The organism is Pantoea sp. SM3 (genome assembly GCF_000963995.1).
Classification (GTDB): domain Bacteria; phylum Pseudomonadota; class Gammaproteobacteria; order Enterobacterales; family Enterobacteriaceae; genus Pantoea; species Pantoea rwandensis_B.
This window is the reverse complement of the sequence record NZ_JZRD01000016.1, coordinates 172,141-218,514: the sequence shown is the minus strand read 5'-3', so window position 1 is coordinate 218,514 and position 46,374 is coordinate 172,141. Positions and strand designations below refer to the sequence as shown.

Below are 46,374 nucleotides of genomic sequence, written 5' to 3'. Positions count from 1 at the left end.
CTTCACTCCCTGCTGAGCCGTCTGCGTTGCCGCTTTGCCGTCTCAGTGGTGGCGCATTATAGGGAGTTATTCGGAGCTGACAAGGGTTTATTACAAAAAATTGACTGAGCGCTACTTTTTTAACCGAACAGGCTAAAAACAGACATTTCTCGATCAATAATCAGTCAAAAGCCCCCGTTAAGCGGCACAAATCAGCGTCACGTGTATAAGCACCAATGCTATTCTGTAAGTCCAACGCCGCTTTCTTTGTTGCAGACTGAACAATTATTAAAGAAGGACTTTCAATGATTCGCTCCGCGCGCAGTATGGCCGGCTTGCCCTGGATCGCCGCAATGGCGTTCTTCATGCAAGCCCTCGATGCCACCATCCTCAATACTGCGCTTCCTGCTATCGCCACCAGTCTCGACCGTTCCCCTCTTGCCATGCAATCTGCTGTGATCAGCTATACGCTCACTGTCGCCATGCTGATCCCGGTCAGCGGCTGGCTGGCCGATCGCTTCGGCACGCGCAAAGTCTTTATCGTGGCCGTTTCACTGTTTACGTTGGGGTCTTTAGCTTGTGCACTTTCGGGCTCACTGAGCATGCTGGTTATCTCGCGCATTATTCAGGGTGTTGGCGGCGCGATGATGATGCCGGTCGCGCGCCTGGCATTGTTGCGCGCTTATCCACGCAGTGAATTGCTGCCGGTACTTAACTTTGTGACCATGCCGGGATTAGTCGGACCGATTCTGGGGCCGATGCTCGGTGGCCTGCTGGTCACCTACGCCAGCTGGCACTGGATATTCCTGATCAACATTCCCATCGGCATCGCGGGCATCTTCTATGCACGTAAATATATGCCGGACTTCACCACGCCTAAGCGCCGCTTTGATTTTGGCGGCTTCATTCTGTTTGGCTTAGGTCTGGTGCTGATATCCGTCGGTATCGAACTATTCGGAGAGCGTATCGTGTCGCCGTGGCAGGCGGTGCTGGTGCTGTTAGCCGGTGTCGCGCTATTGCTTCTATATATAGTGCATGCACGCCGCCATCCTGCACCGCTGATCAACTTACCGATGTTTAAGACCCGAACCTTCTCGGTCGGCATCATTGGTAATATCGCGGCACGTCTGGGCACGGGTTGTATTCCGTTCCTGATGCCATTGATGTTACAGGTGGGCTTTGGTTATCCCGCGCTGATAGCGGGTTGCATGATGGGGCCAACGGCGATTGGCTCGCTGCTGGCCAAATCCACCGTGACACAAGTGCTACGTCGCTTCGGTTATCGTAAAACGCTGGTCGGTATCACCATCATCATCGGCATTCTTGTCGCCAGCTTCTCACTGCAGACACCGGGTGAAAGTGTATTGATGCTGTTAGCCGCACTGTTTGTATTAGGTATGGCGATGTCGACACAATTCACCGCGATGAATACCATCACCCTGGCCGATTTGAATGATGATAATGCCAGCGGTGGTAACAGCGTGCTGGCGGTAACGCAGCAGGTATCGATCAGCTTTGGCGTGGCCGTCAGTGCGGCGGTACTGCGTTTTTATCAGGATTTTGAGAGCACAACCGTGCAGCAATTCCACGCCACCTTCCTGACGATGGGCGTGATTACCGTGCTGTCCGCGTTTGCTTTCCTGATGTTGCGTCCCGGCGATGGCCGCAATCTGATCGCCAATCGTGAGAAAAAGAAGAAAACCGCTTAAACCGAACCCCGTTCCACCAACTCCGGCGTCAGTACCAGCGTTTGCTGACTGGCGTCGGGATCGCTCATACGGTGAATCAGCGTATCAATCGCCAGTTCACCCAATTCATCTTTAGGCTGATGGACAGTGCTGAGCGGCGGCGTGAGATAACGCGCCAGTTCGATATTGTCATAGCCCATCACCGCAATATCTTGCGGCACGCGTAAACCAGCCTGGAATAGCGCGTGATAAACGCCCACCGCCATCGCATCATTACTGGTGAAAACCGCTTCGGGTAGCAACTCAAGGGTCAGTAGCTGGTTCATCGCATTAAACCCACCCTGAAATTCGAAATCACCGTCGACCACATAGCCGGGCAACACCGGTAATCCACTGTTGCTCATCGCTTTATGGAAACCTTCCAGACGCAATCGCGCCGGAGTTTTATCCTGCGGACCGGCAATACAGGCAATACGCGTGTATCCGCGATCGATCAGATGCTGTGTTGCCAGTTCGCCGCCTAGCAGCGCATTATCCTGAATGATGTCGCCACGCCCTTCAAACGGCGCCCAGTCCATCATCACCATGGGTACGGACGGATAACGATTGAGGATCTCCGCAGAGGGAAGGTGCGTCTCGGTGCACATCATTAATAAGCCATCGACACGCTTTTGCATCAGCGTTTCGAGGCTACGATTCATGCGCTCTTCATCGCCTTCGGTATTGCACAGAATCAGGCTGTAGCCGCGCTCGTAGCAGCTATTTTCTACGCCGCGCACCACTTCTGAATAAAATGGGTTACTGCTGGCCGTCAGCAACATGCCAATAGTGCGGGTTTGGTTGATTTTCAGGCTGCGTGCCAGCGCGGAAGGCGCATAGTTCAGCTCACGGATTGCCTGATCCACTTTTTCCCGCACCTGTTCGCTCACAAAACGATTGTTATTGATGACGTGGGAAACGGTCGATGTTGAGACGCCCGCCAGGCGGGCGACATCTTTCATGGTCGCCAAAGGCTTAACCCTGTTGCTGCAGGAAGTTATCGATCTCAGTGCGCCACGGCACTGAGGGCTGCGCCCCCGGACGCGTCACCGCAATCGCGGCGGCGGCATGGGCAAAACGCACGGCATCATACATTGCGACACCTTCCAGACGCGCGGTAATAAAGGCACCGTTAAAAGTATCGCCTGCTGCGATGGTGTCGATAGCCTGCACGGTGAAGCCCGGAATACGCACGCCTGCGCCCTGCTCGCTCAACCACACACCACGACGACCTAAGGTAATCAAAACGGTAGAGATGCCTTTATCATGCAACGCCTGCGCCGCACGTGCCGCATCTTCATCACTTTTCACCGCGATGCCGGTCAGAATTTCGGCTTCGGTTTCGTTCGGTGTGATGATATCGATTAAGGCCAGCAGCTCATCAGACAAATGAGTGGCAGGCGCTGGATTCAGAATCACTTGCGTGGCATTGGCACGCGCAATCTTCGCTGCCGCCAACACGCTTTCCAGCGGCGATTCCAACTGCATCAGCAAGGCCTCAGCATCAGCAATCACTTGCTGATGGCGATCGACACAGGCTGGCGTCAGCGCCGCGTTAGCACCGGAATAGATGCCGATATTATTTTCACCTTCGCCATTCACGAAGATCATCGCCACGCCGGTGGCTTCGTCTGACACGATTTCTACCGGAGCAGTGTCAATACGGTCCTGCTGCAGCTGCTGGCGGATACGTTCGCCAATGTCATCTGCACCTACACAGGCAATAAAAGCGATATCCGCGCCAGCACGACCGGCCGCCACGGCCTGGTTAGCCCCTTTGCCACCAAAGGCAATCTGATACTGTTTGCCGATCACCGTTTCGCCCGGACGCGGAAAATGGGTGAGGTTCAGAATGTGGTCGGCATTGATGCTGCCAAGTACCGCCAGTTTTGCACTTGTGTTCATAGGGAGTGATCCAGAAAGTTGCGCCACCAGGACGGTGGCGCGTTGCCATGCTTTTCTTTGTTTTTTATTTGGTGACCAGCTTCAGGTCAACTGGATTAACCGACTGTACTTTTTCGCCTTTCAGCACTTTATCTGCAGTGTCCACACCAATCACGCCAATTTTATCAGGCATCTGCGCCACTGTGGCGGTCAGTTTACCGGCTTCTACCGCTTTCACACCGTCAGCGGTACCGTCAAAGCCCACCACCAGTACATCGGTTTTACCGGCAGTCTGCAGCGCACGCAGTGCGCCCAGCGCCATTTCGTCGTTCTGAGCAAATACAGCCTGTACATCCGGATGCGCCTGCAGCAGGTTCTGCATCACGTTCAGACCTTTAGTACGGTCGAAATCTGCTGGCTGGCTCGCCAGGATATTAAATTTGTGCGCATCAGCAGCCTGCTTGAAGCCTTCGCCACGCTCGCGCGCTGCGGAAGTCCCGGCAATACCCTGCAGCTCGATGATTTTTGCGCCATCGCCCAGTTTCTTCGCGATGAAGTCACCGGCCATTTTGCCGCCGAAGCGGTTGTCAGAAGCCACGTGGCTCACCACGGTGCCTTGTGCCGCCACGCGGTCCAAGGTGATCACCGGAATGTTGGCCTGGTTGGCCATCTTCACGGCGTTACCCACGGCATCAGAATCCGTTGGGTTAATCAGCATCAGCTTGGTGCCACGCACAGTCAGATCCTGTACGTTCGCCAGCTCTTTCGCCGGGTTATTCTGCGAATCCAGCACCACCAGGTTATAACCCAGTTTGTCGGCTTCTTTCTGTGCGCCATCTTTCAGAGACACAAAGAACGGATTATTCAGCGTTGATACAACCAGCGCAATGGTGTCCTTAGCCATCGCGCCAGCACTGAGGGTGGCGCCAAGGATGACGGCCAATGCAGTTAACTTTTTCATTTATAGAGTCCTGTGTGAAGGTCAGAGTTATTTGCTGCTTTTGTTATCCACCAGCACCGCCAGCAGAATGACAACGGCTTTAACAATCATTTGGTAGTAAGAAGATACGCCCATCAGATTCAGGCCGTTGTTCAGGAAACCCAGGATCAGCGCGCCAATCAGCGTGCCCATAATGCGACCTTTACCGCCCGCCAGGCTGGTTCCGCCTAAGACCACCGCCGCGATGGCATCCAGTTCATAACCGGTACCTGCCATCGGTTGCGCAGAGGAAAGCCGCGCCACTTCGATGGTGCCCGCCAGCGCTGCCAGCAGACCACACAGCGAATAGACGATGATTTTGACGCGGTTAACATTGATACCTGACAGACGTGTCGCCGCTTCATTGCCGCCTAACGCATAAATGTAACGACCGAGGCGCGTGTGATGCAGCATGTACCACGCCAGCGCGAACACCACTGCCATCAGCCACACCGGCGTTGGGATGCCCAGCGGACGGCCAATACCGAACCAGCCGAACAGATCGGCGTTATCACTGAAACCGGTGTTGATCGGGCTACCGTTGGTATACACCATGGTCACGCCGCGCAGCAGCAGCATCATCACCAGCGTGGCGATAAACGCCTGTACCTTGCCGCGCGCCACAATCACGCCGGTAATACCGCCAATCGCCGCACCCAGCGCCAGCGAAGCCGCTACTGCCACCAGCGCATTCACTTCCAAACCGACAATTGAAGCGGCGACTGCACCGGTGAGCGCCAGCAGCGATCCCACCGACAGATCAATACCCGAAGTCAGAATCACCAGCGTCATGCCGACGGCCATAATGGCGTTAACCGAGGTCTGCTGCAGGATGTTGAACATGTTGGCAACGGTGAAGAAGTTCGGGCTTTGGCTCGCCACCACGGCAATCAGCACGATCAGCGCAATCAGCGATTTCTGCTCCAGCAGCCAGGCTTTGCTAAACCAGCGACGGCTGGCGGGTAAGGTTTGGGTGCTCATACAACTAACTCCTCGCTGTGTTGCTTACCGACTGCCGCCGCCATCAGGGATTCCTGGGTAGCCTGCTCACGGGAAAATTCGCCACTCAGATGGGCTTCATGCATCACCAGGATGCGATCGCTCATGCCCAGCACTTCCGGCATTTCCGAAGACACCAAAATGATGCTCAGCCCTTCGGCTTTAAACTGGTTAATTAACTGATAAATCTCTTTTTTCGCACCCACGTCCACGCCACGCGTCGGCTCATCCAGAATCAATACGTTCGGGCGCGTCATTAATCCGCGCGCAATCGCCACTTTCTGCTGATTACCGCCCGACAGCAGGCCAATCGGCTGCTCCATTGAAGGGGTTTTAACGTTGAACAAACGGATGAAGTCACCGACGGCTAACTGCTCTTCGCTGTGTTTGAGATTACCGGTGGCATGGCTGAAGTAACGCAATGCGGTCAGCGACATGTTCTCTTTCACTGACATGCCGAGCACCAGGCCATCGCGCTTACGGTCTTCGGAGATGTAAACAATGCCGTTGGCGAGGCCATCCTGAGGTGATCGGGTGATGATTTCGCGGCCATTAAGTGTCACCGTGCCTTTGCTGCGCGGCAGTGCGCCGTACAGCACTTTCATCAATTCGGTGCGTCCCGCGCCCATCAAACCGGAAATACCAAGGATTTCCCCTTTGCGCAGAGTAAAGCTGACGTTATCCACGCCCGGCCCGCTGAGATTTTCAACAGTTAAACGAATATCGCCTGGCGCCTGATCGATATGCGGATATTGATCTTCCAGCTTACGGCCCACCATCATCTCGATCAGACTCTCTTCGCTGAGATCGCTCACCGCGCGCTCGGCAATAAATTGCCCGTCACGAAACACGGTGACGTCATCGCAAATCTCGAAGATCTCTTTCATGCGGTGAGAGATATAAACAATGCCGCAGCCCTGCGCTTTCAGTTCATTGATCACGCGGAACAGCGACAGGGTTTCGGTATCGGTCAGCGCATCGGTCGGTTCATCCATAATGATGACCTTCGACTCGAAGCTAAGCACTTTGGCGATCTCAACCATCTGCTGATCGCCAATCGATAAATCGCCCACCAGCTTATGGCTGTTGAAGCGCAGGTTCAGACGATGTAATAAGGCATCCGCCTCGGCGTACATCCGGTTCCATTCGATGCGGCCAAAGCGGTTAACAAATTCGCGACCGAGGAAAATATTCTCCGCAACGGTCAATTGCGGAATCAGGTTAAGTTCCTGATGAATAATGCCAATGCCCGCTTCCTGCGACGCTTTCGGTCCAGAAAAAGCCACATCCTTGCCCAGCCACTGCAGTGAGCCCGCATCCATGCTGTAAATGCCGGTTAGCACTTTCATCATGGTGGATTTCCCCGCGCCGTTTTCACCCACCAGCGCCATCACGCGCCCCGGATAAACAGCCAGTGAAGCGCCATTCAGCGCTTTTACGCCGGGAAACGACTTTTCAATCCCTTTGAGTTGCAATAACGGTTGCATAACGACCTCAGAAGGTTACGCCAGCGCTCAGGATGACATTCGCATACGGAGAACACTCTCCGCTGCGAATGACCGCCTGACTACGCTGCGTTTCTTGTTTGAACTGTTCATGGCTGGTGTAACGGATGGTGATGACATTCCCCTGGTGCCGTTGCAAGGCATCGAGCACGGCGAGCAGTGCGCTGTGGAGTTGCGGATTGTGTTGCTTGATCTCCTCCGCCATCAGGGCGCTTTCGACTTGCATCTCCTGAGTGACAACATCAACCACCTGTAAAAATTCGGGCGTTCCCGGCGTCAACGCCAGATCGATTCGCTGTGGTCCGGCCGGAATCGGCAAGCCCGCATCCGCAATCGTCAGCGTATCGGTGTGCCCCAGGCGGGCAATCACATGAGAGAGTTCAGCGTTTAACAAGCGACCTTTTTTCATTTCTTCCACTCCACAGCGAAACGTTTCGCTGAGCGGGAGTGTATTAAATGTGCGCGGCAACTCAATGACGTCATCACGGAAATGTGATCGCCATCGAAACGTTTCGCTTGTGCCGGGGATAATTTGAGTTTGGGGGATGCGAGCCGCCTGAGCGGCTCTGAAGAGTGTTATGGCAGCTTGCGGACCTGCTTAACGTCCAGCTCGATGGAATTAAAGTCTTTATCCAGCTCTCCGGTCAGTTCAACCTGATCCTTCGGCGTGATGGTCTGTCCATGCCAACGCTTATGGTCGATTTCCACTTTCATGTTGCCACTGCTGTCGCGGAACAGATAATCCTCATCACCGATTTGCTTATCCAGATAACCGCGCACAGTAATCCAGCTATCATCCTTCATCTCTTCTGCCTGCTTCACCGTCACGACACTGGTGTTATCCGCCTGGAAGCCACCTGCATGAACCTGAGCCTTTGGCGCATTCGGGTCAACAAAGCCACCCTGTTGTGCGGCCAGAACCGGCGTGGAGGCCAACATCACAATTGCGATTAGCGCTGCACTCTTTTTCATTTTTCACCTCTGTTCCATGAATGTGTGGGATACGGAGGCTATTACAGCATAGGGTTCTTAACAGGATCTTAAGGGGTAAAAAAACACGAAAAATAGCCAATCTGCGGCGATTGACGCTGTACAAGCCGATTTTTGCTTCGTATAACGACTCTTGCACTTAAGGAGAAACGCATGCGCATATTATTGATCGAGGACGACACGCTGATTGGCGATGGCCTGAAAGTCGGGCTAACGAAACTCGGCTTCAGCGTTGACTGGTTCGTGTCAGGCGAAGCGGGATTTCAGGCTCTATCGGCCGCACCGTGGGATGCCGTGGTACTGGATCTTTCGCTGCCCGGGCGCGATGGGCTGGAGATCCTGCTTCAATGGCGTGAGCAGGGCGCAGATGTACCCGTGCTGATCCTCACCGCACGCGATGCGCTCGATCAGCGCGTACAAGGATTACAGTCAGGCGCTGACGACTATTTGTGTAAGCCCTTCGCGCTCGCTGAAGTCGCCGCGCGTTTACAGGCGCTGATTCGCCGCCGTCATGGACAACTACAGCCCGAGTTGAAACACGGCAAGGTGGTGATGTCGCCTGGCAGCCACAGCGTCTGGATTGATGGTGAAGCCATCAGCCTGAAGAGCCGGGAGCTGGCGCTGCTGGAGCTGTTTATGCGCAATCCGGGTCGCGTGCTAACCCGCAGCCAGCTGGAGGAAAAACTCTACAACTGGGATGACGATGTCTCCAGCAACGCAGTAGAAGTGCATATTCATCATCTGCGCAAAAAGCTCGGCACCGCGTTTATTCGTACCGTGCACGGCGTGGGTTATACCCTCGGTGCGGCAGAATGAGTCTGTTTCTACGACTCGCCATCGGCTTTGTGCTGCTGATTGTGCTGTGCGGCGGAGTGGCCAGTTACAGTGCCTGGCATCAGACCCGCGACACCGTTAATGAGCTATTCGATACCCAGCAAATGCTGTTTGCCAAACGCCTGCTGTCACTCGATCCCACCAGCTTGCACGCCGCCTCACTGCCAAGAACCAAATCCATTTTGCGCCATCACCGCGGCGATCAGGATGATGATGCACTGGCGTTTGCCATTTTCCGTGCGGACGGCCAGCCATTGCTTAACGATGGCGAGAACGGGCGCGATATGCAGTTTGATGATAAGCGTGACGGTTTTCGCGAGGGTCGTCTGCGCGGCGACGATGACAGTTGGCGGCTGCTTTGGCTGACTTCTGCTGATAAACAATATCGCGTGGTAGTGGGACAGGAGTGGGAATACCGCGACGATATGACGCGCGATCTGGCACTGGCGAGTTTGATGCCGTGGCTTTACGCCATGCCCTTTATGCTGCTGATGCTGCTGGCATTGGTGTGGTTCGAATTGCGCCCGCTGAAGGGCCTGACCGCATCACTCCGGTTGCGAGCACCCGATGACGCCACACCGCTCGATGAAGCACGCTTGCCCAAAGAGGTGCAGCCGTTGGTGGCGGCATTAAACGGGCTGTTTCACCGTATGGCGCAACTCGTGCAGCGCGAGCGCCGTTTTACCTCCGATGCGGCGCACGAACTGCGTAGCCCGTTAGCGGCACTGCGCGTGCAGAGTGAAGTGATTCAGCTGGCGGATGATGACGAAGCAATGCGCAAACGGGCATTGCAGCTGCTTGATTGCGGCATCCAGCGCGCCACCCGGCTGGTGGATCAGCTTTTAACGCTTTCAAGAGTAGAAGCAGACGATCTGCGCAGCGAATTCCAGCCAGTGCCACTGGCACCGCTGCTGCAAAATTTGCTGGTGGAACATTTCCCGCAGGCGGAAGCGCAGAAAATGGATCTACAACTGCATGCACAGGCCGAACCGGTGATGAACGGTCATCCTCTGCTGTTGAATTTGCTGATGCGTAACCTGCTGGATAACGCGCTGCGCTATGCGCCACCGGGCAGTCAGATTCAGTTCACGTTAAATGCGCGAAATGTTGTTCTTGAGGATAACGGAGTGGGTGTTAGCGATGAACAGCTTGCTCGTTTAGGTGAACGTTTCTGGCGACCACCGGGGCAGACGCAAACGGGCAGCGGTTTAGGAATATCGATTGTGAAAAACATTGCGCAACTGCACGGCATTCGCATCGCATTCAGCCATGTGCAGCCTCAAGGCTTGCGCGTCACCTTAAGCTGGTGACGCGCTTAATTCTTAAATCTCGACTTGCGTGCCCAGCTCGATCACGCGATTAGGCGGGATTTCAAACTGATCCGGCGCACGCAGCGCATTGCGTTGCAGCGCAAGGAACAGTTTGCCGCGCAGACGCAGATACCACGGGCGATCGCCAATAATCAGCGATTCATGGGACATAAAGAATGAGGTTTCCATCATGCGGCAGTTGAGACCTTCCAGCCCGCAGCGGTGGAAAATTTCTTCCACGTTCGGGGTTTCACGCCAGCCGTAACTCGCCACCACGCGCCAGAAGGTGGGCGATAGCTGTTCGATGGTAACGCGACGCACGTTATGCACGTAAGGCGCATCCTCAGTACGTAGCGTCAGCAGTACCACACGCTCATGCAGCACTTTGTTGTGCTTGAGATTATGCAGCATGGCAAAGGGGATCACGTTCAGGGCACGCGACATATAGACTGCGGTGCCCGGCACGCGCACCGGCGGAGATTTCTCCAGCGAGGCGATCATCGCTTCAAGCGAATTGCCGTGCTCATGCATACGACGCAACAGGCGGAAGCGCTCGCTTTTCCAGGTGGTCATGACGATAAACATCATCAGCGCCAGGGTCAGCGGCAGCCAACCGCCGGAGAACACTTTGACCAGGTTTGCCGAGAACAAGGACACGTCAATACACAGCATGCCAATCAGAATCAGCACCACCAGATAACGGTTCCAGTGCCAGTTCTGAATTGCCACCGTGGAGCAGAGAATCGCGGTCAGTACCATGGTGCCGGTTACCGCGATGCCGTAAGCCGCCGCCAGGTTACTGGAGTGCTCAAAGCCGACAATCACGATCACCACGGAGAAGTAGAGCAACCAGTTGATCACCGGAATGTAAATCTGCCCCGATTCTTCTTCCGAGGTGTGCACAATGCGCATCGGCGGGAGATAGCCTAAACGCACCGCCTGACGCGTTAAGGAGAACACACCAGAGATCACCGCCTGCGAGGCGATAACCGTGGCCAGCGTCGCCAGAATCAGCATGGGAATCAGCATCCAGTCTGGCGCCAGCAGGAAGAAGGGGTTTTTGATCGCTTCGGGATGTTTAAGCAGCAGCGCGCCCTGACCAAAGTAGTTCAGTACAAGCGAGGGCAGCACCACGATAAACCAGGCGAGGCGAATCGGGAATTTGCCGAAGTGGCCCATATCCGCATACAGCGCTTCCACACCGGTAATAGCCAATACCACCGCGCCGAGCGCGAAGAACGACACCGTTTTGTACTGGATAAAGAAGTGCAGCGCCCAGTAAGGATTCATGGCATGCAGCACATCAGGGTTACTGATGATGCTACGCGCGCCCAGCACAGCCAGAATGATAAACCACACCAGCATCACCGGCGCGAACAGCTTACCCACGATGCCGGTACCATGCTTCTGGATCACAAACAGCAGCGTCAGCACTGCAATCGCAAGCGGAACGATATACGCATCCAGGCTCGGTGCCGCAATCTCCAGCCCTTCAATCGCCGACAATACCGAGACAGCGGGCGTGATCACCACTTCACCATAGAAGAAGCTGCCACCAATCAGCCCCATGATGACAAGAATCGCCGTCGCGCGTGCACCGATATTGCGCCCGGCCAGTGACATCAAGGTCAGGATCCCGCCTTCACCGGCGTTATCGGCACGCATCACGTAACTGATGTACTTCAGTGACACCACTAAAATCAGCAGCCAGAAGATCAGCGAGAGAAAGCCAAATACCGCTTCGCGTTCTACGCCAAAGCCGAACTGACCGGAGAGACATTCACGTAAAGTATAGAGCGGGCTGGTACCGATATCGCCATACACTACGCCAATCGCGGCGAGTGTGACTGCGCCAAGGGACTGCTTCTTATCCGAGCTCATAAGTTGTCTTTTGTTGGAGCCGATGAGGCACTTGCCTACCGCTCAGGCCATCAAAAAGCGCACAGTATGCACATATTCCCAAAAAAACCTACTCTTACAACATGTCATCATGACGTCAGCGAGGCGGTTTTTCGCCGAAATTAGGCGCCAAAAACCGCCTGAAGCAGCGAGTTCTCTCGCCTCAACCTTCTGAAACAAAAAAGCTGACGGCTATCAACGCAATCAAGCATGATAACCAGTAGAGTATTGCGCTCGCCAGAATATGACGGCTCCAGGATCAGAAGGACAATGATGTGATTATGGCTCAACCCCATCTTTTGGCAGAAAGAATTTCTCGCCTGAGTAACGCCCTGGAGAAAGGGCTGTATGAACGGCATCATGCGATCCGCCTGTGCTTATTAGCTGCACTGAGTGGCGAGAGCGTATTTTTGCTGGGGCCGCCCGGCATTGCCAAGAGCCTGATAGCCCGCCGCCTGAAATACGCCTTCCAACACGCCCGCGCCTTTGAATACCTGATGACCCGTTTTTCCACCCCTGAAGAAGTGTTTGGCCCGCTGTCGATTCAGGCGTTAAAAGATGAAGGTCGTTATCAGCGATTAACCAAAGGCTATCTGCCGGATGCCGAAATCGTCTTCCTTGATGAAATCTGGAAAGCCGGCCCGGCGATTTTGAACACCTTACTCACCGCCATCAACGAACGCCGCTTTCGCAATGGCGACAGCGAAGAAAAGATTCCGATGCGCCTGCTGGTGACCGCTTCCAACGAATTGCCAGAAGCCGATAGCGGGCTGGAAGCCTTGTATGATCGCATGTTGATTCGCCTATGGCTGGATAACGTGCATGAGAAGCAGAACTTCCGCAGCATGCTCACCCACCAGCAAGATGAAAACGATAATCCGGTGACGGAAGCACTGCGCATCAGTGATGAAGAGTATCACCAGTGGCAGAAAGGCATCAGCCAGGTGAGTTTGCCCGATCATGTGTTTGAACTGATTTATCAGCTGCGCCAGCAGCTGGAAACGCTGCCTGACGCGCCTTACATCTCCGATCGTCGCTGGAAAAAAGCCATACACCTGCTGCAAGCCAGCGCCTTTTACAGCGGTCGCGTGACCATTGCGCCCATCGATATCATCTTGTTGAAAGATTGCCTGTGGCACGACGTCGCCTCGATGAAGCTGTTAGATCGTGAAATCGATGTGCTGATGACGCAACACGCCTGGCAGCAGCAGCCACTGCTGCATAAGCTGCAGCAAATCAAAGCCCGTCGTCTGGCACTGCAACAGCAGCAGAGCGTGGCGCAAGCGCTGACTTTGGAAAAACACAGCGGCATGTTTAGCCGCAAACCGCATTACGAACTGCCTGCTGCCATCACCGACGAACAACTAACTTTGATGCTGCAACAGCCGCTGACGTTGCACGATATGCAGGTGACGCATGTGCTGATTGGCCATGAGGCGCTTAATCAGTGGTTGCTGAAAGGCGGTGAAATCCGCGGAAAGTTGAACGGTATCGGTTTTGGCCAGACGCTCGATCTGCTGGTGGACGCGCATCATTGCCTGACGCTGCGCGATGTCAGCCTGCAATCCACGCGCTTAACCCTTCCCGGAGCCAGTAGCAGCAGCGACATGCCGCAGGAAATTCTGGATGAGTATGATGCGCTGGATACCCAGTTGCGCGCCCAGCGCACGCTGTTCAGCCAGCATCAGCGCTGCCTGTTTATCAGCGATGACTGGCTGGCACGTATTGAAACCAGCCTGCAGGACGTGGCGGAACAGCTGAAACAGGCGCGTAAATGATCTCACTGGAGACGCTGAGCACGCTGTTGTCGATTGGCGAAACGGAGTTAATCGAAGAATTGATTCTGGCCCTGCTCGCGTCGCCACAGCTGGCGCTGTTCTTTGAAAAATTTCCGCGCATGAAACAAGCGTTAATGCGCGATTTACCTCGCTGGCGTACCGAGATCGCGGAACAGATGAAAACCACCCCGGTGCCGGAAGCGCTGGCGCAGGAGTTTCAGCTGTTTCAGCAAATGCAATTGATCAGCACGCAGGATTTCAGCCACCAGCTTCCCCACATCATGTCGCAGCTAAAAGGCCTGCCGTCGCCATTTCTCGAAGAAGCCAGCAAACTGCTGCTGCACAACGAAACAGAACAACTGAGCAATGCCCAGCACACACTGTTTTTGCAACGCTGGCGACTCAGCCTGACGCTGCAAACGCTCACGCTCAACGAAACCCTTCTTGATGAGCAGCGCGAACGTCTGATGGCCGAGCTGCAGCAACGGATGGCAATCAGTGGCCAGCTGGCGCCAATCCTTACCGACGATGATGAAGCCGCAGCCGGACGTTTGTGGGATATGAGCAAAGCGTCACTTCAGCACGGTGATTATGAGCTGATTGTGCAATATGGCGATTTCCTCGCACAGCAGCCGGAATTAATGAAACTGGCGCAGCAGTTGGGCCGCAGCCGCGAAGCCAAATCGGTGCCGTCGCAGGATGCACCGCTGGAAGCATTCCACCAACTGGTGCGCGAGCCCGATCATGTGCCGGAAGAGGTCAGCGGCATTCATCAGAGCGATGACGTACTGCGTCTGTTGCCGCCGGAGCTGGCGGCGTTGAGCATCAGTGAGCTGGAGCTGGAGTTTTATCGCCGTCTGGTGGAAAAGCACCTGCTGACTTACCAGTTACAAGGCGATGCGTGGCACGAGAAAGTCACACTGCGCCCGGTCAGCCATCAGCAGCATGAAGAGCAACCGCGCGGGCCATTTATCGTCTGCGTCGATACCTCGGGTTCAATGGGAGGATTCAACGAACGCTGCGCCAAAGCCTTCTGCCTTGCGCTGTTAAAGGTGGCATTAGCCGATAAACGTCGTTGCTACATCATGTTGTTCGCCCACGAAGTGATTGGTTACGAACTGACTGCCGATAGCGGTATCGAACAGGCTATCCGTTTCCTTAGCCAGCGTTTTCGCGGCGGCACCGATCTGGCTGCTTGTCTTGCTGCGGTGGTTAAACGTATGGAAGGGAGTATCTGGGATGAGGCCGATGCAGTGATCGTCTCGGACTTCATCGCCCAGCGGTTGCCGGATGACACCATCAATGCCATCAAGCAACGTCAACGCCAGCATCAACAACGTTTCCACGCGGTGGCGATGTCGCTCCACGGCAAACCTGGCATTTTGCGTATCTTCGATCATATCTGGCGCTTCGACACCGGCCTGAAAAGCCGCCTGCTGCGCCGCTGGAAACGCTAATTCATCTGACAGAAATGCTTATTTGCTATAGTGAATAGTTCGCACACTGAGCATCTGGAGCATCTTGTGAACACCGCCCAACTTCCTGCACCGACCCGCACTTTGCAGCTCTCCGGCCAGAACGCCGAACAAAAACGGAGCGAGCTGCTGGCGTATTTCACCCAAACCTGGGAGCTGTACGAAAGCCTGTTTGATTGCCTTGCCGACGAACGCGCGTATTTCAACAAAGCGATCTCGTTGCGCCATCCGCTGATCTTCTACTTTGGCCACACCGCTACGTTCTACATGAATAAGCTAATGGCAGGCCGCTATCTGGATGATCGCGTGGACGATCGTATCGAAGCGATGATGGCAATCGGCGTGGATGAGATGAGCTGGGACGATCTCAACGACAGCCATTACGCCTGGCCGACGGTCGAAGAGGTGCGCGACTACCGCGGCAAAGTCAAAAATCTGGTCAGTGAGTTTATCCGTACGATGCCACTGGAACTGCCGATCACCTGGGAAAGCCCGGCGTGGGTGGTATTGATGGGCATTGAACATGAGCGTATCCATCTGGAAACCTCCAGCGTGCTGATCCGCCAGCTACCGATCGAATGGGTAAAACCGCAAGCGCATTGGCCGGTTTGTCCGCAGACGCGCCACGATCGCGCATCGGTTCCGGATAACTCGCTGATTGCGATGCCTGGCGGTCGCGTTCAGCAAGGCAAAACGGATGACACTTACGGCTGGGACAATGAATACGGCAATCAGGTAACTGAACTCAAACCGTTTAAGGCCAGTAAAATGCTGGTCAGCAATGCCGAGTTCTATCGCTTTATCGCCGCTAACGGTTATCAGGATCAGCGCTGGTGGGATGATGAGGGCTGGGGCTGGCGTGAATTTTCTGGCGCGCAAATGCCCACCTTCTGGGTCGGCGAGATTACGCAACCCGATCAGCTGAAACTGCGCTTAATGGCTGAAGAAGTCGCTCTGCCGTGGGACTGGCCAGCGGAAGTGAATCAGCTTGAAGCCGCCGCGTTTTGTCGCTGGCTGGCGGAAGAGACGGGCAAATCTATTCAACTCCCTTGTGAAGCCGAATGGATGCAGTTACGCGAGCAGGTGAGCGGCGATCAGCCCGACTGGATCGACGCGCCCGGCAATATCAATCTGGCCTATTGGGCTTCATCCAGTCCGGTGGATCGCTTTGCGCAGGGCGAGTTTTTCGACATTGTTGGCAACGTCTGGCAGTGGACCACGACGCCGACCAACGGCTTCGAAGGTTTCAAAGTCCATCCGCTGTATGACGATTTCTCGACGCCGACCTTTGATGGCAAACACGCGCTGATCAAAGGCGGCAGCTGGATTTCCACTGGCAACGAGGCGTTGAAATCGGCTCGTTATGCCTTCCGCCGTCATTTCTTCCAGCACGCCGGTTTCCGCTATGTGGTCTCCTCACATAAAGAGACCATGGCACTCAATCCGTATGAAACGGACAGCATGGTGTCGCAGTATCTCGATTTCCAGTACGGACCGGGCTACTACAACGTGCCGAATTACGCCGTGGCGCTGGTGGAAAAACTGCTGCCGCACTGCAAACAACGTGGGGTGGCACTGGATCTCGGCTGCGCTACCGGCCGTGCCAGTTTTGAACTGGCACGCCATTTCGCAACGGTCACTGGCATGGATTATTCCGCGCGCTTTATTGATGTAGCGCTGCAGCTGACCTCCGGAGAGGACTTCCGCTATGTGGTCCCGGAAGAGGGCGAGCTGGTGGAATATCGGCAGGTGCGCCTGAAGGACGTCAATATTAGTGACGAGCAAACGGCGCGCATTCAGTTTGTGCAGGGCGACGCCTGTAATCTTAAACCGCAGCCGGATCGTTACGATCTGGTGTTGGCTTCAAATCTGATCGATCGTCTGCGTCAGCCAAAACGTTTCCTGCAGGACGTCATCCCAATGATCCGCTCTGGCGGGCTTTTGGTGCTTTCATCGCCTTATACCTGGCTGGAGGAATTCACGCCGAAGGAGAACTGGCTGGGCGGCGTGCGTGAGAACGGTGAAGCTTTGACGACCTATCAGGCATTGCAGCGTTTGCTGCGTGATGCCTTTGAAGAAGTGGTGCCGCCACAGGATGTGCCATTTGTGATCCGCGAGACGGCGCGCAAGTATCAACATACCGAAGCGCAGCTCACAATCTGGCGTAAGCGATAAAAAAAGCGTGCAGACTGCGGCTACCACGCGGTCTGCACCTTGCCTGTACTGCTAATTTGCTGCACATTCTCCACTGTTCATAGAAGAAGAACTTAAAGAGGATGGATGATGGCAGAACAACTGCAACTGGATAACCTTGATCGCGGCATTCTCAATGCGCTGCTGGAAAACGCGCGCACCGCATATGCCGAGCTGGCCAAACAGTTCAATGTCAGCCCCGGCACCATTCACGTACGCGTAGAAAAAATGCGCCAGGCAGGCATTATCCTGGGCACTCGCGTAGAAATCGATCCTCGTCAGTTGGGTTTTGATGTGTGCTGTTTTATCGGCATCATTCTGAAAAGCGCCCGCGATTATCCCGCAGCACTCAGCAAGCTGGAGGCGTTGGATGAAGTGGTAGAAGCCTGGTACACCACCGGCCACTACAGCATCTTTATTAAGGTGATGTGCCGATCCATCGATGCACTGCAGCAGGTGTTGATCAATAAGATCCAGACCATAGACGAAATCCAGTCCACCGAAACCCTGATCTCGTTGCAAAACCCGATCATGCGTACCATCAAGCCGTAATTCCCTCTCTTTCCTGTGCACAACCTTTTCCCAGGCGGATCACTTGTGTGATGCGCCTTGTCGCCTGATGCTTTCTGTTATTAACCCTGTTTTCCACAGGTGGATCACGGCTTGATCACAGCGTACAATGCTCGCCTTTAGTGCGGGAGAACATCATGGCCGATATTACCTTAATCAGTGGCAGTACCCTTGGCAGCGCCGAATATGTCGCTGAACATCTGGAAGCAAAACTGCAGGAAGCGGGCTTTTCAACCGAGGTGCTGCACGGGCCAGAGCTGGATGAACTGCCTCAGGATGGGATCTGGCTGATTGTGACGTCCACGCACGGTGCGGGCGAACTGCCTGACAATTTGCTTCCTTTATATGAAGCATTGCAGGAGACGCAGCCGGACCTTTCTGCCGTACGTTATGGCGCAGTGGGTATCGGTAACCATGAATACGACCTTTTCTGCGGGGCCATTAAGCTGCTGGAAGAGCAACTCAACCAATTAGGCGCCAAACGTATTGGCGATCGCCTGGAGATCGATGTTCTCGAGCATGAGATTCCTGAAGATCCGGCTGAAGTGTGGGTTGAGACCTGGAAAACGCAGATTTAAGACGATCCAGCATGGTGGGGGATCGGGAAAAGTGGACGATCCCCAGTTTATTTCGCTGTTTTATTGTTTTTTTTACGCCGTTCTCTGTGGATAACATAGCCTCAATCTTGCGTATAACCGGTAGTTATCCCAATAACAACCCATGCTGCTTTTTTCAGCTGTGCATAAGTGGCCATTTAGATCCCAACTTATACGGATCAGGATCACCGATCATTCACAGCAAACGATCCTCTCTAATCCTCTGTTAATACTTTGCTTTTCCGGGTTATCAACAGACCAGGGCGATCCTAATAAGAGATCTAACAGAGAGATCATATAAAAGAATAAAGATCCTTTCTTTTAAACCGCAGGATCCCGCGGCTTTCGCAGTCGACAGAATTTCAGTAGAATCCACCGCCCAGGGCAACGATCCCTGTCCGAACATTAACGAGGACCCACTTCATGTTTTATCCAGATCCTTTTGACGTCATCGTAATCGGTGGTGGTCATGCGGGCACAGAAGCCGCGATGGCCGCTGCCCGAATGGGTCAGCAAACGCTGTTACTCACCCATAACATTGATACGCTTGGACAAATGTCCTGCAACCCGGCGATTGGTGGCATTGGGAAAGGACACCTGGTGAAGGAAGTGGATGCCTTAGGCGGTTTGATGGCGACGGCAATTGACCAGGCCGGTATTCAGTTTAGGATACTAAACGCGAGCAAAGGTCCTGCCGTGCGGGCAACCCGCGCTCAGGCAGACCGCGTGCTCTATCGCCAGGCGGTACGTACGGCGTTGGAGAACCAGCCGAACCTGATGATCTTCCAGCAGGCCGTTGACGATCTGATTGTGGAGAACGATCGCGTCGTCGGTGCTGTCACGCAGATGGGCCTGAAATTCCGTGCCAAAAGTGTAGTGCTGACGGTTGGGACATTCCTCGATGGCAAAATCCATATTGGTCTGGATAACTACAGCGGTGGCCGTGCAGGCGATCCGCCATCCATTCCACTGGCGAAACGTCTGCGTGCTTTGCCGCTGCGCGTAAATCGTCTGAAAACCGGTACGCCGCCGCGTATTGACGCACGCACCATCGATTTTTCGGTGCTGACACCGCAGCATGGCGATACGCCAATGCCGGTGTTCTCGTTCATGGGCAATGTTTCACAGCACCCGCAACAAGTGCCGTGCTGGATCACCCATACCAACGAACAAACGCACGATGTGATCCGCAATAACCTTGATCGCAGCCCAATGTATGCCGGGATCATCGAAGGGATCGGACCACGTTACTGCCCATCGATCGAAGACAAAGTGATGCGCTTTGCCGATCGTAATGCGCATCAGATCTTCCTTGAACCGGAAGGGCTCACCAGCAACGAGATCTACCCGAACGGTATCTCCACCAGCTTGCCATTTGATGTGCAGATGCAGATCGTCCGCTCAATGAAAGGTCTGGAGAACGCGAAGATTGTGCGCCCAGGCTATGCCATCGAGTACGATTTCTTCGATCCGCGCGATCTGAAGCCGACGCTGGAAAGTAAATTTATCCACGGCCTGTTCTTTGCCGGACAGATCAACGGTACCACCGGTTATGAAGAAGCTGCGGCGCAGGGCTTGCTGGCCGGTTTGAACGCTGCACGTGCCTCAGCAGACAAAGAGGGCTGGGCGCCACGTCGCGATCAGGCTTATCTCGGTGTGCTGGTTGACGATCTCTGCACGCTCGGCACCAAAGAGCCGTACCGCATGTTTACCTCGCGCGCGGAATATCGTTTGATGCTGCGTGAAGACAACGCCGATCTGCGTCTGACAGAAAAAGGCCGCGAGTTGGGTCTGGTCGATGATGCTCGTTGGGCGCGTTATAACCAGAAGCTGGAATTGATTGAGCAAGAGCGCCAGCGTCTGCGCGATCTGTGGGTACATCCGAAATCAGACAATGTGGGTGAAGTGAATAGCGTAATCAGTGCGCCACTGACGAAAGAAGCCAGCGGTGAAGATCTATTGCGTCGCCCGGAAATGACCTACGAGCTGCTGATGACGTTACCGAGTTATGGCCCGGCATTATCTGACGAGCAATCTGCAGAGCAGGTTGAGATTCAGGTGAAGTATGAAGGGTACATTGCACGCCAGCAGGAAGAAATTGACCGCCAGCAACGCAACGAAAACACCTTGCTGCCTGGCGATCTCGACTATCGTCAGGTTAATGGCTTGTCCAATGAAGTGATCGCCAAACTCAATGATCACAAACCTACCTCCATTGGGCAGGCCTCGCGTATTTCAGGTATTACACCAGCAGCGATCTCCATTTTGCTGATTTACCTGAAAAAACAGGGCCTGCTGCGTAAAAGTGCCTGATCGACCCTGGGGCGAGGTCACTCGCCCCCGTTTATGGAACGTTCCTTGTGATTTACAAACTCTCCCAGCTGCTCGATGCGGCAAATATTTCTCTTACCGATCAACAAAAACAGCAGCTCGTCGGCTATGTAGAATTGCTGCATAAGTGGAACAAGGCGTACAACCTGACATCGGTGCGCGATCCGCAGCAGATGCTGGTGCGCCATATTCTCGACAGCGTGGTCGTCGAACCGCATTTGCAAGGCGAGCGCTTTATTGATGTGGGCACCGGGCCGGGTCTGCCAGGGATTCCGTTAGCCATTGTCCGTCCACAGGCGCATTTCACGCTACTGGATAGCCTGGGAAAACGCATCCGTTTCCTGCGTCAGGTGCAACATGAGTTAGGGCTCACTAACATCACCCCGGTACAAAGTCGTGTGGAAGAGTTCCCTGCAGAGCCACCGTTTGATGGCGTTATCAGCCGTGCCTTTGCTTCGCTGGAAGACATGCTGAACTGGTGCCATCATTTGCCGGGCACCTCAGGCCGCTTCTACGCACTGAAGGGGGTGCGTCCGGATGATGAAATTTCAGCCTTGCCTGCGGGCTTTGTGGTGGAGAAGATTGAATCTCTGCATGTGCCAGAACTGGATGGTGAACGTCATTTAGTGGTGCTGTCTCGCCAATAGCCATAAAGAAGGTGCGGATTTAACACCCGCCGCACCTTTAGTCAGTGAAAACGTCCTGAATAAAAAAACAGCAGTTGAACACTTTTAGTCTAAAGCTTTTATTCGGCAGGGCAGGGTGAGACGGTTAACAAGCGCCACGGAAATTATCCGAAAAGCTCTGTTACATTTAACGAACATTTCACATTTCATTATCACTTAGATCACTTTATTGGCTGTATTTACCTGCGCAAATAGTCACGTCAGAAAATATAACTCTGCAATAAATCGGCGTGCGTAATATCAGTTTTACGTTTTTATAGCGATGTACGATGTCAATAGAGTGTTTTTATCGAAAATCATGAGTTGAAGCCGGGTGGATAATTCTATCCTGATGATAAAAAACAGCTTTCATCACTTTTGAAATCTTAAAATTCATGCTTAAAACAAATTCATTCGCCAGCCTATTGCCTATAATGTGATCTGTAGCACGCTTTAAAAGCAAGCCAACAAGGCAATTTCAGCGATTTAGCTGAGTCATAGTGGAAGGTGATGTTTTGAAAAATAGCCCTCCAGAAAGAAATTTAAATAATTGTTCACCTTTTCGCTACTTACCGATTGAAATCGCAGGTGGCGCCCGTATAATTTGCACGGCTTTTGCTGCTTGACTCAAATGAGTAAAGGCAGTCTTATACGACACGCGACATACCCCGTTCGGGGCAGGAGAGTTCAACGCCATGTCAGTGTCTCTTTACAGTGTAAAATTAGCCCGGACCGTGCTGGTGATCCAGCTGGTGACGTTTGTCATCATCGGTGCACTCTTTACTCTGAAAGATGTTATCTGGGGCGCCTCCGCCATCGCGGGTGGAGCGGCAGCCTGGCTGCCGAATGTGTTGTTTATGTTTTTAGCCTGGCGCCTGCAGGATCAAACGCCTGCCAAAGGTCGTGTGGCCTGGAGCTTCGCCCTCGGTGAAGTGTTGAAGGTCTTCACGACAGTCATTCTTCTCATGGTGGCGTTAGGTGTGTTTGGAGCGGTCTTCTGGCCTCTCGCAATCACTTGGTTATCGGTGCTGGTGGTGCAGATCGTCGCGCCGGCTGTAATTAACAACAAAGGGTAAGAGGCATCATGGCTGCTGGAGAAATCTCTACTCCGCAAGAATACATAGGTCACCACCTGAATAACCTTCAGCTGGACCTGCGTACTTTCGAGTTGGTGAATCCGCACGACGCTCCTGCGACGTTCTGGGTATTAAATATCGATTCCATGTTTTTCTCTGTGGTACTGGGACTGCTTTTCCTGGTGTTGTTCCGTAAAGTGGCAAAAAGCGCCACCAGCGGTGTGCCAGGGAAACTTCAAGCGGCTATCGAACTGGTTGTCGGTTTCGTTGATAACAACGTTCGCGACATGTACCACGGTAAAAGCAAACTTATCGCCCCGCTGGCTCTGACAATTTTTGTCTGGGTCTTCCTGATGAACTTCATGGATCTGCTGCCTATCGATTTGCTGCCGTTTATCGGTGAGCACTATCTTGGCCTGCCAGCGCTGCGCGTTGTGCCGTCTGCAGATGTGAACATCACGCTGTCTATGGCGTTGGGCGTCTTTATTTTGATTCTGTTCTACAGCATCAAAATGAAAGGCATTGGCGGCTTCACCAAAGAACTGACGCTGCAGCCTTTTAATCACCCGATCTTCATCCCAATCAACCTGATTCTTGAAGGTGTTAGCCTGCTGTCTAAACCGGTTTCACTCGGTCTGCGACTGTTCGGCAACATGTATGCGGGTGAACTGATCTTTATCCTGATTGCCGGCTTGCTGCCGTGGTGGTCGCAGTGGGTGTTGAATGTGCCATGGGCCATTTTCCACATCCTGATCATTTCGCTGCAGGCTTTCATTTTCATGGTCCTCACGATCGTCTATCTGTCGATGGCATCTGAAGAACATTGATTTTTTTATCTCAACACTAAGCTTTTAACTGAAACAAACTGGAGACTGTCATGGAAAACCTGAATATGGATCTGCTGTACATGGCTGCCGCTGTGATGATGGGCCTGGCGGCAATCGGTGCTGCGATCGGTATCGGCATCCTCGGAGGCAAATTCCTGGAAGGCGCTGCGCGTCAACCGGATCTGATTCCTCTGCTGCGTACGCAGTTCTTTGTTGTAATGGGTCTGGTGGATGCAATCCCAATGATCGCTGTAGGTCTGGGTCTCTACGTGATGTTTGCGGTCGCCTAAACCTGGTAGCCTTGTTCACTCATGGCACCCGGTGTGATGAGGAACGGATTCTGCCGTTTATCGCTGATAGCGGCAGAGCAAGTTAACTTAATAAGAGGCATTGTGCTGTGAACATTAATGCAACAATCCTCGGCCAGGCCATCGCGTTCATTCTGTTTGTCGCGTTCTGCATGAAGTACGTATGGCCGCCGATCATGGCTGCCATTGAGAAGCGTCAGAAAGAAATTGCTGATGGCCTTGCTTCTGCTGAGCGCGCGAAGAAAGATTTAGATCTCGCGCAGGCCAATGCGACCGACCAGCTGAAAAAAGCGAAAGAAGACGCTCAGGTCATTATCGAGCAGGCGAACAAACGCCGTGCACAGATTCTGGACGAAGCGAAAACCGAAGCTGAGACTGAACGTAACCGCATCGTGGCACAAGCGCAGGCAGAAATCGAAGCCGAGCGTTCACGTGCCCGTGAAGAGCTGCGTAAGCAAGTCGCGTTGCTGGCATTAGCTGGCGCCGAGAAAATCATCGAACGTTCCGTGGATGAAGCTGCTAACAGCGACATCGTTGATAAACTGGTCGCTGAACTGTAAGGAGGGAGGGGCTGATGTCTGATCTGATTACTGTAGCTCGCCCCTACGCCAAAGCAGCTTTTGACTTTGCTGTTGAGCATCAAAGTATCGATCGCTGGCAGACCATGCTGGCGTTTGCCGCTGAAGTGGCTCGCAACGAACAGATGGCAGATCTCCTTTCCGGTGCGCTCGCGCCGGAAGCTTTGTCTGCTTCTTTCAACGCGGTATGTGGCGATCAACTTGATGAACCCGCTCAGAACCTGATTAAGGTAATGGCGGAAAACGGACGTTTGACAGCACTTCCAGCGGTACTGGAACAGTTCATCCAACTGCGTGACGCTTATGAAGCGACCGCCGAAGTGGATGTGATTTCTGCCAGTACCCTGAGTGACAGCCAGCTGAGTAAAATCAGCGCCGCGATGGAAAAACGTCTGTCACGCAAAGTTAAGCTGAATTGCAAAATTGACAAGTCTGTAATGGCAGGTGTGGTTATCCGTGCGGGTGACCTGGTCATTGATGGTAGCGTACGCGGCCGTCTTGATCGTCTGGCAGACGTCTTGCAGTCTTAAGGGGACTGGAGCATATGCAACTGAATTCCACCGAAATCAGCGAACTGATCAAGCAGCGCATTGCTCAGTTCAATGTGGTGAGCGAAGCTCACAACGAAGGTACTATTGTTTCTGTAAGTGACGGTATCATCCGCGTACACGGCCTGGCCGATGTGATGCAGGGTGAGATGATTGCCCTGCCGGGCAACCGTTACGCTATCGCACTGAACCTCGAGCGTGACTCGGTTGGTGCAGTAGTGATGGGCCCGTACGCTGACCTCGCCGAAGGCATGAAGGTTAAATGTACTGGCCGTATTCTTGAAGTTCCAGTTGGCCGTGGCCTGCTGGGCCGTGTGGTGAACACCCTGGGTGCACCGATCGACGGTAAAGGCGCAATCGACAACGACGGCTTCTCGCCGGTTGAAGTGATTGCACCGGGCGTTATCGACCGTCAGTCAGTAGACCAGCCTGTTCAGACCGGTTACAAATCTGTCGATGCGATGATTCCAATCGGCCGTGGCCAGCGTGAGCTGATCATCGGTGACCGTCAGACCGGTAAAACCGCAATGGCAATCGACGCCATCATCAACCAGCGCGATTCAGGCATCAAGTGTGTCTACGTTGCGATTGGCCAGAAAGCGTCAACCATTTCTAACGTGGTACGTAAGCTGGAAGAACACGGCGCGTTGGCTAACACCATCGTCGTTGTGGCTTCTGCTTCTGAATCCGCTGCACTGCAATACCTGGCGCCATACGCCGGTTGCGCAATGGGTGAGTACTTCCGTGACCGCGGTGAAGATGCCCTGATCGTATACGATGACCTGTCTAAGCAGGCTGTTGCTTACCGTCAGATTTCACTGCTGCTGCGCCGTCCACCAGGTCGTGAAGCATTCCCAGGCGACGTGTTCTATCTCCACTCTCGTCTGCTGGAGCGTGCATCACGCGTTAGCGCTGACTACGTTGAGCGTTTCACTAACGGTGCTGTGAAAGGCCAGACCGGTTCTCTGACCGCACTGCCAATCATCGAAACTCAGGCGGGTGACGTTTCTGCGTTCGTTCCGACCAACGTAATCTCGATTACTGATGGTCAGATCTTCCTGGAATCAAACCTGTTCAACTCCGGTATTCGTCCAGCCGTTAACCCGGGTATCTCTGTATCCCGTGTTGGTGGTGCTGCACAGACCAAGATCATCAAGAAACTGTCCGGTGGTATCCGTACCGCGCTGGCACAGTATCGTGAACTGGCTGCGTTCTCTCAGTTCGCATCTGATCTGGATGATGCAACCCGTAAACAGCTGAGCCACGGTCAGAAAGTGACCGAGCTGCTGAAACAGAAACAGTATGCGCCGATGTCTGTCGCGCAACAGGGTCTGGTGCTGTTTGCTGCTGAGCGCGGCTTCCTGAACGACGTTGAACTGGCGAAAATCGGTAGCTTCGAAGCCGCCCTGCTGGCGTTCGCGGATCGCGACCACGCTGAGCTGATGGCTGAAATCAACCAAGCGGGCAACTTTAACAACGACATCGAAGCGAAGCTGAAAGGCCTCCTCGAAACGTTTAAAGCAACCCAGTCCTGGTAATGTCTGGCGGCTTGTCTGAAAAGGCAGGCCGCAAGGCTTTGAGGAGAAGCTAATGGCCGGTGCAAAAGAAATACGTACCAAGATTGGAAGCGTAAAAAACACGCAGAAGATCACCAAAGCGATGGAAATGGTCGCCGCCTCCAAAATGCGTAAAACGCAGGAACGCATGGCGGCCAGCCGTCCGTATGCAGATACCATGCGCAAAGTGATTGGTCACCTTGCTCTCGGTAATCTGGAATACAAGCACCCTTACCTGGATGAGCGTGACGTTAAGCGCGTCGGCTACCTGGTCGTTTCGACTGACCGCGGGCTTTGTGGTGGTTTGAACATTAACCTGTTCAAAAAATTGCTGGCAGATATGAAGGGCTGGGCTGATAAAGGTGTGCAGAGCGATCTGGCCATTATCGGTTCTAAAGGCAATTCATTCTTCGGCTCTGTAGGTGGCAACATCGTGGCACAGGTCACTGGTATGGGCGACAAGCCTGCACTGTCTGATCTTATCGGCCCGGTAAAAGTGATGTTGCAGGCCTATGATGAAGGTCGCATCGACAAGCTGTATATCGTCGGCAACAAGTTTAATAACACCATGTCTCAGACTCCGACCATTACCCAACTGCTGCCGTTACCGCCAGCGGAAGGTGAAGAAGAGATGAAGGCGAAGACCTGGGATTACCTGTACGAACCCGATCCGAAAGCGCTGCTGGATACCCTGCTGCGCCGTTATGTCGAATCGCAGGTTTATCAGGGTGTGGTGGAAAACCTGGCCAGTGAGCAGGCTGCACGTATGGTGGCAATGAAAGCTGCAACCGATAACGGCGGAAACCTGATCAAAGAGCTGCAGTTGGTTTACAACAAAGCTCGTCAGGCCAGCATCACCCAGGAACTTACCGAGATCGTCTCGGGAGCCTCCGCGGTTTAACCAGGCATATATCCTGTCGCGCGAGCGCGGCCGGATATTCTCGTATTAGGTAGAGGATTCAAGATGGCAGCTGGAAAGATTGTCCAGATTATCGGCGCCGTAGTTGACGTCGAATTCCCTCAGGACGCGGTACCGCAGGTATATAGCGCGCTTGAGGTTCAAAATGGTGACGCTCGTCTGGTGCTGGAAGTTCAGCAGCAGCTGGGTGGTGGCGTGGTTCGTACCATCGCCATGGGTACTTCTGACGGCCTGAAGCGCGGTCTGCAAGTTACCGACCTCAAAAAACCGATCCAGGTACCGGTTGGTAAAGCAACCCTCGGCCGTATCATGAACGTATTGGGCGAACCCATCGACATGAAAGGCGACCTGCAGAATGATGACGGCACCACCGTAGAGGTTTCCTCTATTCACCGTGCTGCGCCTTCTTATGAAGATCAGTCTAACTCGCAAGAGCTGCTGGAAACCGGCATCAAGGTTATCGACCTGATGTGTCCGTTCGCTAAGGGCGGTAAAGTCGGTCTGTTCGGTGGTGCGGGTGTAGGTAAAACCGTAAACATGATGGAGCTGATCCGTAACATCGCGGCTGAGCACTCAGGTTACTCGGTATTTGCTGGTGTGGGTGAGCGTACTCGTGAGGGTAACGACTTCTACCACGAAATGACTGACTCCAACGTTATCGATAAAGTAGCGCTGGTGTATGGCCAGATGAACGAGCCGCCGGGTAACCGTCTGCGCGTAGCACTGACCGGTCTGACCATGGCGGAGAAATTCCGTGATGAAGGCCGTGACGTTCTGCTGTTCATCGACAACATCTACCGTTACACCCTGGCCGGTACTGAAGTATCAGCACTGCTGGGTCGTATGCCATCTGCGGTAGGCTACCAGCCAACGCTGGCAGAAGAGATGGGTGTGTTGCAGGAGCGTATTACCTCCACTAAGACCGGTTCAATCACCTCTGTACAGGCCGTTTACGTTCCTGCGGATGACTTGACTGACCCGTCACCAGCAACCACCTTTGCTCACTTAGACTCAACCGTTACGCTGAGCCGTCAGATCGCCTCTCTGGGTATCTACCCAGCCGTTGACCCGCTGGATTCTACCAGCCGTCAGCTGGATCCACTGATCGTGGGTCAGGAGCACTACGACGTTGCGCGTGGCGTGCAGTCTCTGCTGCAGCGTTACCAGGAACTGAAAGACATCATCGCCATCCTCGGTATGGACGAGCTGTCTGAAGAAGACAAACTGTTGGTGGCACGTGCGCGTAAGATTCAGCGCTTCCTGTCTCAGCCGTTCTTCGTTGCTGAAGTCTTCACCGGTTCTCCAGGTAAGTACGTGACCCTGAAAGACACTATTCGTGGCTTCAAAGGCATCATGGAAGGCGAATTCGACCACCTGCCAGAGCAGGCGTTCTACATGGTCGGCGCTATCGAAGAAGCTGTAGAAAAAGCGAAGAAACTGTAATAACGGTTTCCCAGGAGGAATAGTATGGCTATGACTTATCATCTGGACGTTGTCAGCGCGGAGCAGCAAATGTTCTCCGGTCTGGTTGAGCGTATCCAGGTGTCAGGTAGCGAAGGTGAGCTGGGTATTTACCCTGGCCACGCCCCGCTGCTGACAGCCATCAAGCCTGGTATGATTCGCATCGTGAAGCAGCACGGCGAAGAGGAGTATATCTACCTCTCTGGCGGCGTGCTGGAAGTACAGCCGGGCAGCACGACCGTTCTGGCCGACACCGCGATTCGCGGTGAAGACCTCGACGAAGCGCGCGCGCTGGAAGCGAAACGTAAAGCAGAAGAGCACATGAACAGCAGCCACGGTGACGTGGACTATGCTCAGGCCTCTGCGGAACTGGCGAAAGCTATCGCGAAACTGCGTGTAATCGAGCTGACCAAGAAAGCGATGTAATCAGGCTTTATGCGTCACGAAATGCCAGCCCATAGGGTTGGCATTTTTTTTGTCTGCGATAAATCCCCCCGCTTTGGGTGAGTGCGATGTTATCGTGCTCAGCCGACCGATTGCATCGTGTGATGCCCTGGCCGGAACTGGTTTTATCCCCGATCATCCTTTCATCTTTATCCGCTAATTTCGCCCCGAGAAAAATGTAGTAATCTCAGGGGTAAACCTTACACTTTCGAAAGTTAAATTGAGTCTGGATAGTTATGTCTACAAGCGCGATGAGTGTGGTGATCCTGGCCGCTGGCAAAGGCACCCGAATGTATTCCGATCTGCCGAAAGTTCTGCATACCCTGGCAGGCAAACCAATGGTTCAGCATGTGATCGATGCCGCGACCGGCCTCGGTGCCCAGCAGGTGCATCTGGTCTATGGCCACGGCGGTGATCTGCTTAAAGAAAAGCTGGCACATAACACCCTTAACTGGGTATTGCAGGCTGAACAGCTGGGTACCGGCCATGCGATGCAGCAGGCGGCACCTTTCTTTGCTGATGACGAAGATATTTTGATGCTGTACGGCGACGTACCGCTGATCTCCCAACCGACATTGCAACGCCTGCGTGATGCCAAACCTGAAGGCGGCATCGGTTTGCTGACGGTGGTGTTGGATAATCCGACCGGTTATGGCCGCATTGTGCGTGAAAATGGCACGGTGACAGGCATTGTTGAGCAGAAAGATGCCTCAGCCGAACAGCTGAAAATCCCTGAGATTAACACCGGCATTCTGATTGCTAACAGCGGGGACCTAAAACGCTGGCTAGCACAGCTGAATAACAACAATGCGCAGGGTGAATTCTATATCACTGACATCATTGCCATGGCGCATCATGAAGGCCGCGTGATCAATGCGGTGCACCCTGCTCGTATCAGTGAAACCGATGGCGTGAACAATCGTCTGCAGCTGGCCACGCTTGAGCGCGCATATCAGAGCGAGCGAGCAGAACAACTGCTGCTGGCGGGCGTCATGCTGCGCGATCCTGCTCGTTTCGACCTGCGCGGAACGCTGGAACATGGACGTGACGTCGAAATCGATACCAACGTTATCATCGAAGGCACGGTGACATTGGGCAACCGCGTCAGGATAGGCGCTGGGTGCATCATCAAAAACAGCGTGATTGGCGATGATTGCGAAATCAGCCCTTATTCAGTCATCGAAGATGCCACCTTAGCTGCTGCTTGCACTGTTGGCCCGTTCGCGCGTCTGCGCCCTGGCAGCGAGTTGGCAGAAGAGGCGCACGTTGGCAATTTCGTTGAGATGAAAAAAGCCACCTTGGGCAAAGGCTCTAAAGCTGGCCATCTCTCTTATCTCGGTGACGCCGAAATTGGCGCGGGTGTGAATATCGGTGCAGGCACCATTACCTGTAACTACGATGGCGCGAATAAATCGAAGACCATTATCGGCGACAACGTGTTTGTCGGCTCCGATACCCAGCTGGTGGCTCCGGTCACCGTCGCGGCTGGCGCGACCATCGCAGCAGGTACTACGGTAATGAAAGATGTCACTGCAGCCGATTTGGTCTACAACCGTAAAGAACAGAATCAGAAGTCTGGCTGGCAGCGTCCGGTTAAGAAAAAATAAATTTTAAGGGTCGGCAAAGATCGGCCCGTGAAAAAAAACTACCCGAAATCATTCGAGTTTCAGAAAGGTGGCAAGCGCGAATCCTCAGGAGCTGACTGAAGTCAGTGATTGAGGTGAATGCGCCTGGCCAACGCGCCTGAAATTTGAATTATGAAAGGTAGATCCCCCACTCTCTACAAGGCTCGGGGAAATCAGGTCAGAAGACAACGCAATGGCCGAAAGCCATGAAGTCAGGAAACTATTATGTGTGGAATTGTTGGTGCAGTAGCGCAGCGTGATATCGCAGAAATTCTGCTGGAAGGTCTGCGTCGTCTTGAGTATCGCGGTTATGACTCTGCGGGTCTGGCCGTTGTCGATCGCCAGGGGCATATGACGCGTCTGCGTCGTCTTGGCAAAGTGGCTAATCTGGCCGAAGCCGCAGAGCAGCAACCGCTGATTGGTGGTACAGGTATTGCTCATACGCGTTGGGCAACCCACGGTGAGCCATCAGAAGCCAATGCGCATCCGCATGTCTCTGAGCACATTATCATTGTGCATAACGGTATCATTGAGAACCATGAGCCATTGCGTGCGCAGATGATCGAACGCGGTTACCAATTTGCCTCCGAAACCGACACCGAAGTGGTGGCGCATCTGGTGCACTGGGAGCAGAAGCAGGGCGGCACATTGCGCGAAGTGGTACTGCGCGTGATCCCGCAACTGCGCGGTGCTTATGGCATGGTGATCATGGACAGCCGCGATCCCTCCGTGCTGGTGGCTGCGCGTTCCGGTAGCCCGCTGGTAATTGGCCGTGGCGTGGGTGAAAACTTCATTGCTTCTGACCAACTGGCGCTGCTGCCGGTGACCCGCCGCTTTATGTACCTGGAAGAGGGCGATATCGCTGAAATTACGCGCCGTGAAGTCACCATCATCGATCGTGATGGCAAGCCAGCCAAACGCGCGGAAATCGAATCCACCGCGCAGTACGATGCCGGTGATAAAGGTGCCTATCGTCACTACATGCAGAAAGAGATCTACGAGCAGCCGAACGCGATTAAAAACACCATTACCGGTCGTTTTAATCATGGGCAAATCGATCTCAGCGAACTGGGTGCCAATGCCGAAGCCTTGCTGAGCAAGGTTGAGCATATCCAGATTATCGCCTGCGGTACCTCGTATAACTCCGGGATGGTGTCACGCTACTGGTTTGAGTCGCTGGCCAACATTCCTTGCGATGTGGAAATCGCCTCCGAATTCCGCTATCGCAAATCCGCTGTGCGTAAAAACAGCCTGCTAATCACCCTGTCGCAATCGGGTGAAACCGCCGATACGCTGGCCGCACTGCGTCTGTCAAAAGAACTGGGTTATCTCGGATCGCTGGCCATTTGTAACGTTGCCGGCTCTTCGCTGGTGCGTGAATCCGATCTGGCGCTGATGACCAAAGCCGGCACCGAAATTGGTGTGGCCTCGACCAAAGCCTTCACCACGCAATTGGCGGTGTTGCTGATGCTGGTGGCGAAACTGGGTCGTCTGCACGGTATGAAGCCGGAAACCGAGCACGAGATCGTGCATGCGCTGCAGGCCTTACCGAGCCGTATTGAGCAGATGCTGGCACAAGACAAAGTGATTGAAAGCCTGGCCGAAGGTTTCTCGGACAAGCATCATGCGTTGTTCCTCGGTCGTGGCGATCAGTATCCGATCGCGATGGAAGGCGCGCTGAAGCTGAAAGAGATCTCCTACATTCACGCAGAAGCCTACGCCGCCGGAGAGCTGAAGCACGGCCCGCTGGCGCTGATTGATGCCGATATGCCAGTGATTGTCGTTGCGCCGAATAACGAGCTGCTGGAGAAACTGAAATCGAACATTGAAGAGGTGCGCGCGCGCGGCGGTCTGCTGTATGTGTTTGCCGATCAGGATGCGGGTTTCAGCGACAGCGAGGGCATGAAAATCATCTCACTGCCACACGTTGAAGAGGTGATTGCACCGATCTTCTACACCGTGCCGTTGCAGCTGCTTTCGTATCATGTTGCGCTGATTAAAGGCACCGACGTTGACCAGCCACGTAACCTGGCAAAATCGGTTACCGTTGAATAATCTATAAAAAGGGCGGGCCTGCAAGGGGCCCGCTTGTATTTTAATCGGTGTCATATAACTGTCATATTTCGTACATTTCACTGTCATCAAACTGTCCTATTTTCCCTCCAGCAGCAATCACTGACTCCTACTAAAAAGGCATTGAGCCTGATTTTTTTTAAATCCCCTGGAGGGAACATGACACTGATGCGTACATCCGTAGCCCGAATCCTCGCCGCCACCTTCGCAGTAAGCGCGGTATCTGCTTTTGCAGCCACCGACCTGACTGGCGCTGGCGGTACATTCCCGGCACCGGTTTATGCCAAGTGGGCAGCAGAATACCAGCAAGCCACCGGTAGCAAAATCAACTATCAGGGTATTGGTTCTTCAGGCGGCGTTAAGCAGATCATCGCTAAAACCGTTGATTTCGGTGCGTCTGATGCGCCGATGGCTGATGCCGATTTGGAAAAAAATGGTCTGTTCCAGTTCCCTACCGTTATCGGTGGCGTGGTACTGGCCGTTAACATCCCAGGCGTGAAATCAGGTGAACTGACGCTGGACGGCAAAACCGTTGGCGATATCTACCTGGGCAACATCAAAAAGTGGAACGACCCGGCGATCACTAAGCTGAACCCAGGCGTGAAACTGCCAGACACCAACATCAACGTGGTTCGCCGCGCAGATGGTTCAGGTACCTCTTTCGTGTTTACCAGCTACCTGTCTAAAGTCAACGCAGACTGGAACAGCAAAATTGGTAAAGGTAACACCGTTAACTGGCCAACCGGTCTGGGCGGTAAAGGTAACGACGGCGTAGCTGCATTCGTACAGCGTCTGCCGGGTTCAATCGGCTACGTAGAATATGCGTACGCTAAGCAGAACAACCTGACCTACACCAAACTGGTTGATGCTGACGGTAAATCTGTTGCACCAAGCGAAGCCAGCTTTGCTAACGCAGCCAAAGGCGCAAACTGGAGCGAGTCTTTCGCTCAAGACCTGACCTTCCAGAAAGGCAACGATGCATGGCCGATCACCTCAACCACTTTCATCCTGATCTACAAAGACCAGGCGAATGCTGAGAAAGGTGCTGAAGTGCTGAAGTTCTTCGACTGGGCTTACAAAGGCGGCAGCAAAACTGCAACCTCACTGGATTACGCCGCGCTGCCAGAAAGCGTTGCTAACCAGATTCGTACTGCCTGGAAAGCGAACATCAAAGACAGCTCAGGCAAAGCGATTTACAAGTAAGTGAATGACCCGGTCAGTCTCCCCTGACTGACCAACCCGATGGGCGGCATGGTATGCCGCCCTGAACTTCCTCTGAGAACCGAGAAACTTATGGCTGCCACTAAGCCGACGTTCAAAGCCCCAGGTAAACAAGGTGACATGATTTTCGGCGCGCTGGTGAAACTTTCCGCGCTTATCGTGTTGTTGTTGATGGGTGGCATTATCGTCTCCCTGATTTTCTCCTCCTGGCCAAGCATCCAAAAATTTGGTTTTTCCTTCTTATGGACCAAAACCTGGGATGCGCCAAACGAACAATTTGGTGCGCTGGTACCGATTTACGGCACCCTCGTCACCTCCATCATTGCCTTGATCATCGCTGTGCCGGTGAGCTTTGGCATTGCGCTGTTCCTGACGGAACTGGCGCCAAACTGGTTGCGTCGCCCGCTGGGTACCGCGATTGAGCTGCTGGCCGCGATCCCGAGTATCGTTTACGGCATGTGGGGCCTATTCATCTTCGCCCCGCTGTTCGCTGAGTACTTCCAGACGCCGGTCGGCAACGTGATGTCGAACATTCCGATTGTGGGCACCCTGTTCTCAGGCCCGGCATTCGGTATCGGTATTCTGGCGGCAGGTGTCATTCTCGCCATCATGATCATCCCGTACATTGCTTCGGTGATGCGTGATGTGTTTGAGCAGACGCCAGTAATGATGAAAGAGTCCGCTTACGGCATTGGTTGCACCACGTGGGAAGTGATCTGGCGCATCGTGCTGCCGTTCACCAAAAACGGCGTAATCGGTGGCGTGATGCTCGGTCTGGGTCGTGCTTTGGGTGAAACCATGGCGGTGACCTTTATCATCGGTAACACCTACCAGCTCGACAGCGCCTCGCTGTTTATGCCGGGCAACAGCATCACCTCTGCGCTGGCGAATGAATTCGCTGAAGCCGAGTCGGGTGTGCACGTGGCCGCGCTGATGGAACTGGGTCTGATCCTGTTCGTGATTACTTTTATCGTGCTGGCGATCTCTAAACTGATGATCCTGCGTCTGGCGAAGAGTGAAGGAGCCCGTTCATGACAGCTATTGAAATGCAGGCTCGCGCTGAGCTGGAAGCGTCTCGCCGCAAAATGCAGACGTGGCGCAGTACCAAAAACAAAATCGCTCTGACCTTGTCGATGCTGACCATGGCCTTTGGCCTGTTCTGGCTGGTGTGGATTCTGTTCACTACCGTCACCAAAGGCATCGATGGCCTGAGCTGGTCACTGTTCACCGAATCAACCCCGCCACCGAACACCGCAGGCGGTGGTTTAGCCAACGCCCTGGCGGGCAGTGGATTACTGATTCTGTGGTCAACGGTGATCGGTACGCCGCTGGGCATCATGGCCGGTATTTATCTTGCCGAATATGGCCGTAAACACTGGCTGGCGGAAGTGATTCGCTTCATCAATGACATCCTGTTGTCAGCACCGTCGATTGTGGTGGGCCTGTTTGTCTACACCATCGTGGTGGCACAGATGCAGCACTTCTCTGGCTGGGCGGGTGTGGTGGCGCTGGCGCTGTTGCAGATTCCTATCGTGATTCGTACCTCGGAAAACATGCTGCGACTGGTACCAGACAGCATGCGTGAAGCGGCTTATGCACTGGGTACGCCGAAATGGAAGATGATTTCTGCCATCACGTTGAAAGCCTCGGTATCCGGGATTATCACCGGTGTGCTGCTGGCCGTGGCACGCATCGCGGGCGAAACCGCACCGCTGCTGTTTACTGCGCTGTCGAACCAGTTCTGGAGCACCGACATGATGCAGCCGATCGCCAACCTGCCGGTGACGATTTTCAAATTCGCCATGAGCCCGTTTGCCGAGTGGCAAAGCCTGGCATGGGCGGGTGTGTTGATCATTACCCTGTGCGTGCTGCTGCTGAACATTGTCGCGCGAGTGGTTTTCGCCAAGGGCAAACATTAATTTCCCGGCGCGGCTTCGGCGGCGCTGCACATGAGAGATGAGCAATGAGTATGGCAACGACTTCTGCCGGTAAAATTCAGGTTCGCAATCTGAACTTCTATTACGGAAAGTTTCACGCTCTGAAGAACATTAACCTGGATATCGCGAAGAACCAGGTCACCGCCTTCATCGGACCATCAGGCTGTGGTAAATCCACCCTGCTGCGCACCTTCAACAAAATGTACTCGCTCTACCCTGAGCAGCGTGCTGAAGGTGACATTCTGCTGGATGGCGACAATATTCTGGCTTCCCATCAGGATATCGCCCTGCTGCGCGCACGCGTGGGCATGGTGTTCCAGAAGCCAACGCCGTTCCCGATGTCGATTTATGACAACATCGCGTTTGGCGTACGTCTGTTTGAAAAGCTGTCACGTGCCGATATGGACGAGCGTGTGCAGTGGGCGCTGACCAAAGCAGCGCTGTGGAATGAAACCAAAGACAAGCTGCATCAGAGCGGTTACAGTCTCTCCGGCGGTCAGCAGCAGCGTCTGTGCATCGCACGCGGCATCGCGATTCGCCCGGAAGTGCTGTTGCTGGATGAGCCATGCTCAGCCCTCGACCCGATCTCTACCGGTCGTATTGAAGAGCTGATCACCGAGCTGAAGCAGGATTACACCGTGGTGATCGTGACGCACAACATGCAGCAGGCCGCGCGTTGTTCTGACCATACCGCTTTCATGTATCTGGGCGAGCTGATCGAATTCAGCGATACCGATACACTGTTTACCAAGCCCGCGCAGAAGCAGACCGAAGATTACATCACCGGTCGTTACGGCTGATTCAGGAGACGCACATGGACAATTTGAATCTGAACAAACACATCTCCGGTCAGTTCAACGCGGAGCTGGAACACATTCGCACTCAGGTGATGATCATGGGTGGCATGGTGGAGCAGCAGCTTACCGATGCCATTACCGCGATGCACAACCAGGATGGCGAGCTGGCACGTCGCGTGATCGACGGTGACCAGAAGGTCAACATGATGGAAGTGGAGATTGATGAAGCCTGCGTGCGCATCATCGCCAAACGTCAGCCTACCGCCAGCGACTTGCGCCTGGTGATGGCAATCATCAAGACCATCTCTGAGCTGGAACGTATCGGTGACGTCGCTGAGAAAATCAGCCGCACGGCGCTGGAGAAGTTCAGCCAGCAGCACCTGCCGCTGCTGGTGAGTCTGGAGTCTCTGGGTCGCCACACCGTGCAGATGCTGCACGACGTGCTGGATGCCTTCGCGCGTATGGATCTGAATGAAGCCATTAAGATCTATCGTGAAGATAAGAAGGTCGACAAAGAGTACGAAGGCATTGTGCGTCAGCTGATGACCTACATGATGGAAGATCCACGCACCATCCCAAGTGTACTGACGGCGCTGTTCTGTGCCCGCGCTATCGAGCGTATCGGTGACCGTTGCCAGAACATCTGCGAAATTATCTTCTATTTCGTTAAAGGTCAGGATTTCCGTCACGTTGGCGGCGACAAGCTGGATGAACTGCTGTCAGGTGATGACGGCAGCAATAAACCCTCTTAATTGCCGTTTCGGCTGCCTGTTGCCACTGTGGTAAACAGGCAGCCATCTTCATTTCTGATTGGTCTCCGCGATTCCCTCTCTTTATACTTGGCGCACTTTTTTCTGCCAGGTGCTGTTAAATGTCTTCCCCAATAACGAAAAAAAATGCCGTGACGCCGGCAAAAGCGATGGTTGCTGCCATTAGTGGCTATGCGATGGACGGCTTCGATCTGTTAATTCTGGGCTTTATGTTACCGGCAATCAGCGTCTCGCTGGCGCTCGATCCCTCTCAGGCCGGTTCGCTGGTCACCTGGACGCTGATCGGCGCGGTGATCGGTGGCATTGTGTTTGGTCATCTCAGCGATCGCTATGGTCGTATCCGTATTCTTACCGTGACGATACTGATGTTCTCAATCTTCACCGGGCTGTGCGCGGTGGCGCAGGGCTACTGGGATCTATTGGCCTACCGCACGCTGGCGGGTGTGGGCTTAGGCGGTGAGTTTGGTATTGGCATGGCGCTGATTGCGGAAGCCTGGCCGAAAGAGAAGCGCAATCGCGCCTCGGCGTGGGTCGGCATTGGCTGGCAGCTCGGTGTGCTGCTGGCCGCCTTTATCACGCCGCCATTGCTGAGCGTGATTGGCTGGCGCGGCATGTTCCTGGTGGGCTTACTGCCTGCGCTGGTGTCGTTTGTGATTCGTCGCAGTATGGGCGAGCCGGAAGGCTTCACGCGTCACGTGGAAAAAACACCGCAGCTGTCGTTCGCCGCACGTATCAAACTGCTGTTTGCCGATCGCGCCACTAGCAAAGCCAGTCTGGGCATCTTTATTCTCTGCTCGGTGCAGAATTTCGGCTACTACGGTCTGATGATCTGGATGCCAAGTTACCTCTCATCCAGCTTTGGTTTTAGCCTGACCAAATCCGGCTTGTGGACGGCGGTGACCGTGGTGGGCATGACCTTTGGTATCTGGCTGTTTGGCGTATTGGCCGATCGCTTCGCGCGCTGGAAAATCTTTCTGCTGTACCAGTTTGGCGCGGTCGCCATGGTGGTGGTGTATGCGCAGTTGCGCGATCCTACCGTCATGCTGTTTACCGGCGCGATCATGGGGATGTTTGTGAACGGCATGATTGGCGGTTACGGCGCGCTGATCTCGGACACCTTCCCACCTCAGGCGCGCGCAACCGCGCAGAACGTGTTGTTCAACCTTGGACGCGGTGTCGGCGGCTTTGGTCCACTGGTGATTGGTCTGCTGGCGGCGCAAATATCCTTTACTGCGGCCATCACTTTGCTGGCGCTGATTTACCTGCTGGATATCGTGGCGACGTTGTTCCTGCTGCCGAAGAAGCAGAGTAACGAGGATTCGCTGGGCGCGATTGGCTAAGGCGTTTAGGTTACCTGGTGCGCATAAATGCGCACCCGATTAGATCTTACCTGCGAACTGTTCAAAATCGCACACCGGCCTCTGTAGGGGCAGCACCAGGTTCCACCGGGCACACAGGGAACAGATCAGACCGACCATAGAGGTAACACTTTTGTGGTCAGTCGATTTGAATCATGCATTGCCCGGACATCCTGCGCCGGTTTCTGCAGGGGCGACATTCATGCCGCCCTGGGTTTACACCAAATCCCAACCCCTTGCGCGCCACAGCGCTGGCAATTGCGCCATATCGTCAAAGCGCGTCACCAGCGGATGATCCAACTCCGGATTGTGCGCATCAGCGCAGTAGTAAAATACCGGAATGCCCGCCGCGATCCCCGCACGCGCACCGGCCTCTGAATCATCCACCAGAATGCACTTCTCAATCGGCACCTGCATTTGCTCCGCCGCGTGATACATCAACTCGGGATCGGGCTTCCAGTGATTAATGTCATAACCGCTGTATAGCCGACCTTCGAGGTATGGCAGCATGCCGGTTAACCCCAGCGAGTGCTGCATCTTCTTCACTGTCCCGTTCGATACCACGCACATCGGCACTTTCACGCTTTCCACCAGCGCTTTGGCACCGGCAATCGGCTTCAGGTCGAGGTCAAACAGGCGGGCGACATCAGCGCGATAGGCGGTTTCGAATTCTTCGATGGGAACGTCGATTTGATGCTGCGCCAGTACATCCCGCACGATGTCATAGAGCTTAACCCCTTTGTACTGCTCAAACATCTGCTGCAAAGAGAGCTCAATACCGTATTGGGCAAAGGTGTTGACGTAAGATTGCGTACAGATCACTTCACTGTCGACCAGCGTACCGTCGCAATCGAAAAACACACATTCAACTGACATCGCACATCATCCTTTTATTAAACAACCAGCTGACACTCTAGCGCACTCAGCGCAGAAAGCGACCCCGGCAACCGTTTGCGAATAATCAGTGTTTTGCCCGGCTAAAATCTATAGGATACGCGGCGATAAATTTTTTTCCGGGACAGTTGAATGAACAATCAGGGCTTGTTGCAGCGCATCTTTAAGCTGCAGGAACACGGCACAACCGCGCGCACCGAAGTGATCGCCGGTTTCACGACTTTCCTGACGATGGTGTACATCGTCTTTGTAAACCCGCAAATTTTGGGCGCGGCAGGCATGGATACCCAGGCGGTGTTTGTCACCACCTGTTTGATAGCGGCCTTTGGCAGCATCCTGATGGGGCTGGTGGCGAATTTGCCGGTGGCACTGGCACCGGCGATGGGGCTGAACGCTTTCTTCGCGTTTGTGGTGGTTGGCGCCATGGGTTACTCATGGCAGGTTGGCATGGGGGCGATCTTCTGGGGGGCGCTCGGTCTGCTGATCCTCACGCTGCTGCGCGTACGTTACTGGATGATTGCCAACATCCCAATGAGCCTGCGCGTCGGCATCACCGCCGGTATCGGCCTGTTTATCGCTATGATGGGGCTGAAAAACGCCGGTATCATCGTGCCGAATGCCGACACCATTGTGACGGTCGGGAATCTGACCTCGCATAGCGTACTGCTGGGGGCGCTGGGCTTCTTCATTATCGCGATTCTGGCCTCACGCAATATCCACGCGGCAGTGCTGGTATCAATTGTGGTCACTACGGCGATTGGCTTAGCCATTGGCGATGTGAAATTCAGCGGTGTGTTTGCCGCGCCGCCGGCAGTGACATCGGTGGTGGGTCAGGTCGATATCAAAGGGGCGTTCAACATCGGTATGGCGGGAGTGATCTTCTCCTTTATGCTGGTCAACCTGTTCGACTCTTCCGGCACGCTGATCGGTGTCACCGATAAGGCCGGACTGACCGATGAAAAGGGCACTTTCCCGCGCATGAAGCAGGCGCTGTATGTCGATAGCATCAGCTCGGTGACCGGTTCGCTGATCGGCACTTCTTCGGTGACGGCGTATATCGAAAGCTCTTCAGGTGTGGCGATTGGTGGCCGCACCGGTTTGATGGCGGTGATCACCGGCATTCTGTTCCTGCTGGTGATGTTCCTGTCGCCGCTGGCTGCGATGGTGCCGGCCTATGCGGCCGCTGGAGCACTGATTTACGTTGGCGTATTGATGACGGCATCGCTGTCACGCGTGCGCTGGGACGATCTTACCGAAGCGGTCCCGGCGTTTGTCACGGCGGCGATGATGCCTTTCAGCTTCTCGATCACCGAAGGTATCGCGCTGGGCTTCATCTCGTACTGTGTGATGAAGCTTGGCACAGGACGCTGGCGTGAAATCAGCCCGTGCGTGGTGATTGTTGCCCTGTTGTTTGTGCTAAAAATCGCGTTTATCGACGCGCACTAAAAATAACAGGCCGCGATTGCGGCCTGTTTTGTTAGAGATGTCCGATTTCTTGCGGTGTGGGAGTGAGGCTGGTCAGACGCAGCGAGCGCGGGCCAATATTCGGTTTGCTCATTTCAACGTCGCGCAATGGCTGCCATTGCTGCTGTGCATCAATCTCCCACAGGCATAAGCGCTCAGTGCCCGGAGAGAGCGCGCACGACCACACCAGCATCGGCTCGGCATCACATACCGCCTGAATATCCGGAAACACGCTGGAGCGCAGACGGCCGGCAGCAGGGTGCAACTGCAGCGAACCGGCACCGTTTTCACTTTCACCCGTTAATTTGAGGATGCTCTGGCGCAGCGTCCAGATTTGCGTCACCGCTTCCATGAAATCCTGCTGCGCGTTGATCCACGCCTTCTCACCGGATGAGAGATCCTGCGTGAGCGTGTCCTGCGTCTGACGGCTGTGGGCGCGGACAATCTCCATATCCAATCCCGCCCGCCCGCCTTCTTCCGCCAGCAGCACACCAACCATATTACCGGCGTAAGCAATACTAAAGTCAGGGAGGTTTGGATCGGCAAAGCAAGGACGTCCGCTGCTGGTGGTCACAAGCGGCGGGAGTTCACGAATGCCATAAACACGCAGCATGAGCTGAGCCAGCAATTCGCGTGCGGCAAGAAAACGGCTACGGCGCTTGTCAGGGAAGCGCTCGGCGCTGTTAATCACATCCTGTGGAACCCGCAACTGCTCTGAAGAGAGCGGCGAGTTACCCATCCAACGTACAAAATGACTAGCCATCTGTCGCTCCGTGAAAATGGTCAGATAATCATCAGGGCTATTGTAGGAATTTTCTCAGAGGTTTGCATCCGGCATAACATGGAATGACCAAAAATCAGATAAGACCGAAGCGACGGCTAATCCCATCCGATGAATTTGCATATAACGCTTTTGCTGATTTTGCGCGGATAGGGTGCCGTAAAGTCTGAGGTAGTGTAGGATTTGGGCAACCCAAAGCACATCGAAGTGCGTGAACAATCCACCTCAAGATAATCGTGCCCATCGCAGCAGCATGCACGTCGGAGTTTTTTTATGTCAGTAACTTCACTTACTCGCCAGGAATCAATCTCACTTGATGAATTTCGTCATGGTATGCGCCGCCTGACCGCAGGCGTTTCTTTAGTGACCACCGAGTTTCAGGGCGAAAAGCTGGGTCTGATTGCGACCTCCGTTAGCTCACTGGCTGCCGAGCCGCCAAGCCTGCTGGTGTGTGTTAACCGTAGTGCATCCAGCCACGACGCATTTGTGAATGCTGGCCATTTCGCTGTGAACGTCTTGCGTGAACAGCATGACGATTTATGCGCGCAGTTCAGTCAGTCTGCACGTCGCGCAGAACGCTTCCAGAGCGGTGAGTGGCAAACGCTGAACACCGGTGCACCGGTGCTGGCTGATGCATTGGTGAGTTTTGACTGCCAGCTGGAGAAAGTGGTGGAGTGGAATACGCACAGCGTGCTGCTGGCGCGCATCGTTGGCATTTCACTGCCAGGTGAAGCGGCGGAGCCGATGGTGTACTTCAATAGCGGTTTTCACTCGCTGGGCTAATGTGAGTGACAGGCGTCGCGCAATGCCCGACGCCTGGAATCAATCAGGCAAATTTGCTGGCTTCATCAAAGCCGAGGCGCGGTAAACGCGCATGCAGTTTGCTGGCTTCACCGTAGCCAAGGTTAATCAGTAAATTCACCTGCCATTTGCTTTCGCTAAAGAAGGCTTCATTGACTTTTGACGGGTCAAAACCGGACATCGGGCCGGCATCCAGCCCCAGCGAACGTGCCGCCAGAATTAAATATCCTGCCTGCAGGCTGCTATTGCGGAAGGCCGTCTCTTTCGCCAGATCCGGGCTGCTGGTGAACCAGCTGCGTGCATCACCGTGCGGGAAGAGTTTGGGCAGCGCTTCATAGAACTCAGGATCCCACGCCACGATCACCGTTGCCGGTGCTGCCATGGTTTTGTCCACGTTGCCAGAGGAGAGTGCAGGTTTCAGCTTCTCTTTGCCTTCCTGCGAAGTGACAAACACGAACCGTCCCGGTGAACAGTTGGCTGAAGTCGGGCCGAGCGCGGTCAGGCTGTAGAGTTGCTGCAGCACATCATGAGAAATCGGTTTGTCCTGCCAGTAGCTGTGGGTGCGAGCGTCATTGAACAGCGCGTTCAGCGCCACGCTGTCGAGCGGTGTACTCATGTTTCTCTCCTGTTCAGGCAGCAACTTGCGCCTAATATTTAGCATCAATCGTGGGTGAGCCCGGTACGCTTTAGCACGGGCCAGCGATCGTTATACTGCAAAGGAGAGGGGGTGCCAAATAACAAAGACGCATGTTTCCCCCAACCAAACAGTGATGGGGGAAACAGGGGGAGGATTACTTCCCAATACAGAAGCTGGAGAAAATCCGGCCGAGCAGATCGTCGGAGGTAAACTCACCGGTGATCTCGCTCAGTGCCTGCTGCGCCAGACGCAGCTCTTCCGCCAGCAGTTCACCGGCCCATGCACCCAGCAGCTGGTCTTTACCCTGCTGTAAGTGAGTGGCTGCTAACTCCAATGCCTGCAGATGGCGGCGGCGTGCCAGGAAGCCACCTTCCATATTGCCAGAGAAGCCCATGCTCTGTTTCAGATGGTCGCGCAGTGCATCCACGCCTTCCCCCGTCCGCGCAGAGAGGCGAATCAGTGAGTGATCATTCACTTCTGTCAGACCCAGCACTTCGCCGGTCATATCGGCTTTGTTACGCACCACGGTAATGGGCAGTTGTGCCGGTAAACGTGCGACAAAATCAGGCCAGATTGCGGCCGCTTCTGTGGCGTCGGTGGTGGTGCCATCCACCATAAACAGCACGCGATCGGCTTGCTCGATTTCCTGCCAGGCGCGTTCAATTCCAATGCGCTCCACTTCATCACTGGCTTCACGCAGCCCCGCAGTATCGATGATGTGCAGCGGCATGCCGTCGATATGAATATGCTCACGCAGCACATCACGCGTGGTGCCAGCGATATCGGTGACAATCGCGGCTTCACGACCGGCGAGGGCATTCAGCAAGCTGGATTTACCGGCATTAGGACGACCAGCAATCACCACTTTCATTCCTTCACGCAGCAGGCTGCCCTGACGCGCTTCGGCGCGCACGTTATCAAGGTCGCCGATCACCGCATTTAGCTGACCTTCGATTTTGCCGTCAGACAGAAAATCGATCTCCTCATCCGGGAAGTCGATAGCGGCTTCCACGTAGATGCGCAGGTGAGTGAGTGCTTCCACGAGTGCATTGATGCGCAGGGAAAATGCGCCTTGCAGTGAATTCACGGCGGAACGCGCGGCCTGCTCTGAACTGGCGTCTATCAGGTCGGCGATCGCTTCCGCCTGCGCCAGATCGAGTTTGTCGTTGAGGAACGCACGTTCGGAGAATTCACCCGGCTGGGCGATACGCACACCCGACAGCGCCACGATGCGTTTCAGCAACAGATCCAGAATCACCGGGCCGCCGTGCCCCTGCAGCTCCAGCACATCTTCGCCAGTGAAAGAGTTGGGGCCAGGAAACCACAGCGCAATCCCCTGATCCAGCACGCTGCCATCCGCATCGTTGAACGGCAAGTAGTCGGCATAGCGCGGTTTCGGCAATTTGCCGAGCACGGCTTGCGCGACGTCAGCGGCTTTGGCGCCGGAAATACGCAGAATGCCGACGCCGCCACGGCCGGGAGGTGTCGCCTGGGCAACGATAGTGTCGCTGTGGCTCATGTCTTTCTCTCTTTTCACATAAAAAAACAGGGCGACATAAATGCCGCCCCTTGAGTATACGCTGCTGCTGTTGCAGTCAGACGTTACGCTTTCTTCTTGTCGCGGCTGTGCAGACCACGTTTTTCCAGCCCGCGATAAATCAGCTGCTGCTGGAGGATGGTCACCAGGTTACTGACGATGTAGTACAGCACCAGACCCGCAGGGAACCACAGGAAGAACACGGTAAAGATAACCGGCATATAAGTCATGATCTTCTGCTGCATCGGATCGGTCACGGTGGTCGGTGACATCTTCTGGATGAAGAACATGGTGATACCCATGATAACCGGCAGAATGTAGTACGGATCCTGCGCGGACAGGTCATGAATCCACAGAATGAACGGTGCATGACGCAGTTCAATCGAACCTGACAGCATATAGTACAAGGCCAGGAAGATTGGCATCTGGATAACCAGAGGTAAGCAGCCGCCCAGCGGGTTCACTTTCTCTGCCTTGTACAGCGCCATCATTTCCTGGCTCTGCTTCTGCTTGTCATCGCCCAGACGCTCACGCATGGCCTGAATCTTCGGCTGCAGCATGCGCATCTTCGCCATGGAGGTGTACTGCGCTTTGGTCAGCGGGTACATGATGCCACGAACGATGAAGGTGATAACGATAATCGAGAAGCCCCAGTTACCGATAAAGCTGTGCAGGAACTTCAGCAGCTTAAACAGTGGCTGAGAGATGAACCACAACCAGCCGTAATCTACGGTCAGATCCAGGTGAGGCGCGATAGCCGCCATTTTGTCCTGGATTTCCGGCCCCAACCACAGGGTTGCGCCCAGGTCTTGCTGTGCGCCGGCTGCCACGGTCACCGGTGAAGATTTATAACCGATTGCCGCAACGCCGTTACCAAGGTTGCTGGTGTACAGGGTGTTGTTACCCTGAGTACGCGGCACCCATGCTGTGGCGAAGTACTGCTGCAGCATCGCCACCCAACCATTGCTGGTGGTCGCGTTCAGGTTCTCGTTATCCGCGATGGTATCGAATTTGTATTTTTCGTATTTCGCTTCGCTGGTCGAGTACG

The 46,374-nt window shown here is 54.3% G+C and carries 42 protein-coding genes (1 of these 42 only partly in view); 29 read left to right on the top strand and 13 right to left on the bottom strand.

The genetic code is table 11. From position 1 onward, the window contains the following. Positions 1 to 284: 284 nt before the first annotated feature. Positions 285 to 1,688, top strand: coding sequence for a multidrug transporter subunit MdtD (mdtD, locus tag VI01_RS10765; RefSeq protein WP_045815101.1), 1,404 nt, complete (start codon positions 285 to 287; stop codon positions 1,686 to 1,688). Here the strand turns inward: mdtD and rbsR are convergent. The 7 genes from rbsR to VI01_RS10730 form a co-directional block, all read right to left on the bottom strand. Continuing rightward, positions 1,685 to 2,668, bottom strand: coding sequence for a ribose operon transcriptional repressor RbsR (gene rbsR, locus VI01_RS10760; protein WP_045815107.1), 984 nt, complete (start codon positions 2,666 to 2,668; stop codon positions 1,685 to 1,687). The two genes, mdtD and rbsR, sit on opposite strands and share 4 nt — an antisense overlap. A gap of 13 nt (positions 2,669 to 2,681) precedes the next feature. Continuing rightward, the gene (rbsK, locus tag VI01_RS10755) at positions 2,682 to 3,611 is read right to left on the bottom strand and encodes a ribokinase (protein ID WP_045815100.1); all 930 of its coding nucleotides are present in this window, start codon (positions 3,609 to 3,611) and stop codon (positions 2,682 to 2,684) included. A 64-nt stretch (positions 3,612 to 3,675) separates the two neighbouring features. Beyond that, on the bottom strand, positions 3,676 to 4,551 hold the full coding sequence (gene rbsB / locus VI01_RS10750; RefSeq protein WP_034830075.1) for a ribose ABC transporter substrate-binding protein RbsB: 876 nt from the start codon (positions 4,549 to 4,551) through the stop codon (positions 3,676 to 3,678). Positions 4,552 to 4,578: 27 nt separating this feature from the next. After that, entirely contained in the window at positions 4,579 to 5,550 is a 972-nt protein-coding gene (rbsC, locus tag VI01_RS10745) for a ribose ABC transporter permease (RefSeq protein WP_045815099.1), read from the bottom strand. Next, positions 5,547 to 7,055 carry a ribose ABC transporter ATP-binding protein RbsA gene (rbsA, locus tag VI01_RS10740; RefSeq protein ID WP_045815098.1) on the bottom strand — a complete coding sequence of 503 codons (1,509 nt, stop codon included), beginning with the start codon at positions 7,053 to 7,055 and terminating at the stop codon, positions 5,547 to 5,549. The genes rbsC and rbsA overlap by 4 nt, the downstream gene beginning before the upstream one ends. Positions 7,056 to 7,062: 7 nt before the next feature. After that, positions 7,063 to 7,482: a D-ribose pyranase gene (gene rbsD / locus VI01_RS10735; protein ID WP_038643989.1), complete on the bottom strand. Its 420-nt coding sequence runs from the start codon at positions 7,480 to 7,482 to the stop codon at positions 7,063 to 7,065. A gap of 167 nt (positions 7,483 to 7,649) precedes the next feature. Further along, positions 7,650 to 8,045 (bottom strand): YgiW/YdeI family stress tolerance OB fold protein, encoded by a 396-nt coding sequence (locus VI01_RS10730; RefSeq protein WP_038643988.1) that lies wholly within the window; start codon positions 8,043 to 8,045, stop codon positions 7,650 to 7,652. A 171-nt stretch (positions 8,046 to 8,216) separates the two neighbouring features. Here VI01_RS10730 and qseB point away from each other — a divergent pair, with 171 nt between their 5' ends. Both qseB and qseC read left to right on the top strand, forming a co-directional pair. Beyond that, positions 8,217 to 8,879, top strand: a complete 663-nt coding sequence (gene qseB, locus VI01_RS10725) for a quorum sensing response regulator transcription factor QseB (RefSeq protein WP_045815097.1) — start codon at positions 8,217 to 8,219, stop codon at positions 8,877 to 8,879. Continuing rightward, positions 8,876 to 10,207: a quorum sensing histidine kinase QseC gene (qseC, locus tag VI01_RS10720; protein WP_045815096.1), complete on the top strand. Its 1,332-nt coding sequence runs from the start codon at positions 8,876 to 8,878 to the stop codon at positions 10,205 to 10,207. The genes qseB and qseC overlap by 4 nt, the downstream gene beginning before the upstream one ends. A 12-nt stretch (positions 10,208 to 10,219) precedes the next feature. On the opposite strand, the gene kup is transcribed toward qseC, so the two are convergent. Then, on the bottom strand, positions 10,220 to 12,088 hold the full coding sequence (gene kup, locus VI01_RS10715; RefSeq protein ID WP_045815095.1) for a low affinity potassium transporter Kup: 1,869 nt from the start codon (positions 12,086 to 12,088) through the stop codon (positions 10,220 to 10,222). Positions 12,089 to 12,387: 299 nt separating this feature from the next. Between kup and ravA the strand changes: the two genes are divergently transcribed. The 24 genes from ravA (at position 12,388) to VI01_RS10595 (ending at position 39,194) form a co-directional block, all read left to right on the top strand. Next, positions 12,388 to 13,884 (top strand): ATPase RavA, encoded by a 1,497-nt coding sequence (gene ravA, locus VI01_RS10710; protein ID WP_045815094.1) that lies wholly within the window; start codon positions 12,388 to 12,390, stop codon positions 13,882 to 13,884. Further along, complete coding sequence (viaA, locus tag VI01_RS10705; protein WP_045815093.1) at positions 13,881 to 15,341, top strand: ATPase RavA stimulator ViaA; 1,461 nt, start codon at positions 13,881 to 13,883, stop codon at positions 15,339 to 15,341. The genes ravA and viaA overlap by 4 nt, the downstream gene beginning before the upstream one ends. A gap of 66 nt (positions 15,342 to 15,407) precedes the next feature. Next, positions 15,408 to 17,534 carry a 5-histidylcysteine sulfoxide synthase gene (gene ovoA / locus VI01_RS10700; protein ID WP_045815092.1) on the top strand — a complete coding sequence of 709 codons (2,127 nt, stop codon included), beginning with the start codon at positions 15,408 to 15,410 and terminating at the stop codon, positions 17,532 to 17,534. A gap of 108 nt (positions 17,535 to 17,642) precedes the next feature. Then, positions 17,643 to 18,104, top strand: coding sequence for a transcriptional regulator AsnC (asnC, locus tag VI01_RS10695; RefSeq protein WP_034830053.1), 462 nt, complete (start codon positions 17,643 to 17,645; stop codon positions 18,102 to 18,104). A gap of 155 nt (positions 18,105 to 18,259) precedes the next feature. Then, complete coding sequence (gene mioC / locus VI01_RS10690; RefSeq protein ID WP_038643978.1) at positions 18,260 to 18,700, top strand: FMN-binding protein MioC; 441 nt, start codon at positions 18,260 to 18,262, stop codon at positions 18,698 to 18,700. A 441-nt stretch (positions 18,701 to 19,141) separates the two neighbouring features. Beyond that, the gene (gene mnmG / locus VI01_RS10685) at positions 19,142 to 21,031 is read left to right on the top strand and encodes a tRNA uridine-5-carboxymethylaminomethyl(34) synthesis enzyme MnmG (RefSeq protein ID WP_038643977.1); all 1,890 of its coding nucleotides are present in this window, start codon (positions 19,142 to 19,144) and stop codon (positions 21,029 to 21,031) included. A gap of 47 nt (positions 21,032 to 21,078) precedes the next feature. Next, positions 21,079 to 21,696, top strand: coding sequence for a 16S rRNA (guanine(527)-N(7))-methyltransferase RsmG (gene rsmG / locus VI01_RS10680; protein WP_045815091.1), 618 nt, complete (start codon positions 21,079 to 21,081; stop codon positions 21,694 to 21,696). Between the two features lie 713 nt (positions 21,697 to 22,409). Further along, positions 22,410 to 22,790: a F0F1 ATP synthase subunit I gene (atpI, locus tag VI01_RS10675; RefSeq protein ID WP_034830047.1), complete on the top strand. Its 381-nt coding sequence runs from the start codon at positions 22,410 to 22,412 to the stop codon at positions 22,788 to 22,790. 8 nt (positions 22,791 to 22,798) lie between these two features. Then, complete coding sequence (gene atpB, locus VI01_RS10670) at positions 22,799 to 23,617, top strand: F0F1 ATP synthase subunit A (RefSeq protein WP_034830046.1); 819 nt, start codon at positions 22,799 to 22,801, stop codon at positions 23,615 to 23,617. Positions 23,618 to 23,667: 50 nt separating this feature from the next. Beyond that, the gene (gene atpE, locus VI01_RS10665) at positions 23,668 to 23,907 is read left to right on the top strand and encodes a F0F1 ATP synthase subunit C (protein ID WP_003849523.1); all 240 of its coding nucleotides are present in this window, start codon (positions 23,668 to 23,670) and stop codon (positions 23,905 to 23,907) included. Positions 23,908 to 24,014: 107 nt separating this feature from the next. Beyond that, the gene (gene atpF, locus VI01_RS10660; protein ID WP_034830044.1) at positions 24,015 to 24,485 is read left to right on the top strand and encodes a F0F1 ATP synthase subunit B; all 471 of its coding nucleotides are present in this window, start codon (positions 24,015 to 24,017) and stop codon (positions 24,483 to 24,485) included. A 14-nt stretch (positions 24,486 to 24,499) separates the two neighbouring features. Further along, the gene (gene atpH, locus VI01_RS10655) at positions 24,500 to 25,033 is read left to right on the top strand and encodes a F0F1 ATP synthase subunit delta (RefSeq protein WP_045815090.1); all 534 of its coding nucleotides are present in this window, start codon (positions 24,500 to 24,502) and stop codon (positions 25,031 to 25,033) included. 14 nt (positions 25,034 to 25,047) lie between these two features. Next, entirely contained in the window at positions 25,048 to 26,589 is a 1,542-nt protein-coding gene (gene atpA, locus VI01_RS10650; RefSeq protein ID WP_034830041.1) for a F0F1 ATP synthase subunit alpha, read from the top strand. A gap of 52 nt (positions 26,590 to 26,641) precedes the next feature. Beyond that, positions 26,642 to 27,508 carry a F0F1 ATP synthase subunit gamma gene (gene atpG, locus VI01_RS10645; RefSeq protein WP_045815089.1) on the top strand — a complete coding sequence of 289 codons (867 nt, stop codon included), beginning with the start codon at positions 26,642 to 26,644 and terminating at the stop codon, positions 27,506 to 27,508. Positions 27,509 to 27,571: 63 nt separating this feature from the next. Then, positions 27,572 to 28,969 (top strand): F0F1 ATP synthase subunit beta, encoded by a 1,398-nt coding sequence (gene atpD, locus VI01_RS10640; RefSeq protein WP_034830039.1) that lies wholly within the window; start codon positions 27,572 to 27,574, stop codon positions 28,967 to 28,969. 24 nt (positions 28,970 to 28,993) lie between these two features. Then, entirely contained in the window at positions 28,994 to 29,413 is a 420-nt protein-coding gene (locus VI01_RS10635) for a F0F1 ATP synthase subunit epsilon (protein WP_034830038.1), read from the top strand. A 254-nt stretch (positions 29,414 to 29,667) separates the two neighbouring features. Next, complete coding sequence (glmU, locus tag VI01_RS10630) at positions 29,668 to 31,038, top strand: bifunctional UDP-N-acetylglucosamine diphosphorylase/glucosamine-1-phosphate N-acetyltransferase GlmU (RefSeq protein ID WP_045815088.1); 1,371 nt, start codon at positions 29,668 to 29,670, stop codon at positions 31,036 to 31,038. 243 nt (positions 31,039 to 31,281) lie between these two features. Then, positions 31,282 to 33,111, top strand: coding sequence for a glutamine--fructose-6-phosphate transaminase (isomerizing) (glmS, locus tag VI01_RS10625; RefSeq protein ID WP_045815087.1), 1,830 nt, complete (start codon positions 31,282 to 31,284; stop codon positions 33,109 to 33,111). 177 nt (positions 33,112 to 33,288) lie between these two features. Beyond that, positions 33,289 to 34,332, top strand: coding sequence for a phosphate ABC transporter substrate-binding protein PstS (pstS, locus tag VI01_RS10620; RefSeq protein ID WP_045815086.1), 1,044 nt, complete (start codon positions 33,289 to 33,291; stop codon positions 34,330 to 34,332). A 90-nt stretch (positions 34,333 to 34,422) separates the two neighbouring features. Continuing rightward, positions 34,423 to 35,385: a phosphate ABC transporter permease PstC gene (pstC, locus tag VI01_RS10615; protein ID WP_038643966.1), complete on the top strand. Its 963-nt coding sequence runs from the start codon at positions 34,423 to 34,425 to the stop codon at positions 35,383 to 35,385. Continuing rightward, entirely contained in the window at positions 35,382 to 36,269 is an 888-nt protein-coding gene (gene pstA, locus VI01_RS10610) for a phosphate ABC transporter permease PstA (protein WP_045815085.1), read from the top strand. The genes pstC and pstA overlap by 4 nt, the downstream gene beginning before the upstream one ends. A 44-nt stretch (positions 36,270 to 36,313) precedes the next feature. Then, the gene (pstB, locus tag VI01_RS10605; protein WP_034830029.1) at positions 36,314 to 37,087 is read left to right on the top strand and encodes a phosphate ABC transporter ATP-binding protein PstB; all 774 of its coding nucleotides are present in this window, start codon (positions 36,314 to 36,316) and stop codon (positions 37,085 to 37,087) included. A gap of 14 nt (positions 37,088 to 37,101) precedes the next feature. Continuing rightward, complete coding sequence (gene phoU, locus VI01_RS10600) at positions 37,102 to 37,836, top strand: phosphate signaling complex protein PhoU (protein WP_038643963.1); 735 nt, start codon at positions 37,102 to 37,104, stop codon at positions 37,834 to 37,836. Positions 37,837 to 37,955: 119 nt separating this feature from the next. Beyond that, positions 37,956 to 39,194: an MFS transporter gene (locus tag VI01_RS10595; protein WP_045815084.1), complete on the top strand. Its 1,239-nt coding sequence runs from the start codon at positions 37,956 to 37,958 to the stop codon at positions 39,192 to 39,194. A gap of 234 nt (positions 39,195 to 39,428) precedes the next feature. On the opposite strand, the gene yieH is transcribed toward VI01_RS10595, so the two are convergent. Next, the gene (yieH, locus tag VI01_RS10590; RefSeq protein WP_045815083.1) at positions 39,429 to 40,088 is read right to left on the bottom strand and encodes a 6-phosphogluconate phosphatase; all 660 of its coding nucleotides are present in this window, start codon (positions 40,086 to 40,088) and stop codon (positions 39,429 to 39,431) included. A 150-nt stretch (positions 40,089 to 40,238) separates the two neighbouring features. Here yieH and VI01_RS10585 point away from each other — a divergent pair, with 150 nt between their 5' ends. After that, on the top strand, positions 40,239 to 41,552 hold the full coding sequence (locus tag VI01_RS10585; RefSeq protein ID WP_038643959.1) for an NCS2 family permease: 1,314 nt from the start codon (positions 40,239 to 40,241) through the stop codon (positions 41,550 to 41,552). Positions 41,553 to 41,583: 31 nt separating this feature from the next. Here VI01_RS10585 and VI01_RS10580 read toward each other — a convergent pair whose 3' ends face one another. Beyond that, positions 41,584 to 42,333 carry a 4'-phosphopantetheinyl transferase superfamily protein gene (locus VI01_RS10580; protein ID WP_045815082.1) on the bottom strand — a complete coding sequence of 250 codons (750 nt, stop codon included), beginning with the start codon at positions 42,331 to 42,333 and terminating at the stop codon, positions 41,584 to 41,586. A 291-nt stretch (positions 42,334 to 42,624) separates the two neighbouring features. Between VI01_RS10580 and VI01_RS10575 the strand changes: the two genes are divergently transcribed. Beyond that, positions 42,625 to 43,134, top strand: coding sequence for a flavin reductase family protein (locus tag VI01_RS10575; protein WP_034830017.1), 510 nt, complete (start codon positions 42,625 to 42,627; stop codon positions 43,132 to 43,134). A 43-nt stretch (positions 43,135 to 43,177) separates the two neighbouring features. On the opposite strand, the gene VI01_RS10570 is transcribed toward VI01_RS10575, so the two are convergent. The 3 genes from VI01_RS10570 to yidC form a co-directional block, all read right to left on the bottom strand. Beyond that, positions 43,178 to 43,768, bottom strand: coding sequence for a malonic semialdehyde reductase (locus VI01_RS10570; RefSeq protein WP_038643955.1), 591 nt, complete (start codon positions 43,766 to 43,768; stop codon positions 43,178 to 43,180). Between the two features lie 175 nt (positions 43,769 to 43,943). After that, entirely contained in the window at positions 43,944 to 45,308 is a 1,365-nt protein-coding gene (mnmE, locus tag VI01_RS10565; RefSeq protein WP_045815081.1) for a tRNA uridine-5-carboxymethylaminomethyl(34) synthesis GTPase MnmE, read from the bottom strand. Between the two features lie 83 nt (positions 45,309 to 45,391). Continuing rightward, positions 45,392 to 46,374, bottom strand: partial view of a membrane protein insertase YidC gene (gene yidC / locus VI01_RS10560; RefSeq protein ID WP_045815080.1) — the 3' portion only. The gene runs 664 nt beyond the window's last position; only the last 983 of its 1,647 coding nucleotides appear in the window; its start codon lies beyond the right edge, outside the window — the gene reads right to left on this strand; its stop codon occupies positions 45,392 to 45,394.

Excerpts from the sequence above, each read along its gene's own strand:
- mdtD (WP_045815101.1), top strand. The coding sequence starts at position 285 with ATGATTCGCTCCGCGCGCAGTATGGCCGGCTTGCCCTGGATCGCCGCA.
- rbsR (WP_045815107.1), bottom strand. The coding sequence starts at position 2,668 with ATGAAAGATGTCGCCCGCCTGGCGGGCGTCTCAACATCGACCGTTTCC.
- rbsK (WP_045815100.1), bottom strand. The coding sequence starts at position 3,611 with ATGAACACAAGTGCAAAACTGGCGGTACTTGGCAGCATCAATGCCGAC.
- rbsB (WP_034830075.1), bottom strand. The coding sequence starts at position 4,551 with ATGAAAAAGTTAACTGCATTGGCCGTCATCCTTGGCGCCACCCTCAGT.
- rbsC (WP_045815099.1), bottom strand. The coding sequence starts at position 5,550 with ATGAGCACCCAAACCTTACCCGCCAGCCGTCGCTGGTTTAGCAAAGCC.
- rbsA (WP_045815098.1), bottom strand. The coding sequence starts at position 7,055 with ATGCAACCGTTATTGCAACTCAAAGGGATTGAAAAGTCGTTTCCCGGC.
- rbsD (WP_038643989.1), bottom strand. The coding sequence starts at position 7,482 with ATGAAAAAAGGTCGCTTGTTAAACGCTGAACTCTCTCATGTGATTGCC.
- VI01_RS10730 (WP_038643988.1), bottom strand. The coding sequence starts at position 8,045 with ATGAAAAAGAGTGCAGCGCTAATCGCAATTGTGATGTTGGCCTCCACG.
- qseB (WP_045815097.1), top strand. The coding sequence starts at position 8,217 with ATGCGCATATTATTGATCGAGGACGACACGCTGATTGGCGATGGCCTG.
- qseC (WP_045815096.1), top strand. The coding sequence starts at position 8,876 with ATGAGTCTGTTTCTACGACTCGCCATCGGCTTTGTGCTGCTGATTGTG.
- kup (WP_045815095.1), bottom strand. The coding sequence starts at position 12,088 with ATGAGCTCGGATAAGAAGCAGTCCCTTGGCGCAGTCACACTCGCCGCG.
- ravA (WP_045815094.1), top strand. The coding sequence starts at position 12,388 with ATGGCTCAACCCCATCTTTTGGCAGAAAGAATTTCTCGCCTGAGTAAC.
- viaA (WP_045815093.1), top strand. The coding sequence starts at position 13,881 with ATGATCTCACTGGAGACGCTGAGCACGCTGTTGTCGATTGGCGAAACG.
- asnC (WP_034830053.1), top strand. The coding sequence starts at position 17,643 with ATGGCAGAACAACTGCAACTGGATAACCTTGATCGCGGCATTCTCAAT.
- mioC (WP_038643978.1), top strand. The coding sequence starts at position 18,260 with ATGGCCGATATTACCTTAATCAGTGGCAGTACCCTTGGCAGCGCCGAA.
- mnmG (WP_038643977.1), top strand. The coding sequence starts at position 19,142 with ATGTTTTATCCAGATCCTTTTGACGTCATCGTAATCGGTGGTGGTCAT.
- atpI (WP_034830047.1), top strand. The coding sequence starts at position 22,410 with ATGTCAGTGTCTCTTTACAGTGTAAAATTAGCCCGGACCGTGCTGGTG.
- atpB (WP_034830046.1), top strand. The coding sequence starts at position 22,799 with ATGGCTGCTGGAGAAATCTCTACTCCGCAAGAATACATAGGTCACCAC.
- atpE (WP_003849523.1), top strand. The coding sequence starts at position 23,668 with ATGGAAAACCTGAATATGGATCTGCTGTACATGGCTGCCGCTGTGATG.
- atpH (WP_045815090.1), top strand. The coding sequence starts at position 24,500 with ATGTCTGATCTGATTACTGTAGCTCGCCCCTACGCCAAAGCAGCTTTT.
- atpA (WP_034830041.1), top strand. The coding sequence starts at position 25,048 with ATGCAACTGAATTCCACCGAAATCAGCGAACTGATCAAGCAGCGCATT.
- atpG (WP_045815089.1), top strand. The coding sequence starts at position 26,642 with ATGGCCGGTGCAAAAGAAATACGTACCAAGATTGGAAGCGTAAAAAAC.
- atpD (WP_034830039.1), top strand. The coding sequence starts at position 27,572 with ATGGCAGCTGGAAAGATTGTCCAGATTATCGGCGCCGTAGTTGACGTC.
- VI01_RS10635 (WP_034830038.1), top strand. The coding sequence starts at position 28,994 with ATGGCTATGACTTATCATCTGGACGTTGTCAGCGCGGAGCAGCAAATG.
- glmU (WP_045815088.1), top strand. The coding sequence starts at position 29,668 with ATGTCTACAAGCGCGATGAGTGTGGTGATCCTGGCCGCTGGCAAAGGC.
- glmS (WP_045815087.1), top strand. The coding sequence starts at position 31,282 with ATGTGTGGAATTGTTGGTGCAGTAGCGCAGCGTGATATCGCAGAAATT.
- pstS (WP_045815086.1), top strand. The coding sequence starts at position 33,289 with ATGACACTGATGCGTACATCCGTAGCCCGAATCCTCGCCGCCACCTTC.
- pstC (WP_038643966.1), top strand. The coding sequence starts at position 34,423 with ATGGCTGCCACTAAGCCGACGTTCAAAGCCCCAGGTAAACAAGGTGAC.
- pstA (WP_045815085.1), top strand. The coding sequence starts at position 35,382 with ATGACAGCTATTGAAATGCAGGCTCGCGCTGAGCTGGAAGCGTCTCGC.
- pstB (WP_034830029.1), top strand. The coding sequence starts at position 36,314 with ATGAGTATGGCAACGACTTCTGCCGGTAAAATTCAGGTTCGCAATCTG.
- phoU (WP_038643963.1), top strand. The coding sequence starts at position 37,102 with ATGGACAATTTGAATCTGAACAAACACATCTCCGGTCAGTTCAACGCG.
- VI01_RS10595 (WP_045815084.1), top strand. The coding sequence starts at position 37,956 with ATGTCTTCCCCAATAACGAAAAAAAATGCCGTGACGCCGGCAAAAGCG.
- yieH (WP_045815083.1), bottom strand. The coding sequence starts at position 40,088 with ATGTCAGTTGAATGTGTGTTTTTCGATTGCGACGGTACGCTGGTCGAC.
- VI01_RS10585 (WP_038643959.1), top strand. The coding sequence starts at position 40,239 with ATGAACAATCAGGGCTTGTTGCAGCGCATCTTTAAGCTGCAGGAACAC.
- VI01_RS10580 (WP_045815082.1), bottom strand. The coding sequence starts at position 42,333 with ATGGCTAGTCATTTTGTACGTTGGATGGGTAACTCGCCGCTCTCTTCA.
- VI01_RS10575 (WP_034830017.1), top strand. The coding sequence starts at position 42,625 with ATGTCAGTAACTTCACTTACTCGCCAGGAATCAATCTCACTTGATGAA.
- VI01_RS10570 (WP_038643955.1), bottom strand. The coding sequence starts at position 43,768 with ATGAGTACACCGCTCGACAGCGTGGCGCTGAACGCGCTGTTCAATGAC.
- mnmE (WP_045815081.1), bottom strand. The coding sequence starts at position 45,308 with ATGAGCCACAGCGACACTATCGTTGCCCAGGCGACACCTCCCGGCCGT.